The sequence below is a fragment of the Algibacter ulvanivorans genome (genome assembly GCF_048381495.1).
Taxonomy (GTDB): domain Bacteria; phylum Bacteroidota; class Bacteroidia; order Flavobacteriales; family Flavobacteriaceae; genus Algibacter_B; species Algibacter_B ulvanivorans.
Genome location: NZ_JBLWGD010000002.1, coordinates 403,700 through 461,370 on the forward strand (window position 1 = coordinate 403,700; position 57,671 = coordinate 461,370).

Sequence of the window (57,671 nt, forward strand, 5' to 3'; positions counted from 1 at the left end):
GTTCATTTGTGCTTGACTTCCTAAATCGGCTCTAATTTCTTTTAATACACGTTTTTGTGCGTTGGTTAAATTGAAGGGTAAATGATTTTTAAAAAACGAATTAAAATAGGTGCCAACTTGATTAAAAGGAAAGCCTTTTATTTTAGATTTATGAACCAGGTTTTTAATAATTAATTGCAACTGAATATAAAATAATTCTTCAAATTTTAATCGAAATTGCGCCCTAGAAAGTAGCTCTTGATTTTTGGGAAAGTGCACATTAAAAAGTGCCGATTGTTTGCTAATTAATTTTAATTCTGAACGTAAATTATCAGAGAGAGTTTCTGTAAATTTCCCATTGGTTTCAATAAACAGTTGTTGCATTATTTTATTAATCGTACGATTTGTAATGCCTTTATTGTTTAATTTTTCGGTTGATGGGTAAACCGGTTGCATGGCAGAGCGTAGGTTTTTTTCGTGGTCTTCTAGCAATTCCATTTCTGGGTGTGCCATATTAAACTTACTGCTAAACCAATTGGTTTTTCCAAAAGCCACGTAAACTTTATTTAGTTTTAAACTGTCTTTAATCCATTTTTGCCCTCTAAACCAAACTAACTCCATAGTTCCAGTATCATCTTGAAATGTTGCTACCAGGCGTTTGCCGCGTTTTTGTGCTACTTCTTTAAAACTGGTTATTTTACCAATAACTTGCACATCGGCATTACTGCGTTGCAATTGGCTAATTTTATAATATTGCGTTCTGTCAATATACCGGTTAGGAAATAAGTTTATAAGATCTTGGTAAGTGTAAATGCCTAATTCTTTACGTAACAAATCGGCTCGATTTGGGCCAACGCCTTTTAAATAATCAATGGGAGTTTGCAGCTTTATAGACATAAAAGCGAAATTAATAATTTCAAATAAAAAAATATCTTATTAAATTCTTAATATCAAGTTCAATTTTAGAAATTTTTATAAGTATATCTTATTTCTTTTTAAATAATACCTAAAAAAAATAATTTTAGTTTATAATTATTTTGCATTGGTTAAATTTGAACTTCTTTTTAGAGAAAATTAAAGCCATTTATTGATGAGAAAACTTAACGAATTTATTTGGGAAACCCACGGTATTCATGCAGGTACAGAACAAGACCACGTAAAACATGGTATTGATAAGTTAGAAGATATAGTTGATAAAGCTATAGAGGCAGGCAACCCAAGTATAACGTTTATAATACATTCTCCTAGGCTAACTAATTTTAGATATACAGCCGAAAGAGATACAAACGTAAAGTTTATTCGTGGTAACAAATCGTATTTAAATTACCCTAAGCGTATAGCAGGCTTACGCGAAAAATATAAAGGACAAATAAATATAAAATACGGTGTAGAGTTAGAGTGGATGGGACCAGGAATAGGTTTGCAATGGAGCAGATCTAAAATATTTCAGGCAGAAGATGCCGATTATGTTATTGGTTCTGTACATTTTGCTCCAGAAGGATTACCTTACGATGGCTCTAAAGAAGAAGCACAAGAGTTATTAAAAATACGTGGTAGTTTAGAAGCATATTGGGGAGGTTATTTTGATGAAATGACGCAAATGATAGAAAGTTTTGGAGACATGATTCAAATTATTGGCCATATCGATTTACCTAAACTAAATGTAGACATGCCAGAAGCTTTGGTTAATTTTGAAACAAGTGCGCACCCATTAGCAAATAAATTTAGAACCCTTTTAGAGCTTATTGCAGACAGAAACTTATCTTTAGATGTAAATATGGCTGGAAAATTTAAAGGCGTTGGCGTATATCCAGTACAAAGCATACTGCGTCGTGCTAACGAGCTTCAAATACCGGTTTGTGTAGGTACAGACACACACCACGTACGTTACTATGGTTTAAATTATAAAGAAAGCTTAGAATATATACAAGAAGCTGGTTACGAGAGTTACGTAAGCTACTCTAAACTAATTCCAGAAAATCGTACCATCTACAATGATCATGATTTAAAAGTAAAATACACCGTTTTAAACAAAGGTATAGAGCTATTAAACCAACGATTAGATGATAACCAACGACGCATAATTCCAGATTTTTCCTTTGGTGGTTCCTTCTCAGAATTTGTAGATTTATATAGAAGCGCAACCGGAATGGGTAATTATAACGCCATCAGAATTCGTAAATGGGGCAAATCTATAACCGTTACAAACGAAAAACCTAAAAACACCCAAAAAATTGTAAATGGGTTGTTTTCAGAACATCTAGACGAACCTGGAGTAATTTCTTCATTATTCAATACACTAGCCTCAGAAGGCATTAATGTAGAAACAGCCCGATTAAAATCTAATAACGACGGTACAGCTGTTGCCTTCCTGTCAATCGATAATAAAAACGGAAAAGTGCAAAACGCTATAGATTTTACAAAAGGAACCGATAGCGGGGTGTTTAAATCGTTAACCTATCAAGAACATGCAGCCATGCCAAACTATTATAACGAAGGCGTATATTTACTAGAAATGGATGGCGTAAAACTAAACCTAGCCTTAAGCGATAAAGTAATTTTAACAAAGCATAACAACGCACCAGGTGTGTTGTTAATACTATTATCTGCACTAGCATCAAAACACATAAACATTAAAGATTTACGCCTAGGAAAACTAAACGATATAGGATATTCTGCCTTAGCTATCGATGGCGATAGCCATGTTATAAGAAACCTGCTATCAAAACTAGGTAAACAATATTACGAGGCAAATTTAATAGAGTTTCATAGTTTCTAAAACCCAATACCTAAAGTAAAATTTGGGCGTTACCACAAGGGTCGGGCTATACATTACAAGTCCTCGCACCTCCTACGTCGGGCTGTGGGCTTTTCATTGCTATCCCTAACGCGGGCATATTTGCTAGTAAAGTTAGCCTAGTAAAAATTAGCTTAGCTTTTGTAAACGCTTGTTTTTAGTAAAGTTAAAATCAAAATTAATAACAAATCATAACAACCCAATAAAATTTTATAGCTTTGGTTTAATCTTTGATTAATCAAAAAAATAATGAATCGCATAATCCAATTCTTCTTTCTTATTGCAACCAGTTTGTTATTGGCACAACAAACCAAAATTGTAGATTTTAAAAAAGTAAATACTGTATTAAACTTCAACCAAATGAAGGTAGATAGTACCGTTTTTAATTCTTACGAAATAAAATTTAAAATTTTAAAACAAACAGATTCCATTTACTTAGATGCTATAAACATGAAGTTTCTAAATGTAGCATTAAACCAAACTTCGGTAAAGTATAAAAACAACGGAAAAAAGCTTATTGTTTACAACAATTTTAAAGCATCAAAAGTATACACACTTAATTTTTTATTCTTTGCTTCACCTAAAAAAGCCATGTATTTTATAGGTTGGGACAATGGCTCTCAAAATCAAATATGGACCCAAGGACAAGGTAAAAACACAAGCCATTGGTTGCCTTCCATAGACGATATGAACGATAAAATAGAATTCGATATTAGCTGTGTAGCCCCAAAAGAATACAAGGTTATTGCCAACGGAAAAATGATTTCTAAACGCGAAACACCAACATATAATTTATGGGAATTCGATATGCAAAAACCCATGTCTAGCTATTTAGTTGCTTTAGTTATAGGTAAATACAATAAAAAAACAGAGTATTCAAAAAGCGGTATCCCTTTACACATGTATTATTACCCAGAAGATGCTAATAAATTCGAGCCAACTTATCGTTACACAAAGCGCATGTTTAACTTTCTTGAAAAAGAAATAGGAGTGCCCTATCCATGGCAAAATTATAAACAAATACCAGTAAAAGATTTTCTTTACGCAGGTATGGAAAATACAGGAACAACCATTTTTTCCGATAGCTTTGTAATAGATTCTACAGCATTTGCAGATAAAAATTATGTAAATGTAAACGCACACGAATTAGCGCACCAATGGTTTGGTAATTTAGTAACAGAAACCTCGGGTACACACCATTGGTTGCAAGAAGGCTTTGCAACCTATTACGCACTTTTAGCCGAACGAGATATTTTTGGAGATAATTATTACTATTGGCACCTCTACGAATACGCACAAGAGTTGCTAGAACAAGATATGGCCGGAGGTGGTACGGCATTACTTAATCCAAAATCTAGTAGCACCACATTTTATAAAAAAGGCGCATGGGTGTTACACATACTTCGAGAAAAAGTAGGCGACAAAGCCTTTAAAAGCGCAGTAAAAAATTACTTAAAAAAGTATGAATTTAAAAATGTAAAAACAAGCCATTTTATAACAGAAATAGAAAAAGCAAGCGGTAAAAATTTAAATAATTTTGTAAAGTTATGGTTAGAAAATGAAAGCTTTAATTATGATGATGCATTAATAAGCCTGAAAAAATCTGTATTTATTCAAGAATATTTAATGGTAGATTGCGAGGTTTTTAACTCGAAATGTACAAATTATTTAGGTTCTGGAATTTCAGATGAAGCCAAAATAAAAGTAATCTCGCAAATACCTAATCATTTAAAAAAAGAAGATTTTAAAAACAGTTTAAAAGTGCGGCAAGCCATTGCAAGATACGTTTCTAAAATTCCTTCTCAATTAAAACCGTATTACGAAACATTACTTGACGATAAATCTTATATAACTATAGAAACAGCTTTATATAATTTATGGAAAAATTTTCCTGAAGATAGGCAAAAGTATTTCGATAAAACTAAAGATATTCAAGGCTTTAATGATAAAAATGTTAGAATTTTATGGTTAGCCTTAAACTTAGTGTCGCCAGATTTTGAAGATAAAAAAATAAGAAGATATTACGAAGAGTTAACATCATATACAAGTTCAAAATATCAATTTGAGGTGCGCCAAAATGCATTTCGTTATTTAACTCAAATTCAAGCCTGTAACGATTTGTGTAAAAAAAACTTAAAACAAGCAACAAAACACCATAATTGGCGTTTTTCAAAATTTACAAAAGCATTATTAAAAACTGTAGAAACTAAATAGGTTACTTTCTACGCTCTGTATTTGCTGGGTTTTGACAAATTAAACATTTAGCTAGATAGGTAATAGATAGCTCGTAAACCCCATCTGTTCTTCCTATATTTGTTGTGTTTAAATCATACGAAAACCCAAAGCGTAGTTGCTCAAACTCTAAACCAACAAAAGCATTTACCGAAGTTAATAAATGGCTGTTTTGATTGTTTTTAGCTGGGTTTGTAACAGCTGTAGCGCCAAGCATTAGTTTTTCTAAACGCGCCATGGCTCCAATATCTAAACGGTTGTATTCGCCCTGTTGCATGTAATTTACAGACAGTAATAAATCGTTATAATCAAAATAAGGGAACTTATAAGCAGCATGAATAGAGTAAAAAATATCTAAAGGTGCATGGCCATTTTCAACAAACGAAATATTAGGCTTGTTTAAGTGTTTTACTGTAGCGCCTAGCCATAAATCGGTATTGTTTCGTGTGTTTTTTTTATCGAAAACAAAACCTGCCGAAAAATCAAGAAAACTAATATTTCTGTTAGCATTTAGAGCATAAGGATCGGTAGATGTTGCGTTTATAGTTTCTGAGTTAATATTAATTTGATCGGATAAAACCAAGCCGCTAAAGTTAAATGATTTTGTTCCAAAACCAACCTCGACGGCGGGTCTAAAATACCAGTCGTTAGCTAAATTAACATGGTACGAAAAATTGGCATTACCTTGTAAATGGTTGTATTTGGTATTGTTTTCTCGTTGGTTTATAATGCTAAATCCTATACCGCCAACATCTTCAATCCAAGAGTTAAAAAAAGCGTACTCGGTATCTACTCTTAAATCTAAGCTTGGCCATTGCGTTCGGTGTATTAAACCAAAATACGAAGCGTCTTCAAAACCAGAAAACCCAGGGTTTAAGGTTTCGGGTACTAAAAAATATTGTGTAAAAACAGGATCTTGTGCTTGCGCTTTATATGATAAGCAACCCAGTATTATAATTATAAATAACTTTATTTTCATCTTTATTTTTGCTTATTTAATAGAAACAAACGCTCCTTTTCGAGTAATAATTTTTCCATAAAATGTTTTAGCTACAAGGGTAAAATAGTAGTTTCCGTTTTCTGCTTCGGCATCGTTTATTTTTCCGTCCCAGCCTTTAATACTGTCTCCTTTTTCAGAATAAATTAAGCTTCCCCAAGTATCGTAAATATTAAATTCTATATGACTAAGGGCAATCGATTCTGGTGTAAAATAAGCATTCATGCTATCGCCATTAGGGGTAAATGCATTTGGCATAATTAAACTATATCCTTTTTCTATAATTAATGAAAGTTGTTTGGTGTAAACACAGCCAAAAGGGTAAACCGCGGTTTGTGTAACTAGATACGAACCTTCGTTTAGGTAAGTGTGTGTTGGGTTTTCGTTTGATGAAAAATTACCATCACCAAAATCCCATGATACAGAAACGTAATTTCCTGTAGATAAATTAGTAAATTCAATAGGGTCTTCCACAGAATAAAAACCATAAGTACTTATTGCTGTAGAAGTTGCTGTGAAATCTGGATTTCCTAAAACTGGTATTTCAACATTGTAAGATAAACTAGAAGTACAGCCAACACTATCCATAACATCAATAATAACTAAGCCATCTTGGTTGGTGCTCATTATTTCATTATTAGCGCCGCTAATTGTTCCGCTAGACCAGTTTATGTTATATGGCGGAACGCCTCCAGTAACCATAGCAATAAAGGATTGGTTTACGGTTTTTGTTTCGCAATTAAAATTGGTTTCTGTTTGTATGTTTAATTCTAGTGGCTCAAACCTGTTAATGGGCCATTCGCCAGAAATGGTACAATTATTAGCATCGGTAACTTCAACAGCATAATCGCCTGGAGGTATGTTTGTTAAATCTTCGGTTGTAGAGCCATTAGACCAAGCATAGCTAAAAGGCGGAGAGCCACCAGTTACTATTAAATTAATAGCGCCACTATTTGCATCATCACAATTTAAGGCATCGGTTGTATTGGCCGATAGGGATAAGTCGTTAGGTTCTGTTATGGTAAAGGTTTCAGATATAATACAAGGTTTGCCATCGGTTATGGTAACGGTGTAAGTTCCTGGGCCTATATTGTTTCGTTCTACGCCAGCTGTAGGGTCGTCATCCCAAATTAATGACACAGGCGGTATGCCGCCAACAAGATTTAAAACAATTCTACCATCTTGCTCTCCATAGCATGATACGTTGTTTACAACTGGATTTATAGCAAAAATAGGAGGTTCTGATATAGTAATTGTTACCGATTTGTCGCAATTTGTTTGGTCTGTAACGGTAATAGTATAGTCTCCAGGTGATAAATTGGTTTGCGACATACCAGAGCCTAAATTACTCCAAGTAACATTATAAGGAGGGTTGCCCCCAGAAATATTATTAATGGTTATCGATGCATCGTTATCACCATAACATTCAATTTCTGTCGCTGTAAAATCAATTAGAATTTCATCAGATTGATTTATAATTACCTCTAAAGTATCTGTACAATTAGATCTGTCGGTTACTATTACATTATAAGTTCCAGCTATTAAACCTGTTATGTTTTGTTGGTTACTAGTAAAACCATTTGGCCCTGTCCATGAATACGAATAATCAAAAACACCAGGAGATACTTCAAAAGTTCTACCTCCAACTGTAGTGATATTAATTTCACCAGTAGCGTCTCCATAACAAATAACATCTACTTGGTTTGCTAAACTTACAATAAGTTCGTCTGGTTCTACAACCGAGACGTTATGAGTTATAGGTGTACAGTTATTGGCGTCTGTTACTGTAATTTCGTAGTTGCCAGGACTTAAGTTCGAGAGGTCTTCGGTTGTTGCGTATGGCATGCCATTTCTTGTCCAATTGTAAGTGTAAGGTGTTGTTCCGCCAGCTATTTCTATATTAATTTCGCCATCATTAGCGTTAAAGCACGAAATGGTTTCGGGGTTAAAATCTATATTAGAAAAAATAAGTTCGTCAGGTTCTGTTATAGTAAAAGTTTCAGAGAATGGGCACCCGCCATTGTCTAAAATATTAACAGTATAATCTCCAGGTTCTAAATTAGCAATATCTTCATTTGTGTTGGTGTAACCATTTGGACCAGTCCATGTAATTTGATAGGGGTTGCCTGTAGTAAATGGTACGCCTCCAGATATTGTAATATCTAGAGAACCATTATTTGCAGAAAAGCAATTACTGTTGGTTTGATTAAAAGTTATGCTTATTGAAGGGTTAACAGTAATTACGACCTCAAACGTATTGCCAACACAAATTCCAGTAGTAGGAGTAACAGTATAGGTTACGGTAGATGGGTTTGTAGTAATATTGGTTAAGGTTTGGCTAATATTGTTTTGTGGTGTGTTTTCGCTTGAAGTCCCAGTAATTGTTCCTGCTGGGTTAATTATTGGTGCAGGCCAAGTGTAGGTTGTGCCTGTTGGCGCAATATCTCCGCCAGAATTGTCGGGCGAAATTACAAAGCTATTGCCGCTACAAATAATATCAGATTTGTCGCTAATATTTGGTGTTTGGTTTATAGTAATCTCGGCTATATTAGAAGTAATTTCTGTACAACCACCAGAAGAGAAAGTTATTATTACGTAATAATAAACGGTGCCAACATTTCCAGAAGGCGGATTAAAAGTAGAGCTTGTTTCTCCTGTAATTGCAGTTCCAGTAGTTGTATCGTTTGTTGTATTAGAATACCATTGGTAAGTTGGTGTGCCAACGCCATTGGCATAGCTAACAGTTAATTGGTTTAAAGTGTCGCCTAAACAATAAGTATCTGAAATGGGTTGAGATGTGAAATTTGGCGCTGCGTTTACAATAACTTCAGATGTGTTACTGGTTACATTACAATTAATACCTGTTTGAGAGACAATAACATAATAATACATAGTGCCAACTATAGTTGTTAACGGTGTAAAGTTTTGGTTTGTAGCTCCTGCTATAATAGAGCCTCCAATATTTGAATTTACCGTATTGCTATACCATTGGTAAGTATAAGTTGTACCTAAACCACCAGAGGCTGTTACTTCTAAGCTTTGAGGTGTTGTGCCTTGACAAATGGTTTGGGTTAATAACGGCTGATTTGTAATTATGGGGTCGCTCACAACTATAATTTCGGCAACTTCGCTGGTAATATCATTACAACCACTTCCGTTAAGTGTAATAGTTACATAGTAATAATAACTACCAGGTGTATTAAAGGTTGGTGGCGTATAGCTTGAATTTGTAGCACCAGCAATTAAAACACCTCCAGTATTTGTATTTGTTGTATTACTATACCATTGATAGGAAATGGTGCCTGTACCTCCAGAATGTGTAATGCTTAACGCAGAAGAAATATCGCCGCCAACACATAAACTTTGCGTAGGTGTTGGGTTTGTGTCTATTTGAATTCCTTCAACTATTTCTATTGTAGCTACATTAGAGGTTATTTCGTTACAACCAGCACCCGATGTAAATGAAACAACACAGTAATAGTAAATAACTCCAACAGGGTTGTTTGGTGGTATGTAGGTTGATGATGTTTCTCCTGCAATTAATGTGCCTCCTGTATTTGTGTTTGTTGTGTTGCTGTACCATTGATAAGTTGGTGTGCCTGGTCCATTAACAGAAACCGATAGGGGAGTAATAGCGCCATTTAAACATACAGATTCTGAAATTGGCTGACTTGTAAATTCTGGAGCAGGATCTACGGTAATAGTAATATTTACTGGATTTCCGTCGCAACCTTCTGCTGAAGGCGTTACTACAAATGTAACATCTTCTGAAGTTGTATTGGAGTTATAAATAGTTTGAGTTGGGATGGTTGCTGTATTTCCAGAAGCTATATAACCTGTAACTCCAGTAGGTGCTGTGGCGGTCCAATTAAATGTAGTTGAAGTAATATTTGAGGTTAAAATAATTTCACTTGTATTTGTGCCAGAACAAATGGTTTGTGTTAAATCTGTATTTGTTATGGTTGGAATAGGGTTTACTGTAAAGTCTTCAGTATCTGTTGTTGTTCCGCAGCCGTTAGTAATACTAAATGTTACTTGATAATTACCAGGAGTAGAGTAAACTATTGTGCCAGGATTTAAAGTGTTAGCTGTTGCTGGTGTACCTCCAGGAAAATCCCAACTGTAAGTTATGGTTTCTGTACTTGGAGCGCAACTATCTACATTGGCAGTTGGCGTAATAGATGCCGAACCGCATGAGTTATTAATATTACTAATTGTAGCTGTTGGTGGTTGTTTAACTTCAATAGTTTCAGATGTAGTATTCGTGCCGCAAGAATTTTCGGTAGTTAGTGATAATGTATAGGTTCCAGCCGAAATAAAATTAAACGAAGGTGAAGCTGAGTTTTCATCTGTTCCGTTGGTAAAATTCCATTGTACAGGATTAGTTCCGCAAAATTCAGGAACAAAAGTAACTTCCCATAAATAAGTTTCTCCGCCACAGCTTTCGCTTAAATCTGTAGTGTTTGTAGCTTGAATAGCTAATGGTGTACACCCATTATTAGTGTCTACGGTAAAAGCCGCTACAAGTTCGGGTTCTATACAAATGGTTTTGGTTACTGTGTTGGTAACACCACAGGAGTTTTCGCCATATAATGAAACAGTATAGGTGCCAGGTGTAGTGTACGTATGGCTTGGGTTACGCATAGTAGATGTAGAGCCATCACCAAAATCCCAATAATAACCATCATTTATACTACAATTATTGCTATAACCATTTAAAGAAGTGTTTTGGAAAGAAACAGCTGTATTAACACAACTTGTAGGAGGATCTTCAAAATCTACCTCGGGTCTTCTTAAAATAATTATAGGCCCAGCAGTTAAATTGGTTTGCCCACACGATGTAACAATGTTTAAAATTACGGTATAAGAATTAGGGCAACTAGTTTCTGTGTAAGTATGTGGTATTGGGAAATTTTGAGAATTTATAGGATCGGCAGCATTAAAATAAGGAGAAGCTTCTAGTTGGCTTTGCGTGTAAAACTCGGTTGTACCATCACCAAAATCGATATAATAATTAGTGTCGGGCGGGTTTGAAGCCCATGATCCTATAGCAAATTCAATGGCAGGAACAGGAGTACAAAGGTTAACCGTATTACCTGGGTTAACAATGGATCCAGTTGGGTTACTTGAGTTTTTTATTAAATACGTTACCGTATTATCGCAATTTGTACCAATACCTGTTATTCTCATATTAAATGAACCTAATTGTGTATAGGTATGTGTAGCAGGAAAAGTTACATTGGTTTCTACTGCACTACCATCGCCCCAATCAACATTGTAAGATGTTACACAAGGCGATGTATTTGCTATGCCAACATTTATGGTGTATGAAGGGTCTGTTGTATTGTTTCCGCAATTGTTAAAAGGATCGAATCTGTTATCCACATCTTCAAATTCAAGTAACGGTTTTTCTTGCACGGTAATGGTATGTGTAACAGAGTTTATACATCCATTAGCGTCTGTTACGGTAAGTATAACATCGTAATCTTCTGTTCCGCAACCTAGGGCATTAAAAACATGCGAAGGGTTGTTGGCAGTACTGGTGCCACCATCTCCAAAATTCCAGCTATATGTAAATGGCGCGTTACCTGAAACGTTTGATGTAAAGTTTATAGAAGTATCTGCACAAGCACCTGCATTATTAAAAGTAAAATTAACAGTAGGTAATTCTGTTACAACAATTGTAACTGTACCGCTTGCAGCAGAAGTATCGTTGGTATTGTCGCTAACCGATACTAATTGATATGTGTAAGTACTTGCTGTATTTGTGTTTGCCGTAACTGTTGCTGTATCGCCTGTAGATGTTACCGTTTGCGTTGCACCATTTAAGGTGTAAGTAAATGTGTAAGGTGCATTTCCTCCAGATCCTGTAAAAGTAACTTGTGGCGGTGTAGCGTTTCTGCAAACTGTTGTAGAACCCGAAATAGTTGCATTTGGAGGTCGTTTAAAATTAGTAGTGTTCCTTTTTAAAACGGTTGTAAAAGCATGATTTAAACTAAGTTTATTAAAATGAATTTTATTTAAAGCAAAAAACGAAAAACTAATTATAAAAAATGCAAATATGGTAAGAAAGTAATTCTTTCTCATGTGTAAAAGTTTGGTTGTTAATAGCTGATACTAAAATAATTATTCTTTTTAAAGGAGCACTATTTATCAAGAATATATGTTGGTTTTTTCTTTAAAATACCGAATACTGGGGATGTAATTTTAAATTTTAAAAAAATGTTATACTTTTTAAATAGTAGAATAATGATTTATATTTACAATTAGAAAATTAATATATGAAAGCATTAGTAATTTCTGGTGGAGGGAGTAAAGGCGCATATGCAGGAGGAGTTGCCGAGTATTTAATTAAAGAAGAAGGTAGGGTGTACGATTTGTTTTTAGGAACATCAACAGGGAGTTTGTTAATTCCGCACTTGGCAGCAGGCAAAATAGATAAAATTCATAAAGTTTTTACAAATGTAAATCAAAGTAATATCTTTAGTGTAAACCCCTTTGTAATAAGAAAAAAAGGTGACAGAGAGTTTGTTTCTATCGATTTTATAAACTCGTTATGGCAGTTTATTAAAATGAAACGCACCTTTGGCGAAAGTAAAGCATTACGTAAATATCTTAAAAAGCATTTTACATACGAAGAGTACTTAAATATAAAAGAAACAAAGGAAGATGTTGTTGTTACAGTTTCTAATTTATCTAAAAATATTGTAGAATATAAATCTATTAAAGATTTTAGTTATGACGAATTTTGCGATTGGATTTGGGTGTCTTGTAATTATGTGCCATTTATGTCTTTAGTTAAAAAAGATGGATTTGAATATGCCGATGGCGCTTTTGGTTGTGTTGTACCTATACGAGAAGCTATTTTAAGAGGTGCCACAGAGATTGATGCTATTATTTTAGAGTCTGAAAGTTTGGCGTATAATAAAGTGCTTGGTAAAAATCCATTTTCATTAATGTTAAATTTATTTGGACACTTGCTAGATCAAGTTGAAAGAAGTGATATTTTAATTGGAAAATTAGCAGCTAAAAATAAACACGTTAAGCTTAATTTGTATTATACACCATCAAAACTTACCGAAAACTCATTAGTTTTTAATAAAAAATTAATGACATCGTGGTGGCAACAAGGGTATTATTATGCAAAACAAAAAAGTGAGCAAGCGCAATCTAACGAGTTACGCGAAAAAGATTTACCACAACTCTGAAACTTCTTCTTTAATAAAAGATAGAGCAGCATCACTGGGCGAACGGCGTTCCATCATTTCGGTTAAAACAACTTCTCTTAGTTTATTGGCTGTATCTGTTTTTTCAAGCATACTTGCTTTTCTTATAAGTTGAATAGTTGCGTTTTTAGCTGTTGTTACAATATTCCAACACTTATCGCTTATATATATTTGTTGCGATAAGTTATGCTCAAATTCTTGTTCTATACTTTGTATAAGTAAAGCTTCGTAATCATCTTTATTTGAGGATTTTGGAGTTACTCTAATAAGTAGTTTAGAAGGCGAAACACGCTCTAAAAAAAGAGCCATACGCTCGTAAGCTTGTAAACGTAAAGGCATAGCATTTACTTGCATGTCTTTTTTTAGTAAAAAACGACGCCTGCCATCTTCATTATTAGTGTGTATTTTAAAAAAATTATAGGCTATAATTCCAACAATTAAAGACGGAATTGCAAATAAAAACAGATCAATAATGCGACTAACTTCCATAATCAAACGATTTAATTACAAACATAAGTGTTTGTAGTTATTGTACAAAAAATATTTATTTCACGTTTATTTAGAGCCACCTAAGTGCATGCAATCTTTTAAATCTTGAATGCCGTTAAAAGGTACAGGTGTTTTGTCGTACAAATAAGTTTTGTTTAGTCCTGTAGCTAGGTTATGGTCGTCTACATTTATTTCAATATCACTCATTTTAAATTGGCAAGGGTGTTCGTAACCAGCAGCATGAGTAATTTCAATCAATTCTTTTCTAAACGTTTTAAAGTATTGTGCTAATCGTTCAGATTTTAAAGGCACGTTTATTCCGTTTTGTGTCCATTTTTTTTGGGTAGCAATTCCAGCAGGACAGCGGTTTGTATGGCAAATTTGAGCTTGTATACAGCCAATACTCATCATGGCTTCTCGGGCTACATTAATACAATCGGCACCCATAGCAAAAGCCATGGCGGCTTTGGCAGGAAAACCAAGTTTACCGCTACCAATAAATACAATGCGTTCTGAAAGTCCTTTGCTTTTAAAGAGTTTATATAAATCGCTAAAACCGTAAACCCATGGTAAAGAAACATGATCGGCAAAGCTAGGAGGAGCGGCACCAGTACCGCCTTCTCCGCCATCAACAGTAATAAAATCTGGACCTTTACCTGTTGTTTTCATAATATCTGCTAACTCTTCCCATTGCTCTAATTTGCCTATAGCAGCTTTAATACCAACCGGTAATCCAGTAGCTTCGGCTATTTTTTCAATAAAATCTACCATTTCAGTAACATTAGAAAACGCTTTGTGGTTTGGCGGCGATAATACATCTTTACCAACCTCAACACCTCTAATTTCTGCTATTTGTTTGGTTATTTTAGCACCAGGTAAAACGCCTCCTTTGCCTGGTTTTGCTCCTTGAGATAGTTTTATTTCTATTGCTCGAATAAATGGATTTTTTTCAACTAAGTTTATCATTTTTTCCATAGAAAACCCACCGTCTTTGGCACGAACACCAAAATATCCTGTTCCGAAATGAAATACTACATCGCCACCATTACTATGGTATGGAGATAAACCACCTTCGCCAGTATTATGGTATGCACCCGCTATTTTTACGCCTTTATTTAAAGATTCTACAGCTTTTGCAGATAGCGAACCAAAACTCATGGCCGATATATTTATTATTGAAGCTGGCCTGTAAGGGCGTTTACGTTTATTAAACTCGCCCATAACTTTAGCACAAGGTAAAAATGTATTGTCGGTTTTATGCGGATGGTTGTCTGGTAGTTTAAAAGGCATCATGGCATTATTTATAAAAATATGCTGATGCGTATAAATATCTCTATCTGTACCAAAACCTTCATAATTATTTTCTTTTTTTGCAGAGGCGTAAATCCAACCGCGTTCAATACGATTAAAAGGTAATTCTTCTCTATTATTAGCTACAAAATATTGGCGCATTTCTGGTCCAATGCTTTCAAGCCAATAGCGCAAATGACCAATAATAGGGAAGTTATGACTTATAGTATGCGATTTTTGTATAAAAACATCGCGTATAGCTACTATGGCTAAAACGATTAAAACCCATCCCCACCAGGTTATATTTGATAAAAATTCTAAAACTGTATCCATTTTAATTGTTTAAAAAGTAAAAAAGTAATTTAAGTTAGTGCTTTTACCCCAAAAGTAAACTGTTTTTATTAATTAAAAAATTGAGTGTATAATGAAATATTAATTTAGTAGCATTACTCGATTTCTGATAATAAGAAAAGTAACGATTTATAATGGTTTCATCTGTTCTTTTTTTCATAGTTTACAGATATGATAAGTATTAAAAGAAAACGGTTTTATATATAACATATAGTTTTTGAAGCTTATAAATGTTTAAATTTTGGTTAAAGGCCGTTTTGCAAAAAATGTTTATAATTATTAATAATTCTAAGGTAATAAAAGCTTAACATTAGTTATTTTCACACGATAAAATGAAGATGATTTGGAAAAGTATTTAAGCCAGTTAAATGAAGCGCAATTAGAGCCTACAATTCAAGTAGATGGTCCTATGATTGTTATTGCTGGCGCCGGTTCGGGTAAAACGCGTGTGTTAACATTTCGTATAGCTTACATGATGAGTAAAGGAATAGATCCTTTTAATATATTATCGCTTACGTTTACAAATAAAGCAGCCCGCGAAATGAAAGAGCGTATAGCATCGATTGTTGGTTCAAGCGAGGCCAAAAATTTATGGATGGGAACATTCCACTCTGTATTTGCTAAAATTTTACGTATTGAAGCCGATAAATTAGGGTATCCAAGTAATTTTACCATATACGATACTCAAGATTCTGATAGATTAATAGCTTCTATTATTAAAGAAATGAATCTTGATAAAGATGTTTATAAATATAAGCAAGTACGATCAAGAATATCATCGTATAAAAATAGTTTAATAACGGTACGTGCTTATTTTCAAAATTCTGAACTTATAGAAGCCGATACTATGGCAAGACGTCCTAGAATGGGCGATATTTATAAAGAATATGTAGATAGATGCTTTAAAGCTGGAGCTATGGATTTTGATGATTTACTATTAAAAACCAACGAATTACTTACACGCTTCCCTCAAGTATTGGCCAAGTACCAAAACCGTTTTAAATATATTTTGGTTGATGAGTACCAAGATACAAACCATTCGCAATATTTAATAGTTAGAGCGCTATCAGATAAGTTTCAAAATATCTGTGTGGTGGGAGACGATGCGCAAAGTATTTACGCATTCCGTGGCGCTAATATTAATAATATATTAAACTTCCAGAAAGATTATGATGATGTAAAGGTGTTTAGGTTAGAACAAAATTACCGGTCATCAAAAAATATTGTAAATGCCGCAAATTCTATAATAGACAAAAATGAAACCAAGCTAGATAAAGTTGTTTGGACAGCTAATGATGAAGGTCCAAAAATAAAAGTAAACCGCTCATTAACTGATGCAGATGAAGGGCGATATGTAGCCAGTACCATTTGGGAAAACAAAATGCAAAATCAATTAAAAAATAGCGATTTTGCAATTTTGTATAGAACTAATGCGCAGTCGCGCTCTATTGAAGATGCATTACGAAAACGCGATATTCCTTATAGGATTTATGGAGGTTTATCGTTTTATCAACGAAAAGAAATAAAAGATGTATTGTCTTATTTACGTTTAATTATTAATCCTGCCGATGAAGAGGCTCTTAAGCGTATTATTAATTTTCCAGCAAGAGGCATTGGGCAAACTACTATTGATAAGTTAATAGTAGCTGCTAATGGTTATGGACGCACCATTTTTGAGGTGATGAAAAACATTGATAAAACCAATGTTAAGATTAATACAGGAACAAAAACCAAATTACTAAACTTTGTAACTTTAATAGAAAGTTTTCAGGTCATGAACCAAACCGCCGATGTTTTTGAATTGGCAGAACACGTTACCAGAACCACAGGTTTAATAAAAGAATTCAATAAAGATGGAACGCCAGAAGGTGTAGCCAAAATGGAAAACATTGAAGAACTTTTAAATGGTATGAAGGATTTTGTTGAAGGCCAAAAAGAAATAGCCGATACTACAGGAAGTTTGGCAGAATTTTTAGAAGATGTTGCCTTAGCAACCGATTTAGATGCTGATAAAGGCGATACCGACCATGTGGCATTAATGACCATACATTTAGCAAAAGGCTTAGAGTTTCCAACCGTATTTATAGTTGGTCTTGAAGAAGATTTATTTCCTAGCGCTATGAGTATGAATACACGTAGTGAACTAGAGGAGGAGCGACGCCTGTTTTATGTAGCATTAACCAGAGCAGAAAAACAAGCTTATTTAACATACGCTTTATCTAGATATAGGTGGGGAAAATTAGTAGATTCTGAACCTAGTCGTTTTATAGAAGAAATAGACGAACAATATTTAGATATTGTAACACCTATTGAAGAGCAACGTTTTAACCCAATGCTAGATGCTAATATTTTTGGAGATGTAGAACCTAATAAAATTAGATACAAGCCAGCCAAAAAGCCTGTATTTAAAAAAGGTAATATCGCTAAAAAAGAACCCGAAAAGTTTCAAGTAACTGCTCCTAAAAATTTAAAACCTGTTGCTAAAACCAATAACAATACCAATTTATTTGATAGTAAACTGGCTGTTGGTAATATTGTTAAGCACATGCGTTTTGGTACTGGAGAAGTTAAAAAAATTGAAGGAATTGGAGCCGATACAAAAGCCGAAATTAGTTTCCAGCACGGTGGTGTTAAAAAATTATTGTTACGCTTTGCTAAGTTAGAAATTATAGGGTAGTAAGGGTTTATTTTACCATACATACCGAGTTAATATGGCCATTGCCATCGTGTTCTTTTACAGTATTATTGGGGTCTGTAATCCATTCGCCATCAATAATAAATTTATAATGGTGTTTGCCACCAGAAAGCGGAATTACATATTTCCAGCCGTAATCCATTTTACGCATTAAAAATTCGTTTTCGTTCCAATTGTTAAAAGAGCCTGTTAAAATTACCTTTTTAGCATTAGTATAACCTCTTAGCTTAAATGTAGTATACGCTTTTATATTAATTACAGAGTTGTATTCGCTAAATTCGTTTCTTGTTTTGTATGGGTTATCTGGATCTTCCATCCAATGTCCATCAACAATAAAGCGGTATTGATAAATATCGGGTTTCATTTGTAATGTTAATTCCCAGCCATTTTTTGTTTTATTCATTTTAAAAAGCTGTTCGTCCCATTTATTAAAAGAACCTGCAAGAATTACTTTTTTAGCATCTTTAAAACCCTTTAGTTTAAAACTAGCATTGCCCGTTTCGCTAGGAAAGGCAGTATACATTTTTAAATTATAAATACCATGTATTTTTTTACCATTATTAGTGGCTTTTGCAGTATTTGGGTCGTTTTTTGAAGGTTCTGCCCAAAGCGCGTTGTTAATTACAAACTTAAACTCCCAAGCAAACGCATCGTTAAAGTCTGTAATACTTTTTTTAAGTTCATAGGTGTAAGCGCCTATTTGTTTCATTTTCCAATGGTCTCTAGACCACCTGTTAAACTCGCCAGAAACAACAACATGATTGATATCTAAATCTTGAAAGTCTAGAATTTGTCCTGTATGCTCTTGGGTAAATTTTTTATAATCTCTAGCATCAAAAGTAAAAACAACACTATCGCCTTCAATTTTATAACCTTTAAAATCTTTATTTTGCGAAAAGAGATTGAGGCTAAAAAAAATAAGAATAAAAAAAACAATATGATGCTTTAACTTTTTCATTGATGGTTTAACGGGAAATTTATAAAATATAGCTTTTCTTTTTGATAATTTATTATGGTTCTTTTTTGCGCAAAAAACTCGTAGCCTAAAATACCATCTAGGCTAGTGCCAAAGGCTTCGTTCATTTTATTTAAGTTAGTTAATACTGTAAACATAGGGCCAAAATAGGTTTTGTTACTTAGTTTTACACGGTGCAATTTTCCTGCCAAAACCTCAATTTTTTTGTGGTTTATACCAGTTAAATGTAAGCGCTTTTTTGGAATAAAATACTTTAAAACTTTTTTATTTACACTTTTATTAATTTGGTTAAACTCTGCAGCGGTATCAATTCCTAAGGTTACGTTTTGATTGTTAATAGTAGCATTAACAACAATAGTATGTTGTTTTAAAGTAAAATTTAAGCTATCTGTTATCTTTTCCAGATATACGTGCTTATCCAATTTATCGCCTAAAGCATTTACTTTGGTAAGTGTTATTTGGTTAAGATACATATCGATAAATATTTCGTAATCTTTTAAAATATTGTAACCTATAACACCTAACAATTTAATTTTTTTACTTTTTTCAATATGCGATAAATCTATAACATCAGAACTTTTATTTTCTAATTTAAAATTTTCAATTTTAAATTCCTTAATATGTTTTTTATATGAGTTTTCTACAGATTGCATAATTCCAGAAGCCATTTGCTCCTTTTTTTGGTAGTTGTAAATGTTTGCAAAATGCACTTTGTTTAATATTAAAGTTTCAGAACCTGTATCGATAATAAAATGTCCTGTTTTGTTTAAAATTTCTGCTTTTACAACAATTAAATGATCAATTAATTTAAAAGGAATTCTGGTTGTATACTTATTTAAAACTTCGGCTTGAGTAAAACGTATGGGGTTTTTTATATCGTTTGTAGCAAAGGCAAAAGATATATTTACGGTAAGAAAAAATAAAACCAAAAGAAGTCTTAACATATTACTAAGACTAAGTTTTGAGTATAATGTTACATTATATAAAACTAAAAAGATTTTTATTTACGAAAATTTTAAGTTTTAAACAGATATTTGTTGTTATTGCCTATTATATTTAGAAATTAAGCAAATAAGAAATATATTTACTATGTTACATAATTGATAGGTAAGTTTTTTATGGCTGAGTTTTTAAGAATTTATGAAGAAAATCCTAACCCTAAGGAAATTAGTAAGGTAGTTAATATTTTAAAAAAGGGTGGGTTAATTATTTATCCAACAGATACGGTTTATGGTTTAGGATGCGATATTACTAATGTTAAGGCTTTAGAAAAAGTAGCTAGAATTAAAGGTGTAAAACTAGAGAAATCTAATTTTTCTTTTATTTGTCATGACTTAAGTAATTTAAGTGATTATGTAAAGCAAATAGACACATCGGTGTTTAAAATATTAAAACGAGCATTGCCAGGACCGTATACATTTATTTTGCCAGGATCAAAGTCTTTACCAAATCCATTTAAAAAGCGCAAAACGGTAGGTATTCGTGTGCCAAATAATAACATAGCATTAGAGATTGTAAAGCAATTAGGAAACCCTATTATTTCTACATCTATTCGTGATGAAGATGAAGTTTTAGAATACACAACCGACCCTGAATTAATTTTAGAAAAATGGGATAATTTGGTCGATTTGGTTATTGATGGTGGTTATGGGGATAATGAAGCTTCGACAGTTATAGATTTATCTGAAGACGAACCATTGATTGTTAGAGAAGGTAAAGGTAGTTTAGAGATTTTTTAGATTTTATGCAGAGTATAGGCAATCCTATAAAAAAAGCCCAATCAATAGATTGAGCTTTTTCAATTTTTTATTAAAAAGCGCTAATTACTCGCCTCCAGCTTCAAGGTTTTTCATTTCTTTCTCAATCATATCGTAAAACTGATCGATTTTTGGAAGTATAACCACGCGTGTACGTCTGTTTTTAGCTCTGTTTGCAGCAGTATCATTATCTGCTAAAGGTACGTAAGAGCTACGTCCGGCAGCAATTAGTTGCCCAGGGTTAACATCAAGGCTTTGCAATACTCTAATTATAGATGTAGAACGTTTTACACTTAAATCCCAGTTATCAACTAACACACCTTTACTGTAAGATTGGCTGTCTGTATGACCTTCAATCATAGCCTCAAAATCTGGCTTACTGTTTATAACCTTAGCAACTTTAGCTAAAACATCTTTAGCTTGAGATGTTACGTTATAGCTACCACTTTGAAATAATAATTTATCGGCTATAGATATAAATACAACACCTTTTTCAACATTTACTTCAATATCTGGGTCGTTAATACCAACTTCGCGTTTTAAGCTTGTTACTAATGCTAGCGTTACACTATCTTTTCTTGTAATAGCATCTTGTAAACGCGATATTTTTAAATCTCTTTCTTTTAAAGTTTCTAAAGATTTTTCAAGGTTTGTTGCTCCTTTGGTTGTTAATTCTGTTAAGTCTTGAGAACTTTTAATTAACGCATTGTTGTTCTTTTTTAAATCTTCTAACTGATCTTTCATGGCTTCAACACGAGCTGTAGCCGATGCTCTGTCTTCTAAACAAGCATTTAATTTTACAGTTGCAGAGTTAAGTAAATCTTGAGTTTCTTTTTGTTTTGCTTCAAGATCTGTGAACAATTTTTTTGATACACATGAACTTAGTAAAAGCATTGCAGATACACTAAGTAATAAAATTTTTTTCATGATTATTATTAAGGATTAATTTTCTAACTATTAGCACAAAAATATATAAAAATCGGTCGTTTTTAACATTTTAACAAAACTTTTACTAATGATTTATAAATTTTTGTACGTTGTTTTTTTATTTACGTAATAATCAAATACAATAGATGCTCTTGAGTAGTATTTAATTTTGTTTTTTATTTGTTTTCTTTGGGCTATTACTCGTTTTAATTGCGAGTAATAGCTAAAGTGTGCTTTTAAGACTGCTAAAGTGTGTTTAGGTTTAAATTCTATTAAAAATTTTATGCCAGCAATACCATCTAAAATAAGTCGGACTAAAATTTTTCCAAAAACAAAGCCATTGGCGTTTTTTGTTAAAGTAAAAAGGCTGTTTCTAAAATTTAAAAAGGTTTTTTTGGGGTTGGTGTTTTTAAGTGTTGCACCACCAACGTGGTATATTTTAGATTGCCCAACATATTGTACAGAATAGCCTAAGTTTTTTGCTCGCCAGCATAAATCGATTTCTTCCATGTGGGCAAAAAAATGTTCGTCAAAACCGTTTAGCTGTTTAAAAACATTGCTTTTTATAAATAAACAGGCTCCTGTGGCCCAAAAAATTTCGGTAGTGTTGTTGTATTGCTCAGTATCTTTTTCTATAGTATTAAAAATCCTGCCACGGCAATATGGGTAACCATACTTATCTATAAATCCGCCAGCTGCACCGGCATACTCAAAATAACTTTTGTTATTATAGTCTAAAATTTTAGGTTGTATTATTGCTGTGTTTGCGGTGTTGTTAAAGGTTTTTATAATTGGGGTTAGCCAATTTTTGGTAACTTCAACATCGCTATTTAATAGGCAATACACATCGGCATTAATATGTTTTAAAGCATCATTATAACCTTTTGCATAACCTCCATTTTCTTTATTTTTAACAATAGTAATGGTTGGGTAATTTGTTTTTATAAATGTTATAGATTGGTCTGTCGATGCATTATCTGCAACATAAATACGGGCTTCTTTTGAGTGTTGTGTAACCGATGGCAAAAATTGCTCTAAGAGTTTTTTTCCGTTCCAATTAAGTATAACTATAGCTAATTTCATGAATTGTAATTAGGAATTTCTTTTAAAAACTGATAACGTTCATTTTTAAAATCCATTTGGCAAAAATAATGGTTTAGTCCGTTGGTTACCATAAGATATGTTGCGTTTAACTTTAAATTGTAACGCGCTATTTGGTCGAAAGTACTTTGATTTATATTAATTTTTGGGGCTTTACATTCTACAATAATTTGAATACTTCCATTGGGATTATACACAACAATATCGTAACGCTTTTTTAATGTATTGATAGTTAATTCTTTTTCAACGTTAATTAATGATTTAGGATACTTTTTTTCTTGAATTAAATATTGAATACAATGTTGTCGTACCCATTCTTCGGGCTGCAAAACAATAAATTTTTTGCGTATAGGATCAAAAATAGAAACTTTATTTTCGCTATTTTTGAAGCGGAAGTTATATGTGTGGAAATTTAAATTTTGCACCATACAAATTTAAAATTATAATATCACATCAAGTGATTTTCTTAGAAAATTTTATACGATTTTGGACGAAGTCAAGCAATTAGTTACAGATATAAAGAACAAAAACTTAAAGCCTATTTATTTTTTAATGGGTGAAGAGGCTTATTATATTGATAAAATTTCTGATTTTATAGAAAATACGGTGTTGGCTGAAGAGGAACGTGGCTTTAACCAAATGTTGTTATACGGAAGAGATGTAACTATTGATGATATTGTTGGGCATGCTAAACGTTTTCCTATGATGGCAGAGTACCAAGTTATTATTGTTAAGGAAGCTCAAGATTTATCTAGAACCATAGAAAAATTAGCAAAATATGCTGTAAATCCACAGCCTACAACAATTTTGGTTGTTAATTATAAATATAAAAAGATAGATAAGCGTAAGGCCTTATATAAAACTTTAAAAAAAACGGGGGTGGTTTTTGAAAGCAAAAAGCTTTATGAGAACCAAGTTGCCGATTGGATAAGACGTGTTTTATCTCCAAAAAAATACACTATTTCGCCAAAAGCAGCACAGATGTTGGTTGAGTTTTTGGGTACCGATTTAAGTAAAATTAATAATGAACTAGAGAAGCTTCAAATTATTTTGCCTGAAGGAACTCAAATTTCGCCAGACGCTATTGAAGAGAATATTGGTATTAGTAAAGATTATAATAATTTTGAGCTACGAAAGGCTATTGGTGAGCGTAATACCGTTAAGGTTTATAAAATAGTTGGCTACTTTGCCGATAACCCTAAGGATAACCCTATGGTGGTTACGGTATCGTTATTGTTTAGTTATTTTTCTCAATTACTTCAGTTTCATGGTTTAAAAGATAAATCGCCTAGAAATGTGGCTTCGGCTTTACGGGTTAATCCTTATTTTGTTAACGACTATATATTGGCTGCTAGAAATTTTCCTATGCGTAAGGTAAGTGCTGTAATTTCTACTTTAAGAGAGTTTGATGTTAAAGGTAAGGGTGTAGGCGCTAATGCGCTGCCTCAAGGCGATTTGCTAAAGGAGTTAATGGCTAAAATTTTATCTTGATTTTACAAAGTAAGTATTAAGTTTAAACTTTTTGCGTTAGGGATAGTAGTGGATAGCCCACAGCCCGACGTAGGAGGTGCGAGGACTTGTAACGGATAGCCCGACCCTTGTGGTAACGCCCTAATTTATTACATATATACAGATAGTGTTAATACTAGCATGGTAAAAAGGGTTAAAATGATAACTAGTGGCATTATAAATTTTAGCCATTTATTATATCCTACTTTTACTATGGCTAACGATGCTAAAATTAACCCTGTTGGATTTATAAATGCGAATAAGCCCATACCGTATTGGTAGGCGTTTACAATAAACTCTCTACCAATGCCTACGCCATCGGCTAATGGCGACATAATGGGCATGGTTAAAACGGCCATTCCGGATGATGATGGTATGAAAAAGGATAACCCACCATATATGTATAGCATGGCGTTTATAAATAGGCCTTTATTCATACCGGTTGTGGTATTACTAGCGTAATATAGTAGGGTGTCGCTAATTTGGCCGTCGTTCATTAAAATGGTTATGCCTCTTGCTATTCCAATAATTAATGCAACTCCTAATAAATCGCCTGCTCCTTTTACAAAAACATCTACAAAGGTGTGTTCTTTTATTTTGCCTATAAAACCTATGGATATAGCTCCGATAAAGAAAACAACGGTCATTTCAACAAACCACCAGTCTAATTGCGAAACGCCATAAATCATAACTATAAAACACGAAATAAAAATAAAGAGTATAAGCCTTAAGCGAGTGGTTAACTTTATTGTGTTATTTGTAATGCTACTAAAGTGTTTTTCTATTTCTTCTTTCTGATTGTAGATTATAGATTTTGTTGGGTCTTTTTTTACGCGTTGCGCATATCTTATAATATATAGAATGCATATTAATGCGCCTAAAATTAACATGATAAAACGACTTGTAATACCGGTTGTCCAGTTTATTCCAGCAGCATCAGATGCTATTATAGAACTAAAAGGGTTTGTTGTAGAGCACATTGTACCTATTGATGATCCAATGTATATAGAGGCTAGTGGTACCATAGCATCGTATTTAGCCGCTAAAAATATGGGAATTAAAATAGGGTAGAAGGCTATAGTTTCTTCGGCTAGACCAAAGGTAGTACCTCCAATGGCTATTAAGGTTGTAACCAAAATAATAAGTACATATTCGTAACCCTTTAGTTTTTGGGCAAGCCATGAGATACCAGCATCAAAAGCACTTGTATGGTTAATAATACCAATAAGGCCTCCTATTATTAAAACTAAAAAAATAATATCGGCGCCTTCTATTATACCTTTTATGGGTGATTTTATAAACTCGGTTATGCCTTGTGGTTTTGCTTCTACTTGTTTATAAGTGTTTGGTATGCTAATTGGTTTCCATATATCGCCATTAGTAAACTTTTGTAAAGGTATTTTTATTTCTAAAAGGTTTAAGGTTTCTTGAGTTGCTGTTAGTGTGGTAGATTTGTTTAAACTTAATCTAGTAAATGTATTGTCTGCTTTGTTATAGCTTAAGGTGTCGTATTTTCCTGAAGGTACTAACCAAGTTAAAATGGCTACTAATCCGGCAATAATTAATAAAATAGATTGAGCGGTAGGAAATTTTAATGTTTTCAATACTTTAAATTTTTATTTAGACGAAAGATAGTGCTATTTTTAGATTTATTTTTAAGAATACTTGTAAATGGAAATTAATATTCATGAAAGTTGGGCGCCTTATTTACAAAACGAGTTTAATAAACCGTACTATTTAAACTTGTTAAGGTTTATAGAAACAGAATATAAAACTTTATCTTGTTTTCCGCCTGCACACCAAATTTTTAATGCATTTAATTTTTGCACTTTTAAAAATGTAAAAGTGGTTATTATTGGACAAGACCCTTACCACGATATTGGGCAGGCAAATGGTTTAAGTTTTTCTGTAAACGATAATGTTAAGCATCCGCCTTCTTTAAAAAATATTTTTAAAGAAATAGAATCTAGTATTGGAGTGCCTTATCCAGATAGTGGTAATTTAGCACGTTGGGCTAAACAAGGTGTTTTGTTGTTAAACACGACATTAACTGTAAGGGCTCATAAAGCGGGGAGTCATCAAAAAAAAGGCTGGGAAGTTTTTACAGATGCAGTAATAAAAACAATTAGTGAAAATAAAAAGCATGTTGTTTTTTTACTTTGGGGAAGCTATGCCAAAAAAAAGGAAAAACTAATTAATATAAAAAAGCATAAGGTTTTAACATCTGGACACCCTTCTCCTTTAAGTGCAAATAGAGGTTATTGGTTTGGTAATAATAACTTTATTGATACGAATATATATTTGGTTGAAAATAAAATAAAGCCAATTAAATGGTAAGAGGCATTAGGTGTTTTTATTTCTTATATAAACGTGTAAAAGAAAAAATAAAGCTAAAATTATAGAAGCAAATAGAAAAATAGAATATATAATTAATATCATTTTTGTGTCTTTTTATTATAGAGTTAAGACACTAAAAAATATTAAAAGTCACACAACCATTTGTATTATTTAGCTTCCAGTAGGAGCAAGAGTCTGCGAATTTTCAGGTATTACAATACGAGTTCTTAAGATTATAGGTTTTTTATCTATTTTAGAAGTCCTTTTAGTTTTATTGCAACTAAATTTAAGTAGTAGTAAATTTACGATTACAAGTCCAGTAAGAATTAGAGTAATTGTTAATAACATAGGCAATTGGGTTTAAATAATCGGCAAAATACATTTATTTTCGATAAATGACAATTTTTTACTAATAAAATGTTAATATCTAATAATTTAAGGTACAAAATTAACAAATAAACGACTACAAACAATACGCATATGTACGTATTCTGTTATTTTTGTTATTTATCTAATTTCATAACTAAAAACTTGTTGTCTTAATAACACCTTAAGTATTTTATTGCGTACTATGTAATTTTATAACAGAATTGCTAATATTATGGTGGTTATATGGCAATTATTATCTTTTAAAAGTTTTTTGAAATGAAAACGTTCTTTTAATTAAATAAATTTATTTTTGGCTAAAATAAAAGTATATGATGAATCAACCTGAATGGGTAGTTGTTAAAGAGTATGAAGATATCACTTATAAAAAGTGTAATGGTGTAGCTAGAATAGCATTTAATAGACCAAATGTTCGGAATGCTTTTCGCCCAAAAACAACAAGCGAATTATATGATGCATTTTATGATGCAAATGAAGATGTAAATATAGGTGTTGTATTATTATCGGCAGAAGGCCCATCGACAAAAGATGGCGTTTATTCGTTTTGTAGCGGTGGCGACCAAAAGGCAAGAGGTCATCAAGGCTATGTTGGCGATGATGGTTACCATCGTTTAAATATTTTAGAAGTGCAGCGTTTAATTCGGTTTATGCCAAAAGCTGTAATAGCCGTTGTGCCTGGTTGGGCCGTTGGTGGCGGACACAGTTTGCATGTGGTTTGCGATTTAACATTGGCCAGTAAAGAACACGCTATTTTTAAACAAACCGATGCCGATGTTACAAGTTTTGATGGCGGCTATGGGTCGGCTTATTTAGCAAAAATGGTTGGGCAAAAAAAGGCAAGAGAAATCTTTTTCTTAGGAAGAAATTATTCGGCACAAGAAGCATACGACATGGGAATGGTTAACGCGGTAATTCCTCATAACGAATTAGAAAGTACAGCATACACATGGGCTCAAGAAATATTAGCTAAATCTCCTACGTCTATAAAAATGTTAAAATTTGCCATGAATTTAACAGACGATGGTATGGTTGGGCAACAAGTATTTGCAGGTGAAGCAACACGTTTGGCTTATATGACAGATGAAGCCAAAGAGGGTAGAGACGCTTTTCTAGAAAAGCGCAAACCTAATTTTGATAAAAAATGGATTCCTTAATGCAAAATGTTTCTACTTGGATATCTGCAATGCGATTGCGTACTTTACCGCTATCTATTGCAGGCATAATTTTAGCTGCTTGTCTAGCTCATTATAATGGCGCTTTTAAATGGGATATTTTTATTCTAGCAATATGTACTACGCTTAGTTTTCAAATACTTTCTAATTTAGCTAATGATTATGGAGATGGTGTTAAAGGAACAGATAACGAAGATAGAATTGGGCCTAAACGAGCCATACAATCTGGAAGTATAACACCCGAAGAACTCTTTAATGCCATAAAGTTAAATATAGTTATATCTATTATGTTTGCTTTTGCTCTTATATTTTTTGCCTTTGGAGTAAAACATTTTTTTCTTACTATTTTCTTTTTTCTATTGGCTATATGCTCTATAGTTGCAGCAATTCGTTATACTATGGGTAATAACGCTTTTGGGTATAAAGGCTTAGGCGATATTTTTGTTTTTGTTTTTTTTGGCTTAATAAGTGTTATAGGTTGTTATGTATTATTTACAAAAAAACTAGACCATGTTACATTTTTACCAGCTATTACAATTGGTTTATTAAGTACAGCGGTTTTAAATTTAAATAATATGCGCGATAGGCTAACAGATAAAAAAGCCAATAAAATTACTTTAGCTGTTAAATTTGGCGAAAAAAAAGTAAAGCGTTATCATAACATATTAATTATTGGAGCAATTGTAATATCTATATTATTTGGGGTGTTATACTTTACCTCTTATTATAATTTAATATACATGATTACTTATTTGCCTTTACTTATGCATTTAAAAAGGGTTAAAAATAATCAAGATCCCAAATTATTAGACCCAGAGCTAAAAAAATTAGCATTAACAACAGTATTATTAGCTATTTTACTAGGAATAGGGCATTTACTTCCATTTTAAATATTTTTTAAACTTTAAAATTTCATCAAATGAAAATTACATTTTACGGTCATGCAAGTTTAGGAATTCAAATAAAAGATATTAATATTCTTGTAGATCCTTTTATAACACCAAATGAAAAAGCATCGCAAGTAGATATTAATACGCTTAAAGCAGATTATATTTTAGTAACTCATGCACACCAAGATCATATTGTTGATGTAGAAGCTATAGCTAAACGTACAGGTGCCATTGTTGTTTCTAATTTCGAAATTGTAAACCATTTTAGCACTTTAGGAATAGATGGGCACCCTATGAATCATGGAGGTAAATGGGATTTCGAGTTTGGTACAGTTAAATACGTAAACGCAATACACACCTCTTCGTTTCCAGATGGTAGCTACGGAGGGCAACCAGGCGGTTTTGTAATTGAAGGCGAACATAAAAACATTTATATTGCTGGAGATACTGCTTTAACTTTCGATATGAAATTAATACCTCTGCAAACCAAGCTAGATTTAGCAATATTACCTATTGGCGATAATTTTACTATGGGTATTGATGATGCTATTCTGGCAAGCGATTTTATTGAATGTGATAAGGTTTTAGGCTATCATTTCGATACATTTGGTTATATAGAAATAGATCATGAAGAAGCAAAACGAAAATTCTTTGAAAAAAATAAAGATTTAATGTTGCTAGATATAGGGCAGCACATAGAATTATAATTTATCACACATACACATTTTATGAAAAAAATAATTTTAATACTTACCATATTTTCAATTTATAATATTACAAATGCACAGGTAGACGAGTGTAAAACAGGTGCTTGGTATATGTATTTTTTCAAGCATCAATTTAAAGACAGTCAATTTGGAATTCAAGGAGATATACAATATCGAAACTGGAATTTAGGAGGCGATTTAGAGCAGCTTTTAATTCGCTCTGGATTAACATACAAACCTAAAAGCGCAAATGTGTTACTTACATTAGGATATGGTAATATTACAACAGGACAATTTGGTGATAGTAACGAAACCAGTACAGAGAGTAGAATTTATCAAGAAGCTCTTATTCCTCAAAAATTAGGTAAACGCCTATATTTTACCCATAGATTTAGATACGAGCAACGCTTTGTAGAAAATCAAGATTTTAGAACGCGCTATCGTTATAATTTATTCTTGAATATCCCTTTAAATAATTCAGCTTTAACCGAAAAAACTTATTACGTTGCATTATATAACGAGCTTTTTATTAATGGACAAACCAATATTGGCGATAATAGAGAAGTGGAGTTGTTTGATAGAAACAGAACTTACTTAGGTTTAGGCTATGTTTTAAACCCTAAAATGAAAATTCAGTTAGCCTGGATGAATCAAAAAACAGTAAACTTAGGAAAAGGACAAATGCAATTAAGTTTACATCATAGTTTTTAGGTTTATTTTATTAGTATACCTAGCGCTAAACGCTTTAAAAATTAACTTTATTTCTAGTAATTTGTGTAAAGTTAATCTTTGAAGCGTTTTATGTTTTTAAATCATCTTTTTTTTGTTTCAACCACAGGTTTCTTAAATCATTACTAGTTTTGCCAGAGCCATCATGTCGCCAACCAGGTGGTTTTATAAAATATAAAAATCTATTGGTTATAGATTTTTTACCAGAAAACACATCTTTAAACATATAAATCCATTCTGCAAAAGCAATTTTAATAGGGTTGTATGTATTAATATTTTTTACTAGACCATATACGGCTTTCTCGTTTTTAAGTTCTGGCTGAAAGGTTCCAAAAAATTTATCCCAAATAATTAGAATACCCGCATGGTTTCTATCTAAATAAATAGGGTTGCTACCGTGGTGTACTCTGTGGTGAGAAGGCGTATTCATTACCATTTCAAACCATTTGGGCATTTTGTTTATAGTTTCTGTGTGAATCCAAAATTGATATAGTAAACTTATAGACATTTGTAGCATAATCATAGCCGGATGAAAACCTATTAATGGTAACCATAACCAAAAAATAAAAGTATAAAAACTACCAGACCACGTTTGTCTTAATGCCGTACTTAAATTATAATGTTCCGATGAATGATGCACAACATGCGAAGCCCAAAATAACCGACATTCATGCGAAATTCGATGAAACCAATAGTATGAAATATCATCAGCAAAAAAGATAAGCATAAAACTCCACCATGTTATAGGTATAGTAAAAAATCTAAAATTTTGATAAATAAGTAAAAATGAAAACAATACAACAGCTTTACTAAAATAACCAAGAAAAACATTGCCAAGTCCCATTGTTATAGAAGCAATTGCATCTTTTTTTTGGTACAAATTTGCGCCCTGTTTTATTGAAACAAATAATTCAAGCAACATAGCTATAATAAAAAATGGAATGGCAAAAAGAATAATGTTTGGAAACTCTGGTGTAAGCATTACTTTAAAATTAGTTTTAAAAGGAATACAAATTAAACATTTTTATTGATTATTTTTGAAGACTATATGGTTGCACATTATAAACAGTATATTTTAAATTTTAAACAAGCCAGCGGAACATCTCGTGGTATATTAAAAACCAAAGAAACTTGGTTTATTCAAATTCAATTAGCTGATAAAATTGGTATTGGCGAATGTGCTGTTTTTAGAGGTTTATCAATCGATGATAGGCCCGATTATGAAGAAAAACTCAATTGGGTTTGCAACAATATAAATTTAGGTTTAGAAAAACTATTGTTAGAACTTGAAGCATTTCCTAGTATTCAATTTGGTTTAGAAATGGCTTTTAATTCGGTAAAAAAAGAAAATCCTTTTGAGTTGTACCCATCAAAATTTACGCAAAGTAAAGCCTCTATTCCAATTAATGGATTAATTTGGATGGGAAGCGAAAATTTTATGAGACAGCAAATTACCGATAAAATTCAAGCAGGTTTTACATGCATTAAAATGAAAATAGGAGCTATAGATTTTCAAACAGAAATTAATTTATTAAAATCTATAAGAAAAGAGTTTTCTTTAAAAGACATTGAACTGCGTGTGGATGCTAATGGAGCTTTTCATCCAGACAAAGCATTAGAAAAACTTAAAATTTTATCTGATTTAGATTTACATTCCATAGAACAACCTATAAAACAAGGACAATTAGAAGCAATGGCTTCGCTTTGCGAAAAAACACCATTACCAATTGCTTTAGATGAAGAGTTAATAGGTGTTTTTAATGTAACAAATAAACAAGATTTACTACAAACCATAAAGCCGCAATACATAATTTTAAAACCTAGTTTAGTAGGCGGCTTTTCTGGAAGTAACGAGTGGATTACTATGGCAGAAAAGAAAAATATTGGTTGGTGGATAACTAGTGCATTAGAGAGTAATGTTGGGCTAAATGCCATTGCACAATATACTTATACTAAAAAAAGTAATTTACCCCAAGGTCTTGGTACAGGAAGTTTATTTACAAATAATTTTGAATGTCCATTGCAAGTAAAAAATGGTACATTGCAATATAGAAAAAACGTTAATTGGAAATTTAATTTTAAATAATGGATTACATACAACAAGCTTATAAAGGATTACACGACATATGGAGATATATAATTGGTGTTGTAATTGTTTTTTTTGCATGGCAATTAATAGGTATGATACCTTTAGGTATTGTAATAGCGGTTAAAGTATTAGGAAACCCATCGGTAAATATGCCAACAACTATACCGCAAATGATTGAGGTTTTAGGAAGCAATTTATTTTTACTATTAATGTTGTTGTCTTTCGCCTTGGGGTTATTAGGCGTGCTTTTAACATCTAAATTTTTACATAAGTTATCTATAACTAAGTTAACTACAGCTAGGAAGAAAATAGATTGGAAACGTTTTTGGTTTATATTTATTTTATGGGGCTTAGTTTCCAGTAGTTTTGTATTACTAGATTATTACATGAGCCCAGAAGATTATGAATTTAATTTCAAGCTTCAACCATTTTTAATCCTAGCTATTATTGCAATATTATTAATTCCGTTACAAACAAGCTTTGAAGAATACTTTTTTAGAGGATATTTAATGCAAGGTTTTGGCGTTCTTTTTAAAAATAAATGGTTACCGTTATTAATTACATCAATTGGCTTTGGATTAATGCATTTAGCTAACCCAGAGGTTGAAAAATTAGGCCTAGTAATTATGGTATATTACATTGGTACTGGACTGTTTTTAGGAATTATTACGCTTATGGATGATGGTTTAGAGTTAGCTTTAGGCTTTCATGCCGCTAATAATTTATTTACAGCGTTATTGGTAACTGCAGACTGGACAGCATTTCAAACACACTCTGTATTAAGAGATTTATCAGACCCATCAAAAATGGCATTGGCTGAAATATTTATGCCCGTTTTTGTTGTGTTTCCTATTTTATTATTTATACTTTCAAAAAAATATAAATGGACTAATTGGAAAGACAAGCTTTTAGGAAATGTAGTAGAGCCGCCAAAAGATAATTATAAAATTTTAGATTAAAATATATGACACCAAATTATAAGAATGTTCACTTAAAATTTAAACTAGATAATTTAAATTATAAGTACGACGACCTTATGGAAGTTGCATACAGTTATGTTAAAGAAGGTTTACCATACCAACAAGAATTAGGGAATTTTCTATTAGATTGGTTAGACGAAAAAGATTATGTTATAGTAAAAACATCGGGCTCTACAGGAAAACCAAAAAAAATAAAAATAAAAAAGCAAGCTATGGTAAACTCGGCCATAGCAACAGGCAATTTTTTTAATTTAAAACCAGGCGATAAAATTTTACATTGTTTACCATCAAATTTTATAGCGGGTAAAATGACTATTGTAAGAGCCATAGTTTTAGGTTTAGAACTCGATATGGTAGAGCCAGCAGCATTACCTTTAATTGATTACGAAAAAGATTATACCTTTTCTGCTTTTACACCTATGCAACTTAAAAATTTTGCTAAATATTTAAAAAGCATAAAAACCGTAATTGTTGGTGGTGGTAGAGTATCTAAGGCTATAGCCGATTTAATAAAAGATAAAAAACCTAACGTATATGAAACCTATGGGATGACAGAAACCGTATCGCATATAGCCGTTAAAAAACTTAATAACTTTTCTGGAAATGATGATGAAAAAACATTTACAACACTACCAGGAATTAAAGTATCTAAAGACGATAGAGGTTGCTTAGTTATTGAAGCACCTAAACTATCTGACAATAAAATTGTTACTAACGATATTGTTAATGTGTTATCAGATTCTAGTTTCGAGTGGCTAGGGCGTTTTGATAATGTTATAAACTCTGGAGGAATAAAGCTATATCCAGAGCAAATAGAAACTAAACTTCAAGATAAAATAGATGGCGAATTCTTTATCGCTTCTAGAAACGATGATACCTTAGGCGATAAACTTATTCTTATTATAGAAGGAGAAAAAAGAGATATTGATAATACCATTTTTAAAACTTTAGATAAGTATGAAAAACCTAAGGAAATTCATTTTATACCTAAATTTAAAGAAACTAAATCGGGTAAAATTCATCGAAACAAAACCTTAGAGGTTTTAAACTTAACATAATAACATATTAAAATAAATTATGGGTTTTATTAAACGCGTATTATCTACCGTTACAGGTATTTTTGTATTTCTAATCATTTGTTTTTTCGGGCTCTTTATAATTGGTGCTTTATTGGGGCCTAGTACAGACCAAACAGTAAAAGTAAAACCAAACTCGGTTTTAGAGTTAACACTCGATTTTCCAATTAAAGACTATGCAGGCAAAACCGAATTTGCTGAATATCCTTTTTTAAATGAACATAGAAAAAACGGACTTTTTAATATTATTGATGCTATAAATTATGCGGCATCTGATGATAAAATTAAAGGAATTTCAATTGACAACAATTTTATAAATGCCGGAATTTCGCAAATCAAAGCTTTACGAGAGGCGTTATTAAAATTTAAGGAATCTGGAAAATTTATTGTGTCTTATGGCGATATATATTCTCAAAAAGACTACTATTTAAGTTCGGTTTCAGATACTATTTATTTAAACCCAGCAGGAATGATGGAGTTTAAAGGCTTGTATTCCGAACGTTTATATTTTAAAGATTTTCAAGACAAGTCTGGTTTTAAAATGGAAGTTGTAAGACTGGGTAAGTATAAAAGTGCTGTAGAACCTTTTATAGCTAATAAAATGAGCGATAATAACAGAGAACAAATTTCTGTGTATTTAAACTCACTATGGAGCGAAATGAAATCTGATATTTCTAATAGCAGAAATATCTCTGTAGATAGATTACATATAATTGCAGATAGTTTATTGGCAAGAAACCCAAAATTAGCAAAGGCATCAAACCTAATAGATAAAATTGCTTACCATGACCAATATATTGCAGGAATGCGATATAATATTGGAATTAATGATAACGAAGACTTAAATATTATAACTGTTACTGATTATGCAGAACATGCAGCAAAAAAAATAAATAGAAACTATAATAAAAATAGAATAGCTGTTATTTATGCCGAAGGCGATATTGTTTATGGCGAAGGCGATGAGGGTTTTGTAGGTCAGGGTCTTATGAGTAAATCATTACAAGATGCTAGGCTTGATAACCGAGTTAAAGCAATAGTTTTGCGAATTAATTCGCCAGGCGGTAGCGCATTGGCAAGCGAACTTATATGGCGCGAAATAGAGTTAACTAAAAAAGTAAAGCCCGTAATTGTCTCAATGGGAGATATGGCTGCATCTGGAGGGTATTATATAGCAAGTAATGCTAATAAAATAATTGCTCAACCAACAACAATTACAGGGAGTATAGGCGTGTTTGGTATGTTGCCAAATGGCAAAGAATTGGCAGAAAATATGGGAATAAATGCCGAGCAGGTTGTTACCAATAAAAATGCTGTAACGTATAGTTTTTTCGAGCCTTTAAGTAATACACAACGTGAGTTTATTAAAGAAGGTATTTTAGATATTTACGAGTTGTTTACAACTCGAGTAATGCAAGGAAGAAATTTAACAAAAGAACACGTTGAAAATATTGCTCAAGGGCGTGTTTGGATAGGTACAGATGCACTAAACAATGGTTTAGTTGATGCGTTAGGAGGTTTAGACTTAGCATTGAAATACGCTGCTGAAGCTGCTGAGATTGAGAACTATCAAATTAAAGAATTCCCAGTTTATGAAAAAGACTTAGATAAAATGCTTCAAAGTTTTGGATTAGCAAAAACTAAAGAAACTATTTTAAAAGAAGAGTTAGGTGAAGCCCATTATAAAATTTATAAAGAAATAAAATCCATATCGCAAAAAAAAGGCGTCCAGTTATTGTTCCCTTTTGGTGTAGATATTAAGTAAAATAATTATATTGGAATATCAATACTAATTGAGGAACCATGATTAATAAGGCTTTCAATTTTTATTTTGCCTCCATAATTTTTTACTCTTTTTTTTATATTATTAAAACCAATACCGTTTTTTGATGTAGCTTTTTTTATTTCAAATCCAATTCCGTTATCTTCAACTAGAAGATTAATAGAATTTTCAAATGATGTAATATTAATAGTAATGTTTTTTGCTTTTGAATGTTTTATGGCATTTGTTAATAGTTCTTGAAGAATTCTAAACAGATTTAATTCTAAGCTGTTTTCAAGAGTTTTGTTTTCAACATGATGTGCAACAATAACTTCAATTTTATTGCTTTCAGAAATTTTATTGGCTAAATCTTTAACAGCAGGAATTAAACCTTTGGTTAATAAATTAGCATTTTGCCTAGAATGAGACATAAATCTTATTTTCTCATAAATTTCATTAAGTAAAAGATCTGTTTTTTTTATAATTTTTAATTCTTTCGTTTTAACATGATCTTTTAAGGTTTCAAAGTACAATTTAACGGTAGTTAAAGAGCTTCCTAAATTATCATGTAAGTCTTCAGCAATTTTTTTCCGTTCTTTTTCTTGTCCAGAAATCATGGCATCTATACTTTTTAATTCTAAATCTTTTAAAAGCCGGTCATACTGTTCCTTTTCAAGTTCTTTTTCTTTAATAATAAGAAGTTGATTTTTTTTAGAGTTAGAAAACAAAATAAAACCTATGAAACAGCTAAATACAATAAGACCAACAAGCGCATAAATTTGATATTTTGATTTTTGATGTTTACTTTTTAGAAGCAGATTTTCTTTTTCTTTTTCTGCACTTTCATATTTAGTTTTTATATCTCCAATATCTTTAATTAAATTTTGGTATTGAATACTATCTCTAAATTCTTCAAGTTTTTTTGATGCTAAAAAGGCTTCTTTATAATTGTCTTTTTTCTCATAAATATCGCTTAATTGTTCGTAAACGAAAACTTTATAATCTATATTGTTATAGTTGTTTAATAGCTTTTTAGCTTTATTTATATTAATTAAAGCGCTATCTAATTTATTTAAAAAGTAATATTGGTCAGATTTATGGGAGTATACAAGAATTCGATTTCTATAGTTTTTACTTTCATTTTTATCATAATAATATTCAGCGATGTTTAATGTTTTAATGGCTTCTTCATATTGTTTTAGCTTGTTTAAAGTTGGAGCTACATTTAGTAGGTTGGCAATATATCTCGCAGTATCGTTCTGTTTTAGATATATTTCACCTATATTTTTAGCGTGTTTTAAACTTAAATTAAAATTTTTTAAGTTTTCTGCTCGTGTAGAACTATTATACTCGCAATGAATTCGAATATCATCATCATCTAATTTCTCAGCAATATTGCAAGTAGAAATAATTAACTCTTCTATGCTAATAATATTAATTACTTCAGAGGATAAATTCCTGTTATCTAACAAATAAATACATTCTATTAATCTAGATTCCGCTTTAGCTTGATCTTTTAAAAGGTTGTTTTCAACACAATATGTTCTGGATTTAAGAAGGGATTTGTAAGATTCTAAATAATCGCCTTTTTGTAATAACAGGTAGCCTTTATAATAATTGTATTTAGCTTTGCCATTTACATCATGTATTTCATTTTTATAATTTTCGAGTAAACGGTGCGATTTAGACCAATTACCAGAAAATATTGAATTGTAAAAAGAATCGGAAATTTTATGGTTTTGAGAAAAACAAAAAGGACTTATTACAAATAAAAAAAATATAAAATTACACGATGCTATTCTCATATTAAACCTGTAAAACACCTAAGTTAAAAGGTTTTTCAATAGGAGCGTGGTTAGCGGCTTCAATACCCATGCTAATCCAAGTACGAGTGTCTAAGGGGTTAATTATGGCATCGGTCCAAATTCTTGCTGCTGCATAATAAGGCGAAACTTGGTTGTCGTAACGAGCTTTAATTTTGTTGTATAGTTCTTCTTCTTTTTCTTTTGTAAAGGTTTCACCTTGTTTTTCTAGTGATGCTTTTTCAATTTGAAGTAAAACTTTTGCAGCAGAATTTCCACTCATTACCGCCAATTCTGCACTAGGCCAAGCAAAAATAAGCCTTGGGTCGTATGCTTTTCCGCACATGGCATAATTTCCTGCCCCATAACTATTGCCAATTACAACAGTAAATTTTGGTACTACAGAATTGCTAACGGCATTTACCATTTTAGCACCATCTTTTATAATGCCAGAATGTTCACTCTTGCTACCAACCATAAAACCTGTAACATCTTGTAAAAATACTAAAGGAATTTTTTTCTGGTTACAATTGGCTATAAAACGGGTAGCTTTATCAGCCGAGTCGTTATAAATAACACCACCAAATTGCATTTCTGTGGGTTTAGTTTTAGAGCCTTTGGTTTTAACAAGTTTGCGCTGGTTAGCAACAATACCAACCGCCCAACCATCAATACGTGCATAGCAAGTTATAATGGTTTGTCCGTAACCGGCTTTGTACTCATCATACTCAGAGTTATCAACCAAACGTTTAATAATCTCATACATATCGTATTGATCGGCACGACTTTTAGGTAATAAGCCATAAATATCTTGAGGGTTTTCTTTTGGCAATTTTGAAGCAACGCGATTAAAACCTGCTTTATCAAAATCTCCTATTTTATCCATGATGTTTTTTATAGTATCTAAAGCATCAGCATCATCTTTAGCTTTATAGTCGGTAACTCCAGAAACTTCGCAATGTGTGGTTGCGCCGCCTAGAGTTTCGTTATCAATACTTTCACCTATAGCAGCTTTAACAAGGTAGCTTCCTGCTAAAAAAATACTACCAGTTTTATCAACAATTAAAGCTTCATCACTCATAATAGGTAAATAAGCACCTCCGGCAACACAACTCCCCATTACAGCAGCTATTTGAGTAATTCCCATACTACTCATTACGGCATTGTTTCTAAATATACGTCCAAAATGTTCTTTATCTGGAAAAATTTCATCTTGCATTGGCAAATAAACACCTGCAGAGTCTACCAAATATATGATAGGTAATTTGTTTTCAATAGCTATTTCTTGAGCGCGTAAATTCTTTTTACCTGTAATAGGAAACCATGCGCCAGCTTTAACAGTAGCATCATTAGCAACAACAATACATTGTTTGCCTTTAACATAACCCATTTTAACAACAACACCACCAGAAGGGCATCCGCCATGTTCTTTGTACATATCTTCTCCTGCAAAAGCGGCTATTTCTATACTTTTAGAATGAGCATCTAATAGGTAATCTATACGTTCTCTAGCAGTCATTTTTCCTTTGCTTTTGTGCTTTTCTATACGCGATTTACCACCACCTAAACTTACTTTTGCAAGGCGTTTTTTTAAATCTGAAACTAAAAGTTTATTATAGTCTTCGTTTTTATTGAAGTTAATGTCCATAGGTTTTTTTATTTGTTACGAATTTACAAAACCAATTCCTGTATTAAAAGTGAATATTTTGTTAAATTAATTTACATGGAATTATATTCCTTGGAATATAAATTTAATTGTAATATATTTGCATTATAATTTTTATGAAAAAAAATGAAACGAGATAAAATTATATACTACACAGCAACAAGTATTTTAACTCTTGTTATGTTGTTTTCGGCTAGCATGTATTTTTTTAAGCATGAAATGATAAAAGGAGCTTTTGAGGGGTTTGGGTATCCAACTTATTTAATATATCCATACGCAATAGTAAAATTAATTGGGCTAATAGTTGTTTGGGTGCCAGGTTTTAAAGTACTAAAAGAGTGGGTTTATGCAGGATATTTTTATGCATTTATATTAGCATTTTTTGCACATTACATGATAGGCGATGGCCAGCAAGCAACAGCTGTAGTAGCTTTACTAGCATTATTAGTCTCTTATATTTATTATAAAAAATTAAATAAACAATAAAATAAAATTATAAATGAAAAAAATATTAGCATTTGCGGGGAGTAACAGCAAAACATCAATAAATAAACAATTGGCTAAATATGCAGCTAGTTTAGTTGATAATGTTGAAATAACAATTTTAGATTTAAATGATTTTGAATTGCCTGTTTATGGCATCGATTTAGAAGCCGAAAAAGGGATACCAGATAACGCGCATAAGTTTTTAGAAGTTATAAAAAAATCTGATGGTATCATACTATCTTTAGCCGAGCATAATGGTGCATATTCGGTAGCTTTTAAAAATTTATTTGATTGGATGTCTAGAATTGATGGGAAATTATGGAGTGAAAAACCTATGTTGTTAATGGCAACCTCTCCAGGAGCAAGAGGTGGTGCTACCGTATTAGAAATAGCTAAAGGTCGTTTCCCTTTTATGGGAGGAAATATTATTGCCGATTTTAGTTTTCCTTCATTTGATGATAATTTTAAAGACGAAAAAATTATTGATAAAAACTTAAATACTAGCTTGTTAGATCTTGTAGGGAAACTTAAAGAGCAATTGTAATTATGGAAATTCAGCATGAAAATATAGGAGTTAAAGGCCGTTTTTATTACAAATTAAATAAGGTTATAATGGCAGAAATGACATATTCTCAAGCTGGTTCTAATAAAATAATTATAGATCATACAGAAGTTAATAGCTCTTTAAAAGGACAAGGTATAGGATATAAGTTGGTAGAAGCCGCAGTTAATTATGCTAGATTTAAGCATATAAAAATTATACCACAATGCCCGTTTGCAGAAGCAGTATTCAAGAAAAATATTAATTATAACGATGTTTTAGCCTAATTAAAATGGGAGATTTATCTAAAGATATTAATTCAAAATTTATAAACCATAGAGTTAAAGCACTATTAAATATTATTTATACAGCAAATTGGATATCTAGCCATCAAAACGAGTTTTTTAAACCCTATGGTATTTCACCGCAACAGTATAATATATTAAGAATTTTAAAAGGCGCAGGTAAACCATTAAATGTGCAAACTATAAAGGATAGAATGCTAGAGCGTTCGCCAAATATTACACGTTTAATGGATAAGCTATGTGCCAAAAACTATATTGATAGGTGTCCATCAGAAAAAGATAGACGTGTTGTTAAAATAGCTATTAATAAGGCAGGAATAGAATTTTTAGAATCTATTCCAATAAATTCTAATCGAGATTTATTGAAGAATTTAACCGAAGATGAAGCCGAACAATTAAGTAATTTACTTGATAAAATGCGATAAATAAACATAAAATCATGCAAATCATAATACATAAAGCAGAAGAAAGAGGATTTGCAAACCATGGATGGTTACAAGCTAATCATTCCTTTAGTTTTGCAAATTATTTTGATAAAGATAAAATTCAATTTGGAGCGTTAAGAGTACTTAATGACGATGTAATTGCTCCAAATATGGGGTTTGGCACTCATCCTCATGATAATATGGAAATTATAACCATTCCGTTAAATGGTATATTAAAGCATAAGGATAATATGGCAGAACAATGGATTCCTGTTGTTCCAGGCGAAGTACAGGTTATGAGTGCAGGAACTGGTGTACAACATTCAGAAATTAATGGTTCTAGAACAGAGCATTTAAGTTTATTTCAAATTTGGGTAATGCCAAACAGACAAAACGTAAAGCCGCGTTACGACCAAAAAACATTTCATCCAGAAGGAAGAAAAAATAAGCTACAAACCCTTGTAAGTTCTATTGATGAAAATTATGAAAGTAGCTTAAAAATTCATCAAGATGCCCTAATTTCAAGAATCGATTTAGATAAGGGTAAAACATTCGAGTACCAGTTAAAAAGTAAAAACCACGGTGTTTATGTAATGACTATTTTTGGTAATTACTCTATAAACGAAAATACTTTAAAAACAAGAGATGCAATAGGCATATCCAATACAACAAGTTTTAATATAAAAACAAATGAAGACTCTGGGCTTTTGTTTTTAGAAGTGCCAATATAGTAATGGTACTAATTAATATAGAAAAAGCATCCGTTTTAAGATGCTTTTTTTATTTAAAACTACGATATTTGCTTTTCAACTAACCAATTAATAAATAAGAGAGAATATGGCGATGAATAAAAATACAGTTTTAGCTTGGGCAACATGGATAATGATTTTAATGGGACTTTTGCTAATGGCATTAGGAGCTTTTAGATACGACGATGTTGCTGGATGGGGCTTTGGAGCTGTAGGTTTAGGCTTTTTTGCTGTGGCCTGGGTATTTAATGCCTTAAAAGGTCGTGTATAAATAGCTTTGTACTAATTAACAATATAATATTTAACAATGAGTGACGATAAAAAAGTAATTTTTTCAATGTCTGGTTTAACCAAGACATTTCAAGGAGCAAATACACCCGTATTAAAAAACATATATTTAAGTTTTTTTTATGGGGCAAAAATTGGAATTTTAGGCCTTAATGGTTCTGGTAAATCTACATTACTTAAAATTATAGCAGGGGTCGATAAAAATTTTCAAGGCGATGTTACCTTTTTACAAGATTATTCGGTTGGCTATTTAGAGCAAGAACCGCAACTAGATGAAGATAAAACGGTTATGGAAGTGGTACGAGAAGGTGCGGCCGAAACCGTTGCAATTCTTGACGAATACAATAAAATTAACGACCAATTTGGGTTAGAAGAAGTTTACTCTAACCCAGATAAAATGGAAAAGTTAATGGCTAGACAAGCCGAATTGCAAGATCAAATTGATGCCGCAGGAGCTTGGGAACTTGATACGAAGCTGGAAATAGCCATGGATGCATTGCGAACACCAGATGGAAATAAAAAAATTGCAGTACTCTCTGGAGGAGAAAAACGTCGTGTAGCGTTATGCCGTTTACTTTTAAGCGAACCCGATGTGTTGCTTTTAGATGAACCTACAAACCACTTAGATGCAGAGTCTGTACATTGGTTAGAGCACCATTTGGCACAGTATAAAGGAACTGTAATAGCCGTTACTCACGACAGATACTTTTTAGATAATGTTGCAGGATGGATTTTAGAGCTCGATAGAGGAGAAGGTATCCCTTGGAAAGGGAATTATTCGTCTTGGTTAGACCAAAAATCTAAGCGTATGGCTCAAGAGAGTAAAACAGCCTCTAAACGTCAAAAAACATTAGAGCGCGAGTTAGATTGGGTACGTCAAGGAGCTAAGGGTAGACAAACCAAACAAAAAGCGCGTTTAAAAAATTACGATAAGTTAATGAGTCAAGACCAAAAACAGCTTGACGAAAAACTTGAAATTTATATCCCCAACGGACCTCGATTGGGTACCAATGTTATAGAAGCAAAAGGAGTAGCTAAAGGTTACGACGATAAATTATTGTACGATAATTTAAACTTTAACCTTCCTCAAGCAGGAATAGTTGGTATTATTGGTCCAAATGGAGCTGGTAAAACCACTATTTTTAGAATGATAATGGGAGAAGAAACACCAGATAAAGGCGAGTTTGTTGTAGGCGAAACGGCTAAAATAGCGTATGTCGACCAAAGTCATGCTAATATAGACCCAGAAAAAACAATATGGCAAAACTTTAGCGACGAGCAAGAACTGGTTTTAATGGGCGGTAAAGAAGTAAATTCTAGAGCCTATTTAAGTCGTTTTAATTTTTCTGGCGGCGAGCAAAATAAAAAAGTAAAATTACTTTCTGGTGGAGAACGAAACCGTTTACACCTTGCTATGACACTTAAAGAAGAAGGAAACGTACTGCTTTTAGATGAGCCAACTAACGATCTTGATGTTAATACATTAAGAGCTTTAGAAGAAGGCCTAGAAAATTTTGCGGGCTGTGCTGTAGTAATTAGTCACGATCGTTGGTTTTTAGATAGAATTTGTACACATATCTTAGCTTTCGAAGGCGATAGCCAAGTTTATTTCTTTGAAGGTAGTTTTTCAGATTACGAAGAAAATAAAAAGAAACGCCTTGGTGGAGATTTAATGCCAAAACGAATTAAATACAAAAAATTAGTACGATAAACCTAATAAAAATATTTAATAACGCTCACAGTAATGTGGGCGTTATTTATTGTTAATAACTTCTTTTTTAGGATAATAATTAAATAGAAAATATGTTAATTGCCACCATACATATGCCCATCTGTAAAATCTTGATAGGGTTTGTCTTCATCCTTAGCAATATTTTTATTCATCTCGTCTAGGCGCTCATTTTCTTTTTTTAGCTTGTAAGACTTTCTTACACCAAGTAATAGTAAAACCCCAAAAAACACAGCAACAATAATAAGTACTGTTACAATATCAGACTGTTCAATTAACGCAAAAGCATTAAAATTTAAAAGAAAGTAGTTTGCTAGCATACTAACAGAATTTCATGGTGTTTGGTTATAAACAAATATAATGTATTCTACTAAAATGTACGTTTTTTTTTATTAACTGTAACAAAATATTAAATAGCAATACCAATAATTTAAAGAGCGTATAATATTATATTTTTTTAAAAGTAAATATTCTTTTACGCTATAAAATTGAGATTTTTTAACGAAATTGCTTATCCATAAAATTGTTCAACTTTAAAAAATTATACACACATGTCTGATGATTTTGATTTACTAGAAACCTCTTCCAACGAAAAAACAGAAAAAGTAGATGTTAATTGGGGAAAAGCCATTGACACCATGAAATCTAAATTATCTCAAGAAGACGACCCCGAAGTGCGCCAAAAAATATTAAATGCTACATTAGACGATGTAGTGCACATGGCAGAAAAGGACAGAACAACGCTTCTAGATGCTATAAAAGATTTAACCGATTATCAAGATGAAGTAGGCATTATATTCGAAAAATTCTCGGCATTAAATGCCACCGAGCAACAAGTAATAGACGATGCTCAAAAAGCCTTAGAACGTGCAAAAATAGAATTAGAAGATGCACAAGCAAAGCCAGATACCTGGTGGAATAACTTATGGGGGCGTAAAAGTAAAATAGCAAAAGCTGAAGCCGCATTAAAAGAAGCCGAAAAGGTAAGAGCAGGAGCCGATAATAAAGCAAAGGCTATGTTTCAAGAACGTATAGAAAGTGCCGATGTACAAACGCTTTTAAGCGAATTATCGTATAAATCGCAAGCAGCAGTAACCCGTTTAAAAAACCGTGAAGTAGAAATTAAAGAAGTAGAAGAAAAGCTAAAAGACGCCATTGTCGAAGCTTCAAAAAACCATACAAAAGCTTTAGAAAAGAAAAAAGAAGTAGAGGCAAAATTAGAAGAACAGTATGCCTTATTAAAACAAGCACGCCAAGAACTTGAAGATATAGCCGATAAACAATCTGCAGAATATGCTGAAGCCATTGGCAAAGTAACACAAATAGAACAAAAAGTAGAAGAGTTAGAAGGGCTTAAAAACGCTTACACAACACTAGCAGCAAGTAAAGATAGTTTTGTACACAAGCACAATTTAACCATAAAAGTATTAACCTCGCTACGCAGTAATTTACAAACGCACCGAGCAAAATTAAAATCCGATACAGAAGAACGACTTAAATATTACGATGGTTACGTAGTAGCCCTAAAAGCAAGAACCGACCAAGAATTTGCTGCTATTTTAGAGCATTTAGGCGTTAAAACCGACGAGCATATTGGCGAAACTCTAGCATCAATGCACACAGCAAGCGCCAAAGCACGTCAAGATATGATGGATAATATTCCGGTTCACGAAAAAGTAATGCAAGGCGTTTATAGCAGTTATGCCGAGGCCTTACAAGAAATTCGTGCTAAAGATGGCGACATACAAAAGAATTTTGCAGAGCGTTATGGCATCGATATGAAAGAAATTTTCGAAGATTACTATAATGCCAATAAAAACACGGCAGATGCAGATAATAACGAGCCAACAAAACAACCTAAACCAGAAACAAATAACGACGATTTATTGTCTTAAATATAATAATGGCGTTACCCCGAAAAAAATCGGGGTCAGGCTTTCACTACTCGCTCTCTGCGAGGAGCTCAAACACACCGTTCAATCCTTAACGCAGTAATTAACTAGCGGTTAAGTATAGATAAGTATTTAACTTTTAATTGTTCATTTTTAATAAAAATAAATGTCCATTAACCACATAGTTACACCTTTAGATTCGGCAATATTAGACTCTAAAAATCAATATGTTTTTTACCATAAAATGGTAGACTTTGCTTTAAAAGAATTAATTGTAGCAGTACAGCAACAAAACATATGTAATAAAATAGAAGTAGAACTATTTAAGCAATACTCTGATTTGTTACTATATTCTATTGAAGCTATGCGCATAAAATATATGTATGATGACGAGGATAATATGAAAGTAGACTTAACCGATTCTGGATTTCCTAACTATTTAGAATTTCGTTACCTATTTAACGATTTAGAATTGCGCGACGAATATTTGGGCAAACTAACACCAGTAGAAACACTTAAAGCAGATTTTTTAGATACATTAATGCGTAAAAAGCAGCCTGTTAGTAAAAGTAAACTCTTTCAAGCCGCATCAATAGTATATTACACATCGGTAAATAAACAATTTATATTCAATAGGTTTGTACAAGGTAAAATTGTAACGGCACCAAAAGAATCTGGAGTTAATTTTTTAATTAGTTGGAGTTTTTATGATGTAGCCCATAACAGACCTTTTATATGCTTTATGCATTTTAATTATGAAGGCAAAGAGGTAAACGATTATAAACACGAAATATATAACGTTTTAAAAACCGTTGCAGATAGAGATATGTCGCTAGACACAATGGCTTATGCCATAGACAGAAAGCTACCTAAAGTGCAGCCTAAACAAATAAAACGTATAGACTTGGGGCCATTACACAACGTATTTGCTAAAGACGAGCATAAAGTAACACACACCATTTTAGAGAGCATTGGTAAAAAAGAAATTCCGTTAGAGTCGTATGCCATTTCATTACGAGTTAATCAAGTAACATCAAAAAACGAATTTAAAGAAGGTGGTTTTTTTAGTAAACAAACTTTACAAAAATGGGATCATGTTTTTAAGCAAAAGTATGTTTTAGCACCACACAGAATAATACAATTATTGTACAATAAAACACCCGAAGTAATGGATAATTTGGCAAAAGCACCTATAGAAGTGGCAAGATTAAAATTAAAAGAATAAATGTTTACACTTGCAGTTTTAGTTTTCAATATTGCACCGAAAAAATAAATTAAAACAGTTTAATGTTAAGTAAATAGCGTTAAGTAATCGTTGTTAACTATGGCATAGGCTGAATACTAAAAAGAAACATGGAACACAACTCAACTTTCCCAATAAAATTATCAGAACTAGATTTGCTTCGCGACGAAGCTTCTTCGTACTTAAAAAGTATTCAATGGGAGCAAGGTTCTCGTGCAAAAAATAGAGATAAAGAAGCTAAAAACGAATCTATTTTACTGTATTTATCGCGAGCTAATAATGGTACAAGCGCAGCTCAAATTACTTCAGTATCAAAAACAATATTAGCTTTAAAAAAACGCTTGTTACCAGATTCTGTTGCGCTTCCTATTAATTTAAATCAAACGTTATACGCTATTCAAGAAGGTATTACTCTAGGTATTTGGATTAAAGATAGTTATTACGATGCTTCAGGATTATCTAGTTTAAATGAAAATAAATCGGCTTTAGACAGTACAGGAAAACGCGAGTTTGAAAGCAAAATGCATACAGCCACAGCATTTATGTTATTTGCTACGGCATATAAAATATTACACGATTTAAAACCTTATGCATCAGACGATTTAAGTGTTATGAAACAAAAATTTGCAGGAATACCAGAGGTGTCGTTAATGTCGCCCTTAAAAGGTATTTCTTGTGCTTTATTTTATTTCGACAAATATTTAAGTCATCCAGAAATTATAAAAACAGATAACGATGTAGCCAATTTTGCAGTAGTATTTTTCGAAGCTTTAATAGACGAAATTCAATTAAGAAAAAGTAGTTTAGAGTATACAGAAACTATAGAAGATAGAACGTATAAACTAGAAAAATCTGAATTTGCTATTTCAGGTTGGAATAATGCATTTCAAGGCGCCGCAAAAAGTGTAGAATTCAACAAAATTAAATTCGAACAAATTGTAGGTAATCGCGATGCAAAGCACTTTGCTAGACGTTTAACAGAGCGTATGCTTAGTTACGATTTTACGGCAAAGAAAAACCCATTTCAAGAATTAGGTGGTTTTATGCCGGTATTTATGGGGTACGGTATACCTGGCACAGGAAAAAGTATGCTTATAGCAGCTATAGCAACCCGATTAAAAGAACATTGCGATACTTTAGATATTCCGTTTTTGTTTCACCCAATGCCAGACACTTTAATATCTACTTTTCAAGGCGGTTCTGCCGAAAAAATGGTAGAGTGGATGAAACCCATGCAAGACCCAACAAAACTTATTTTCGCACCGATTGATGATGCCGAGAATAATTTACAAGAACGAACAGCGCAAGGTGTTTCGGCAGGAGTAAAAGAAGTTATAGGTGTCTTTTTAAGATATACCGAAGGCGCTTATGCTGTAAATTATGGTAATAGTTCTATAGGATTATTTACAAACCTTCCAGAAATGTTAGATAAAGCTGTGATTTCGCGTGTACAAGGCCGATTTAAAATTGATGGTGCTAGAACAACTCATGATTTTTTAGATCAAGACCATATTTGGTGGCGAAAACTAGACAATACAATGCCTAATTTTGTAAATATGCAAGGCCCCGAAAATTATAGTTATTTACAAGATCAAGGTTTAGCAAAGAATATGGGCGATATTTTAAGCCAAGTAAATAAACCAACAGAAGCGAGAGTGCATGAGGTTTATAATCGTGTAGAGAAACATTTTAAAACCAACCAGCATTTATTTTATGCCAATTTGTATAAAGAAATACAAGCTATATTTCCGTTCTTTTCATCGCGCGATGTACGTAATATTCAATCGGCAATTTCATTACGATTAACCGATTTTGATTTGGAGGAAGATTGGTTCGAAAACCCAGAAAAATATTTTAAACAAGATTACAATACCAAATTTAATATGCTTCAAGAGTTAATGCGAAGTAATATGAAAGGTTTAAATTTTTCTGAAATCCGCCGTCAAGAAGTAGTTCGCTATTTAGATAATGTGGCTACAATAGCAGATACCGATTTTAAACGGAAAGTCGACGCCAGAGTAAACCAATTAAATATAGAAGCAAAGGCAAGAAAAACTTTTGATAATGGATAATAATCAGATAAAAAATATAGAAAAAAAGTTGCTTTCAGACAACTATTACATTTTAAATAGAGTCACTTTTGATTATTTAATGAGTAACGGAACTTGGGTAAACCAAATGCGAGAGGTTTACAATCGGGGCGATGGTGCAGGAATATTATTATATAACAAACAAAAACAAACAGTAATTTTAACAAAACAGTTTAGAATGCCCACATATTTAAACGATAATAAAGATGGGTTTTTAGTTGAAGTAGCTGCAGGTATGTTAGATAAAGATAACCCAGAAGCTTGTATTATTCGCGAAACAGAAGAAGAAGTAGGGTACCGGTTAAAATCTGTAAAAAAGGTATACGAAGCCTATTCGTCTCCTGGTGTTATGACCGAAAAAATGCATTTCTTTATAGGCGAATATACAGATGCCATGAAAGTAAATGAAGGTGGCGGTTTAGATAGCGAACATGAAGATATTGAAGTTTTAGAAATACCTTTTAAAAACGCAATAAATATGCTAAATAGAGGAGAAATTGCAGATACACGAACCATTGTATTATTGCAATACGCTATAATCCATAAGTTGTTAGACTAAATGAACAGATTAAAACAAGCCAACCTATACAGAAGTGAGCTTATTCCAATAAGCGGAAAACTTGTTGAGCGTTACAACAAATGCTTGGTAAAACTTGGGTTTACAGAAACAAAATTAAAAACCTTTCATATTGATGGTATTGGCTGGAGTCCAGAAGTAGCCGAAGAAAAAGAAAATATAAATTATTTAAATAACGGAGAAGCAAATACACATGGCATTATAATTTCGCCACTTCAAAAAGGAAAACCAGTATACTTACCATTTCATACCTTTGATAGAGACATGATGAAACATGTTTTTAATGTATACGAAGATAAAATTAACGATATTACCAGAGATTGTGCCATTTGTTTAGATTTCGATCAGGGCATAGATGCATTTTACGAACCTTTAGATGTTTTAAAATATAACAAAATAACTATAAACTTTCATCTAATAAATAATTTATGGCACATACAAAAAGAGCAACAAAAACTTGTAGAAACTTTTAACGCAGATAATAATTTTATTGATGAAAGTTTACATCAAAAACTTTTAAATTCTGCAAAAACCTATGGCGATTTAAGAACCAGAAATTTAGATTTAGACCAACTACAATTCAATACAGAATCTTTTTATACTAGATCTTTTGGGGGTGTATATGTTTTAAGAGATTTTATTAAACCTTTAGTGGTTTTTAAAAACAAAAAATGGCATAAAGAAGCTATAAAAGACACAAATTACGATGTTTTAATATATCATATAGACCAGCCAGAACTTATGCATAAATTACGAGATCATTTAATAATAGAATGCGATTTAGATAAGGTTGTTAAAACAAAACGTTATGAGCGTATCAAGAAGTTTGAAATGTCTCAATATTTAAAAAATACTCAACACCCCATTAAAAATATTTTAAACGACCCTATTTTATTTAAAAGCTACTTAAATAAATTAGATATAAATGTTAGAAAAAAAGTAATGAGTGTAGAGCGTTATTTAGAAAAATTAGAAACCAGTAATCAATATAAAATAGCCGACATTGTAGATAAGAAATTATATGAAGCCTTACACCAACCACACTCATCGTTAGATGGTAAACAACAAGATTTAATCTGGAAATTGCTTATTAATATATCTGAAAAAGATATCTTGTATTGGTATTGGTATGATAAGGAAGCTTTTTACAAAACTTTTAAAACTTGGGATGATTCTTTAAAAGATTGGGCTGTTGAAACCATTAGTAACAATATATAAACAAATTAGACTAACTTTATAAAGTAAAGCTTTAAAAATAAGTATTATGACACTAGAACTAATAGTCTTTATAGGCGCCATACTATTCGGAGTTTTTTTGTATTGGAGAGAATCTAAAGGTAATGGTTTGTATCGTTTTTTTAATAAAATTTTAAACTCTAAAGAACTTCAAATGAAACCTGAAGACAAAACAGGTTTTGTATATAAGCAAACATTTTTATTGCGTTTGGTTTTTGTAGGCTTTTTGTTTTTAATAGGCATCGTAATTGTTCGCTTTTTAATTCCTATAAATTTAGCAACAATTTCCATATTTGCTTCTATGTTAGTTGGCACATTGGCAGGCACATATTTAGCAAATTTTATATTTAAGTCTAGCGAAGTAATAGACCAAAAAAGCGATTCTATTGAAAACATGGTAAGCGATACTATAGAAAAAGGAAAAGATTTTATCGAGGACTTAAAAACCAAAGATGCAGAGCAGGTTATAAATAAAACATCTAACACAAAAACGTCAAAAGTAGAAGAGAAGAGTGCTAGAGAGCGATTAAAAGATAAAGGATTGTTGTAATTAATAGTTTTAATCCAGAGGTGGTTTAAGGATTTAAAAATAAGATTTTAATAATTAATATAATTCTAAAATATAATTAGAAACATAATAAATACTATGATTAAAAACTATTGGAATAAAGGCGGTAAACAAAAAACAATAACAGTTATTATTGCCATAATATTGCTTATTATGTTATTTGTTTTTCGAGATGATTATCAACCAGCATTATTATTTGTTAGAAAATTTATTTTCATCATTATACTTTGTGCTCTTGTGTTGTTTTTAGGGTTGAGAAAATTTAGAAAATCGGCTAGCACACTAGGCCGATTAAGTATTTTAGCATTGTTAATTATCTTTTTTGGAGTGTTATACATTGTAGGGTGGCATTTTAAAATGTACGATTACATGAAAACTTATAATGTATTTAATAATTTAAATAAAATAGAAATTAACGAATTGCCATTAACACAAAACGAACGTATACAGCCATTGCGCAATGTGTTTTCTATGGCTAACGAAAGTGTTGGAGAAACTAAAGATGTGTCGTTACCGCATTTAGTAAGAATTGGCGAAGAAAATAAATGGACAATGGCTATACAGCCAACCGAAAAGTATATGTGGCAAGGTATAACCGATAATACAGAAGAAGTATTTGCAGTTTCAAGCACAACACCATTTCCAAGATTTTCTAGCGAAAACAGAATTTCTGTAACATTTTCTATAGGCGAATCTTTAAAGTTTAGTAGAAACACTTACAATGCCGTTGTGCAACGGTTTAACCCTTGGATGCTTGTTAATTACGAGCCTAGCGATACTTATTACATGAAAAACGATTCTGGAAAATGGGTACAAGTAGTAAGCCTTATAAAATGGAAAGGCTTCTTTTTTCCTTATCCTACATTTGGTGGTGTTATGGTTATAAATAGTGGCGAGCATAATTTTAACGATTACTTAGAGCGTATTTTAATAGGTAAAGGCACCTATATTAGTCCAGACCAAATAAATAAATACAAGTACTTAACAGGGCAAAACACATTAGCCGAAAAAGTGTCAAGATTACAAGCCGAGTCTTTAAAGTTTTTAGGTGGATTTAGCGACCCTTTGCCTTGGAATATGGAAACTGCAGTTAAAATACCAAATTTGCCAGACGACCAAAATCAACAACCTTTTGTAACCGATTTTAATTTTTCTGATACAAATACTGGTGCTTATAGTGGTTTATATCATTGGTTTGGTTTAGAGCCTGTAGGCAACGAGCGTACTAGCTTAACGTATAGTGTTTTTATTCCTGCAGACGGAAGCAATGCCTTTTATTACTACGATCATGCTTTAAAAAAGCAAGGCTACGCAGGTGTTTCGGCTATGCCTTTAAAAGTAATAGAATCGCGTAAAGAGTTTGATTGGTCTGTTAATAAACCTGTAGAGTTTAGGCCTTATATAAAAAATATAGCAGGCAGAAAACGTTTGTTTTTTTTAGGCACAATTTCTGCCATTCGTGAGGGGTCAAATAATTTTGATGGTTCTGCTACACCAGATTTAGCATTAATTGATAGCGAATATAGAGATGTTGTTTGGATAGATGTTAAACATCCTAGCCAATGGGATAAAACAGTTTATAACCAACTAAACGAAGCTTGGCGTTCTAGCGAGAAAATTGGTTATTATTTTGTAGAAGAAACCAAAACTATCGATATGGTTAAACAATTAGACTCTATTAGTATACCTCCTCAAGTTGATAAAAAAGCTGAAGAAATTGCGAGGTTGCAAAAACAAATAGATTCTTTAAAAGCTATTGGTAACTAAAATGCTAATTCCATTTTAATATCGCAACGTTTATAAGGGCAATTTGCTTCAACAGGAATTTCAATAAAGCCGTACTTTTTATATATGTAAATGGCGTTTTCTAGTTTTCTGCTAGAATATATAATCAATTTCTGTATATTATTTCTCTTAGCAAAATCAATGCAATGCTGCATTAATTTTTGTCCAATTTTATGGCCACGATGCTCTGGAGATACGCCCATTTTTGTTAATTCAAAAAAGCCTTGGTTATTTATTGGCATTAAAGCAACAGTTCCTACAATATTATTATTAAGTTCTGCAAAAAATATATGGCCGTCTTTGTTAATAATATATGTTTCTGGGTTGCTTAGTACTTCTTCATCATAAGGTTCTACATAAAAGAATGTTTTTAGCCATTCAATATTTAAATTATAGAAGTGTTTAGCGTATTGTTTTTCAAAAGAAATAATTTTAACCATGGGTAGTCGCTTTTATAAAATCTGTTATTAAGTAGGTTATTAATTTACCAATTTTTTGGGTTGTTTTTTTTGTTGGGGCAGCCTCGCATATGTGCAGGTAGCTAACATTTTTATGATTTGCAAAGTGGTTAATAAATTGTCGAGTTTTATTAACACTAAAACCACTTGGCGTTTGGGCGCTGCTTGGTACATTTTGTATAGCGTCGCAATCTATTTCGATACCAAAACTATTGTTAGAAATAAAAGCTTTGCTTCTTTTTAATTCTGTTTTAAAATTTAATTCATTTCTAACTTTTAAAGCTTCAAATGTGTTGTATTTAATAGCGTTAGTTTTGTTTAAAATTTCAAAAATTTTATTTGAAGTGTAATTTTCATGCAACCCAAAAATAAAATATTTATCTAAAAAACCTTCCGCGAAAGCGTAACTAAAACCATTTCCGCTATGTCTACCTTCTTCTGCTCTAAAATCTGAATGTGCATCAAAATTTACAACATTTATTGGGTTTCCCAAGGCTAAAGATGTACCTTTAATATTGCCGTAAGCATTATTATGTCCGCCACCAATTATAATTGGTTTTTTACCTGCTAAAATTATTTGATATATTATTTGGGTTACATACTCATCAATTGTTTCAACAATTTTCCTAGCGGCTTTAATATCTTCTTTATTTGAAGAATTTAATTTTGAAATGTTTAATTGTTCTTCGCTAAAATCTAAATGCCCAAGAATTAATACATTATTTGCCTTGGTAAATGTGTTATTTTGTATGTTTAACAAAACTTTAAGGGTGCTTTCCCATGCCTTTGATGCTCCTGTTTTACCATAATTTGCAAATATACCAACATCTTCTGGCAACCCTAAAATAACATGTGTAACATCCAAACTTTTAAGTTGGTCGTATATGTTAGAAATGCGGGTTAACATTTTAATATGTTCGCCAAATTTGGATTCGCCAGAGCGTTTGTTTAATAATTTATTTAAAGTTATTTTGTTAAATAAAACCAGTTTATCCATAAAAAAAATAAATTTTGAATAATAAAAATACATCAATATTTATTTATGGCATTATATTAAACAACTAAAATTATAATATAATTTTTATTAACCTTAACAAACATTAAAACAAGTAATTATGGAAAACAACAAAAGTAACACAGGTCTTAAAGTAGGATTGGGAATTGCGCTAGTTTTATTTTTAGCAACAGGTTTTTATACAATGAATTTGTATAATAGTAGTAAAAAAGTACAAAACGAATTAACTGAAGAAAAGCAGTTAGTAATGAACGATTTAAACGCTATGGCAAAGCAATATGATGCAGCTATTGGCGAGAATGAAATATCTAATGCTAATTTAATTGAAGCAAGAGCAAGAATTCAAGGTTTAATTGATTCGTTAAAAATTTCTGAAACTAACGTAAAAAGTTTATGGAGGTATAAAAGAAAATACGCATCGCTACAAAAAGAAATGGATGCTTTATTAGCGCAAAACGATTCGTTAAGAGTAGAGAATTCTTATTTAGCTACTTCTTTAGATAGTACTCGTGTGCGTTTAGAAGAGCGTACAATTTTTACAGATTCGTTATTAGTACAAAACAATGCATTGGCCGAAGTAGTATCAAACGCTGCTATTTTATCAACAGTTGGTTTAAAAGGGTTTGGAGTTATAGAAAGAACATCTGGTAAACTAATACCAACCGAAAGAGCTAGCAGAGCAGATAAAATTAGAGTATGTTTTACAGTTGCAAAAAATGCATTAGTACAAGCAGGTGATGAGGAGCTTTATGTACAAGTTATAGATCCAAAAAACAATACTTTAGGATTAAACGAGCAAGTTACTTTTGGCGAAAAAACATTAAATTATAGTATGATTAGTAAGTTTAATTACGAAAATGCAAACCTTAATATTTGCGAGTTTGTTGCCTCTAAAGGAGAAAAGAAGTTTGAAAAAGGACGTTACATTGTAAATGTTTTTAATGCTAAAGATTTAGTGTCAAGCTCAGAATTTACTTTAAAATAAAATCCATTATACCATTAATATTCAAAAAGCCCCAAACTTTATAGTTTGGGGCTTTTTATTTTATGCTAAATCATATTTAATCCATGTATTACATGTTATCGGTACACCTAAACAAAAATAAATGTTAATTGTTGGTTAAAGTATTAGTATGCTACAAAAAAATACTAATTTCGTTGTATTATATATTATTAACTAAATTGAAAAAGTTTTAACCAACCAACCTGCTTTTTCAAGCATATACATTTTAGCGCCAAACTAAAATGTGTGTGTTAAACAAGGTAAATAGTATGGACCCTAACTTAAAATTTCTAAACTCGTTTTTAGATGTTTCAGAAGAAACGTTTTTAAAACTCGAGAAAATAGCAACGTACAAAAAACTTAAACCTGGTGTGTTTATAGCTAAGCCAGGAGAGATTCCTAATAAAGTTTATTTGCTTGTGTCTGGCATGATGCGAGCGTATTTAAGTTCTGAAAATGGAAAAGAATTTAATAAAAACTTTTTTATGCCTTATAGTTTTGTTTGTGCTTTAACAGCATTAATTAAAAACGAGCCCTCTAAATTATCTTACCAAACATTAACAGATTGTGAAGTATATGAAGTAAATTACAAAGATGTTGTAGAATTATGTAAGAAAGATATACATGTTAGTAATTTATATAATAAAATATTAGAGTTTGTTTTTATAAGATACGAAGAGCGTCAATTAGAGTTTATTTCTATGGATGCTAAAGCTCGTTATATTTCACTTTTAAATAAAATGCCTAATATTGAAGGTTTAATACCTCAATATCAAATTGCATCATACTTAAGTATAACACCAGTACAATTAAGTAGAATACGAAATAAAATACGATTAAGTGAAAAACGTTAAAATAGTTAAATTGTAGTAAATTATGTATGTATTTTTGCTAATTAATATAGAATTAAACTAAAATCGGGTTATTTTTTACTAAAAACTTAACAAATGTTAATTTAAGTGAACGGTGTTAGTTATATATTTGACTCGATTTCCTTTAGGATTTACAATTTACAAAGGATTGATAGCTAACCAACCAAAAAGACAGGCAAATTATTACCTGTCTTTTTTTGTAGTTAGTAAAAAATATCATTTTTATTTAAGGCTACCAACCATATCTTCTGGTTTTACCCAAGCATCATAATCTTCAGCTGTAACGTATCCTAAATTAATGGCTTCTTCTTTTAATGTTGTACCATTTTTATGAGCTGTATTTGCTATTTCGGCAGCTTTATAATAGCCTATTTTAGTATTTAAAGCAGTAACAAGCATTAAAGAATTATTTAATAGTTTTGTAATAACTTCATGGTTTGGTTCTATACCATTTGCACAATTTTCTTCAAAACTAACACAAGCATC

General features: G+C 32.0%; 49 protein-coding genes (2 of these 49 running past the window's edge). 31 read left to right on the forward strand and 18 right to left on the reverse strand.

The window, feature by feature from the left end:
• On the reverse strand, positions 1–876 hold the start of the coding sequence (gene recG / locus ACNG5D_RS07280) for an ATP-dependent DNA helicase RecG (RefSeq protein ID WP_418182838.1). The gene continues 1,227 nt to the left of window position 1, outside the view; 876 of the gene's 2,103 nt are visible here — the first part of the coding sequence; its start codon is at positions 874–876; its stop codon lies beyond the left edge, outside the window.
• Between the two features lie 193 nt (positions 877–1,069).
• On the opposite strand from recG, the gene ACNG5D_RS07285 reads away from it, so the two are divergent.
• Both ACNG5D_RS07285 and ACNG5D_RS07290 read left to right on the forward strand, forming a co-directional pair.
• On the forward strand, positions 1,070–2,758 hold the full coding sequence (locus ACNG5D_RS07285) for a histidinol-phosphatase HisJ family protein (RefSeq protein WP_418182839.1): 1,689 nt from the start codon (positions 1,070–1,072) through the stop codon (positions 2,756–2,758).
• Positions 2,759–3,025: 267 nt separating this feature from the next.
• Complete coding sequence (locus ACNG5D_RS07290; protein ID WP_418182840.1) at positions 3,026–4,990, forward strand: M1 family metallopeptidase; 1,965 nt, start codon at positions 3,026–3,028, stop codon at positions 4,988–4,990.
• A gap of 1 nt (position 4,991) precedes the next feature.
• On the opposite strand, the gene ACNG5D_RS07295 is transcribed toward ACNG5D_RS07290, so the two are convergent.
• Together ACNG5D_RS07295 and ACNG5D_RS07300 are read right to left on the reverse strand one after the other, a co-directional pair.
• The gene (locus ACNG5D_RS07295; RefSeq protein WP_418182841.1) at positions 4,992–5,987 is read right to left on the reverse strand and encodes a PorP/SprF family type IX secretion system membrane protein; all 996 of its coding nucleotides are present in this window, start codon (positions 5,985–5,987) and stop codon (positions 4,992–4,994) included.
• A 12-nt stretch (positions 5,988–5,999) separates the two neighbouring features.
• Complete coding sequence (locus tag ACNG5D_RS07300) at positions 6,000–12,092, reverse strand: PKD domain-containing protein (RefSeq protein WP_418182842.1); 6,093 nt, start codon at positions 12,090–12,092, stop codon at positions 6,000–6,002.
• Between the two features lie 194 nt (positions 12,093–12,286).
• Here ACNG5D_RS07300 and ACNG5D_RS07305 point away from each other — a divergent pair, with 194 nt between their 5' ends.
• Positions 12,287–13,213: a patatin-like phospholipase family protein gene (locus tag ACNG5D_RS07305; RefSeq protein ID WP_418182843.1), complete on the forward strand. Its 927-nt coding sequence runs from the start codon at positions 12,287–12,289 to the stop codon at positions 13,211–13,213.
• Here the strand turns inward: ACNG5D_RS07305 and ACNG5D_RS07310 are convergent.
• Both ACNG5D_RS07310 and ACNG5D_RS07315 read right to left on the reverse strand, forming a co-directional pair.
• A complete protein-coding gene (locus ACNG5D_RS07310) occupies positions 13,199–13,720 on the reverse strand; it encodes a DUF7935 family protein (protein WP_418182844.1) in 522 nt (173 codons plus the stop codon). The two genes, ACNG5D_RS07305 and ACNG5D_RS07310, sit on opposite strands and share 15 nt — an antisense overlap.
• Positions 13,721–13,786: 66 nt before the next feature.
• A complete protein-coding gene (locus ACNG5D_RS07315) occupies positions 13,787–15,343 on the reverse strand; it encodes an FMN-binding glutamate synthase family protein (RefSeq protein WP_418182845.1) in 1,557 nt (518 codons plus the stop codon).
• Between the two features lie 361 nt (positions 15,344–15,704).
• On the opposite strand from ACNG5D_RS07315, the gene ACNG5D_RS07320 reads away from it, so the two are divergent.
• On the forward strand, positions 15,705–18,038 hold the full coding sequence (locus ACNG5D_RS07320; protein ID WP_418182846.1) for an ATP-dependent helicase: 2,334 nt from the start codon (positions 15,705–15,707) through the stop codon (positions 18,036–18,038).
• A 7-nt stretch (positions 18,039–18,045) separates the two neighbouring features.
• Here ACNG5D_RS07320 and ACNG5D_RS07325 read toward each other — a convergent pair whose 3' ends face one another.
• Positions 18,046–19,014: a glycogen-binding domain-containing protein gene (locus ACNG5D_RS07325; protein WP_418182847.1), complete on the reverse strand. Its 969-nt coding sequence runs from the start codon at positions 19,012–19,014 to the stop codon at positions 18,046–18,048.
• Positions 19,011–19,976, reverse strand: a complete 966-nt coding sequence (locus ACNG5D_RS07330) for an aspartyl protease family protein (protein ID WP_418182848.1) — start codon at positions 19,974–19,976, stop codon at positions 19,011–19,013. Before ACNG5D_RS07330 ends, ACNG5D_RS07325 begins: the two co-directional genes overlap by 4 nt.
• 174 nt (positions 19,977–20,150) lie before the next feature.
• On the opposite strand from ACNG5D_RS07330, the gene ACNG5D_RS07335 reads away from it, so the two are divergent.
• Positions 20,151–20,771: an L-threonylcarbamoyladenylate synthase gene (locus ACNG5D_RS07335; protein ID WP_418182849.1), complete on the forward strand. Its 621-nt coding sequence runs from the start codon at positions 20,151–20,153 to the stop codon at positions 20,769–20,771.
• An 84-nt stretch (positions 20,772–20,855) separates the two neighbouring features.
• On the opposite strand, the gene ACNG5D_RS07340 is transcribed toward ACNG5D_RS07335, so the two are convergent.
• From ACNG5D_RS07340 to ACNG5D_RS07350, 3 genes are all read right to left on the reverse strand, one after another.
• Positions 20,856–21,716, reverse strand: coding sequence for an OmpA/MotB family protein (locus ACNG5D_RS07340; protein ID WP_418182850.1), 861 nt, complete (start codon positions 21,714–21,716; stop codon positions 20,856–20,858).
• 93 nt (positions 21,717–21,809) lie between these two features.
• Positions 21,810–22,799, reverse strand: a complete 990-nt coding sequence (locus ACNG5D_RS07345; protein ID WP_418182851.1) for a glycosyltransferase family 2 protein — start codon at positions 22,797–22,799, stop codon at positions 21,810–21,812.
• Positions 22,796–23,242, reverse strand: a complete 447-nt coding sequence (locus ACNG5D_RS07350) for a type I restriction enzyme HsdR N-terminal domain-containing protein (protein ID WP_418183066.1) — start codon at positions 23,240–23,242, stop codon at positions 22,796–22,798. Before ACNG5D_RS07350 ends, ACNG5D_RS07345 begins: the two co-directional genes overlap by 4 nt.
• A 61-nt stretch (positions 23,243–23,303) precedes the next feature.
• On the opposite strand from ACNG5D_RS07350, the gene holA reads away from it, so the two are divergent.
• Positions 23,304–24,308, forward strand: a complete 1,005-nt coding sequence (holA, locus tag ACNG5D_RS07355; RefSeq protein WP_418182852.1) for a DNA polymerase III subunit delta — start codon at positions 23,304–23,306, stop codon at positions 24,306–24,308.
• A gap of 128 nt (positions 24,309–24,436) precedes the next feature.
• On the opposite strand, the gene ACNG5D_RS07360 is transcribed toward holA, so the two are convergent.
• A complete protein-coding gene (locus ACNG5D_RS07360; RefSeq protein ID WP_418182853.1) occupies positions 24,437–25,930 on the reverse strand; it encodes a YfcC family protein in 1,494 nt (497 codons plus the stop codon).
• A gap of 67 nt (positions 25,931–25,997) precedes the next feature.
• Between ACNG5D_RS07360 and ACNG5D_RS07365 the strand changes: the two genes are divergently transcribed.
• The 5 genes from ACNG5D_RS07365 to ACNG5D_RS07385 all read left to right on the forward strand — a co-directional run bounded on the left by ACNG5D_RS07365 (position 25,998) and on the right by ACNG5D_RS07385 (position 30,530).
• A complete protein-coding gene (locus ACNG5D_RS07365) occupies positions 25,998–26,663 on the forward strand; it encodes a uracil-DNA glycosylase (RefSeq protein WP_418182854.1) in 666 nt (221 codons plus the stop codon).
• Positions 26,664–27,364: 701 nt separating this feature from the next.
• The gene (locus ACNG5D_RS07370; protein WP_418183067.1) at positions 27,365–28,204 is read left to right on the forward strand and encodes a 1,4-dihydroxy-2-naphthoyl-CoA synthase; all 840 of its coding nucleotides are present in this window, start codon (positions 27,365–27,367) and stop codon (positions 28,202–28,204) included.
• Positions 28,192–29,112: a 1,4-dihydroxy-2-naphthoate octaprenyltransferase gene (menA, locus tag ACNG5D_RS07375; RefSeq protein WP_418182855.1), complete on the forward strand. Its 921-nt coding sequence runs from the start codon at positions 28,192–28,194 to the stop codon at positions 29,110–29,112. Before ACNG5D_RS07370 ends, menA begins: the two co-directional genes overlap by 13 nt.
• Before the next feature lie 29 nt (positions 29,113–29,141).
• Positions 29,142–29,819 (forward strand): metal-dependent hydrolase, encoded by a 678-nt coding sequence (locus ACNG5D_RS07380; RefSeq protein ID WP_418182856.1) that lies wholly within the window; start codon positions 29,142–29,144, stop codon positions 29,817–29,819.
• 21 nt (positions 29,820–29,840) lie between these two features.
• A complete protein-coding gene (locus ACNG5D_RS07385; RefSeq protein WP_418182857.1) occupies positions 29,841–30,530 on the forward strand; it encodes a DUF2490 domain-containing protein in 690 nt (229 codons plus the stop codon).
• A gap of 88 nt (positions 30,531–30,618) precedes the next feature.
• Here the strand turns inward: ACNG5D_RS07385 and ACNG5D_RS07390 are convergent, their stop codons facing one another.
• On the reverse strand, positions 30,619–31,530 hold the full coding sequence (locus ACNG5D_RS07390) for a sterol desaturase family protein (protein ID WP_418182858.1): 912 nt from the start codon (positions 31,528–31,530) through the stop codon (positions 30,619–30,621).
• 66 nt (positions 31,531–31,596) lie between these two features.
• Here ACNG5D_RS07390 and ACNG5D_RS07395 point away from each other — a divergent pair, with 66 nt between their 5' ends.
• From ACNG5D_RS07395 to sppA, 4 genes are read left to right on the forward strand one after another with little or no spacing between them, the layout of a single operon-like run.
• Complete coding sequence (locus ACNG5D_RS07395; RefSeq protein ID WP_418183068.1) at positions 31,597–32,634, forward strand: o-succinylbenzoate synthase; 1,038 nt, start codon at positions 31,597–31,599, stop codon at positions 32,632–32,634.
• The gene (locus ACNG5D_RS07400; RefSeq protein WP_418182859.1) at positions 32,634–33,596 is read left to right on the forward strand and encodes a CPBP family intramembrane glutamic endopeptidase; all 963 of its coding nucleotides are present in this window, start codon (positions 32,634–32,636) and stop codon (positions 33,594–33,596) included. Before ACNG5D_RS07395 ends, ACNG5D_RS07400 begins: the two co-directional genes overlap by 1 nt.
• A 5-nt stretch (positions 33,597–33,601) precedes the next feature.
• A complete protein-coding gene (locus ACNG5D_RS07405; RefSeq protein WP_418182860.1) occupies positions 33,602–34,675 on the forward strand; it encodes an AMP-binding protein in 1,074 nt (357 codons plus the stop codon).
• A gap of 19 nt (positions 34,676–34,694) precedes the next feature.
• Positions 34,695–36,458 (forward strand): signal peptide peptidase SppA, encoded by a 1,764-nt coding sequence (gene sppA / locus ACNG5D_RS07410; RefSeq protein ID WP_418182861.1) that lies wholly within the window; start codon positions 34,695–34,697, stop codon positions 36,456–36,458.
• 5 nt (positions 36,459–36,463) lie between these two features.
• Here the strand turns inward: sppA and ACNG5D_RS07415 are convergent, their stop codons facing one another.
• A complete protein-coding gene (locus tag ACNG5D_RS07415; RefSeq protein WP_418182862.1) occupies positions 36,464–38,260 on the reverse strand; it encodes a sensor histidine kinase in 1,797 nt (598 codons plus the stop codon).
• A gap of 1 nt (position 38,261) precedes the next feature.
• Entirely contained in the window at positions 38,262–39,905 is a 1,644-nt protein-coding gene (locus ACNG5D_RS07420; RefSeq protein ID WP_418182863.1) for an acyl-CoA carboxylase subunit beta, read from the reverse strand.
• 144 nt (positions 39,906–40,049) lie between these two features.
• Between ACNG5D_RS07420 and ACNG5D_RS07425 the strand changes: the two genes are divergently transcribed.
• The 7 genes from ACNG5D_RS07425 (at position 40,050) to ettA (ending at position 44,428) form a co-directional block, all read left to right on the forward strand.
• A complete protein-coding gene (locus ACNG5D_RS07425) occupies positions 40,050–40,409 on the forward strand; it encodes a DoxX family protein (protein ID WP_418182864.1) in 360 nt (119 codons plus the stop codon).
• 13 nt (positions 40,410–40,422) lie between these two features.
• Positions 40,423–40,953 (forward strand): NADPH-dependent FMN reductase, encoded by a 531-nt coding sequence (locus ACNG5D_RS07430; protein WP_418182865.1) that lies wholly within the window; start codon positions 40,423–40,425, stop codon positions 40,951–40,953.
• 2 nt (positions 40,954–40,955) lie between these two features.
• Positions 40,956–41,237, forward strand: coding sequence for a GNAT family N-acetyltransferase (locus ACNG5D_RS07435; protein ID WP_418182866.1), 282 nt, complete (start codon positions 40,956–40,958; stop codon positions 41,235–41,237).
• Positions 41,238–41,242: 5 nt separating this feature from the next.
• On the forward strand, positions 41,243–41,680 hold the full coding sequence (locus ACNG5D_RS07440; protein ID WP_418182867.1) for a MarR family winged helix-turn-helix transcriptional regulator: 438 nt from the start codon (positions 41,243–41,245) through the stop codon (positions 41,678–41,680).
• A gap of 14 nt (positions 41,681–41,694) precedes the next feature.
• Positions 41,695–42,411, forward strand: coding sequence for a pirin family protein (locus tag ACNG5D_RS07445; protein WP_418182868.1), 717 nt, complete (start codon positions 41,695–41,697; stop codon positions 42,409–42,411).
• Between the two features lie 106 nt (positions 42,412–42,517).
• Entirely contained in the window at positions 42,518–42,700 is a 183-nt protein-coding gene (locus ACNG5D_RS07450; protein WP_418182869.1) for a CAL67264 family membrane protein, read from the forward strand.
• 36 nt (positions 42,701–42,736) lie between these two features.
• Positions 42,737–44,428 carry an energy-dependent translational throttle protein EttA gene (ettA, locus tag ACNG5D_RS07455; protein ID WP_418182870.1) on the forward strand — a complete coding sequence of 564 codons (1,692 nt, stop codon included), beginning with the start codon at positions 42,737–42,739 and terminating at the stop codon, positions 44,426–44,428.
• A gap of 95 nt (positions 44,429–44,523) precedes the next feature.
• On the opposite strand, the gene ACNG5D_RS07460 is transcribed toward ettA, so the two are convergent.
• Positions 44,524–44,766 (reverse strand): hypothetical protein, encoded by a 243-nt coding sequence (locus tag ACNG5D_RS07460; protein WP_418182871.1) that lies wholly within the window; start codon positions 44,764–44,766, stop codon positions 44,524–44,526.
• 231 nt (positions 44,767–44,997) lie between these two features.
• On the opposite strand from ACNG5D_RS07460, the gene ACNG5D_RS07465 reads away from it, so the two are divergent.
• From ACNG5D_RS07465 to ACNG5D_RS07495, 7 genes are all read left to right on the forward strand, one after another.
• Positions 44,998–46,341, forward strand: coding sequence for a microtubule-binding protein (locus tag ACNG5D_RS07465; protein ID WP_418182872.1), 1,344 nt, complete (start codon positions 44,998–45,000; stop codon positions 46,339–46,341).
• Between the two features lie 163 nt (positions 46,342–46,504).
• Positions 46,505–47,563, forward strand: coding sequence for a hypothetical protein (locus ACNG5D_RS07470; protein WP_418182873.1), 1,059 nt, complete (start codon positions 46,505–46,507; stop codon positions 47,561–47,563).
• Between the two features lie 128 nt (positions 47,564–47,691).
• Positions 47,692–49,653, forward strand: coding sequence for an AAA family ATPase (locus tag ACNG5D_RS07475; protein WP_418182874.1), 1,962 nt, complete (start codon positions 47,692–47,694; stop codon positions 49,651–49,653).
• Positions 49,646–50,230 (forward strand): NUDIX domain-containing protein, encoded by a 585-nt coding sequence (locus ACNG5D_RS07480; protein ID WP_418182875.1) that lies wholly within the window; start codon positions 49,646–49,648, stop codon positions 50,228–50,230. The genes ACNG5D_RS07475 and ACNG5D_RS07480 overlap by 8 nt, the downstream gene beginning before the upstream one ends.
• Positions 50,231–51,466, forward strand: coding sequence for a DUF6638 family protein (locus ACNG5D_RS07485; RefSeq protein ID WP_418182876.1), 1,236 nt, complete (start codon positions 50,231–50,233; stop codon positions 51,464–51,466).
• A gap of 46 nt (positions 51,467–51,512) precedes the next feature.
• Positions 51,513–52,034 (forward strand): hypothetical protein, encoded by a 522-nt coding sequence (locus ACNG5D_RS07490; RefSeq protein ID WP_418182877.1) that lies wholly within the window; start codon positions 51,513–51,515, stop codon positions 52,032–52,034.
• Between the two features lie 96 nt (positions 52,035–52,130).
• Positions 52,131–53,819 carry a hypothetical protein gene (locus ACNG5D_RS07495; RefSeq protein ID WP_418182878.1) on the forward strand — a complete coding sequence of 563 codons (1,689 nt, stop codon included), beginning with the start codon at positions 52,131–52,133 and terminating at the stop codon, positions 53,817–53,819.
• Here the strand turns inward: ACNG5D_RS07495 and ACNG5D_RS07500 are convergent.
• Both ACNG5D_RS07500 and ACNG5D_RS07505 read right to left on the reverse strand, forming a co-directional pair.
• Positions 53,816–54,277, reverse strand: coding sequence for a GNAT family N-acetyltransferase (locus tag ACNG5D_RS07500; RefSeq protein WP_418182879.1), 462 nt, complete (start codon positions 54,275–54,277; stop codon positions 53,816–53,818). The genes ACNG5D_RS07495 and ACNG5D_RS07500 overlap by 4 nt on opposite strands.
• Positions 54,270–55,292 carry a formimidoylglutamase gene (locus ACNG5D_RS07505; protein WP_418182880.1) on the reverse strand — a complete coding sequence of 341 codons (1,023 nt, stop codon included), beginning with the start codon at positions 55,290–55,292 and terminating at the stop codon, positions 54,270–54,272. The genes ACNG5D_RS07500 and ACNG5D_RS07505 overlap by 8 nt, the downstream gene beginning before the upstream one ends.
• 118 nt (positions 55,293–55,410) lie before the next feature.
• Between ACNG5D_RS07505 and ACNG5D_RS07510 the strand changes: the two genes are divergently transcribed.
• Positions 55,411–56,295, forward strand: coding sequence for a chromosome partitioning protein ParA (locus tag ACNG5D_RS07510; RefSeq protein WP_418182881.1), 885 nt, complete (start codon positions 55,411–55,413; stop codon positions 56,293–56,295).
• A 287-nt stretch (positions 56,296–56,582) separates the two neighbouring features.
• Complete coding sequence (locus ACNG5D_RS07515; protein WP_418182882.1) at positions 56,583–57,167, forward strand: Crp/Fnr family transcriptional regulator; 585 nt, start codon at positions 56,583–56,585, stop codon at positions 57,165–57,167.
• Between the two features lie 240 nt (positions 57,168–57,407).
• On the opposite strand, the gene fumC is transcribed toward ACNG5D_RS07515, so the two are convergent.
• A protein-coding gene (gene fumC / locus ACNG5D_RS07520; protein WP_418182883.1) for a class II fumarate hydratase crosses the window boundary here: on the reverse strand, positions 57,408–57,671 show its final stretch. The gene runs 1,134 nt beyond the window's last position; 264 of the gene's 1,398 nt are visible here — the last part of the coding sequence; its start codon lies off the right edge, out of view — the gene reads right to left on this strand; its stop codon occupies positions 57,408–57,410.

Bases quoted from the DNA above. Each gene is read 5' to 3' on its own strand.
- ACNG5D_RS07515 (WP_418182882.1), top strand. From the start codon at position 56,583: ATGGACCCTAACTTAAAATTTCTAAACTCGTTTTTAGATGTTTCAGAA.
- ACNG5D_RS07425 (WP_418182864.1), top strand. From the start codon at position 40,050: ATGAAACGAGATAAAATTATATACTACACAGCAACAAGTATTTTAACT.
- ACNG5D_RS07300 (WP_418182842.1), bottom strand. From the start codon at position 12,092: ATGAGAAAGAATTACTTTCTTACCATATTTGCATTTTTTATAATTAGT.
- ACNG5D_RS07330 (WP_418182848.1), bottom strand. From the start codon at position 19,976: ATGTTAAGACTTCTTTTGGTTTTATTTTTTCTTACCGTAAATATATCT.
- ACNG5D_RS07470 (WP_418182873.1), top strand. From the start codon at position 46,505: ATGTCCATTAACCACATAGTTACACCTTTAGATTCGGCAATATTAGAC.
- ACNG5D_RS07395 (WP_418183068.1), top strand. From the start codon at position 31,597: ATGGTTGCACATTATAAACAGTATATTTTAAATTTTAAACAAGCCAGC.
- ACNG5D_RS07345 (WP_418182851.1), bottom strand. From the start codon at position 22,799: ATGAAATTAGCTATAGTTATACTTAATTGGAACGGAAAAAAACTCTTA.
- ACNG5D_RS07400 (WP_418182859.1), top strand. From the start codon at position 32,634: ATGGATTACATACAACAAGCTTATAAAGGATTACACGACATATGGAGA.
- ACNG5D_RS07385 (WP_418182857.1), top strand. From the start codon at position 29,841: ATGAAAAAAATAATTTTAATACTTACCATATTTTCAATTTATAATATT.
- ACNG5D_RS07365 (WP_418182854.1), top strand. From the start codon at position 25,998: ATGGAAATTAATATTCATGAAAGTTGGGCGCCTTATTTACAAAACGAG.
- ACNG5D_RS07335 (WP_418182849.1), top strand. From the start codon at position 20,151: ATGGCTGAGTTTTTAAGAATTTATGAAGAAAATCCTAACCCTAAGGAA.
- ACNG5D_RS07510 (WP_418182881.1), top strand. From the start codon at position 55,411: ATGGAAAACAACAAAAGTAACACAGGTCTTAAAGTAGGATTGGGAATT.
- ACNG5D_RS07285 (WP_418182839.1), top strand. From the start codon at position 1,070: ATGAGAAAACTTAACGAATTTATTTGGGAAACCCACGGTATTCATGCA.
- ACNG5D_RS07290 (WP_418182840.1), top strand. From the start codon at position 3,026: ATGAATCGCATAATCCAATTCTTCTTTCTTATTGCAACCAGTTTGTTA.
- ACNG5D_RS07390 (WP_418182858.1), bottom strand. From the start codon at position 31,530: ATGCTTACACCAGAGTTTCCAAACATTATTCTTTTTGCCATTCCATTT.
- ACNG5D_RS07420 (WP_418182863.1), bottom strand. From the start codon at position 39,905: ATGGACATTAACTTCAATAAAAACGAAGACTATAATAAACTTTTAGTT.
- ACNG5D_RS07340 (WP_418182850.1), bottom strand. From the start codon at position 21,716: ATGAAAAAAATTTTATTACTTAGTGTATCTGCAATGCTTTTACTAAGT.
- ACNG5D_RS07445 (WP_418182868.1), top strand. From the start codon at position 41,695: ATGCAAATCATAATACATAAAGCAGAAGAAAGAGGATTTGCAAACCAT.
- ACNG5D_RS07370 (WP_418183067.1), top strand. From the start codon at position 27,365: ATGAATCAACCTGAATGGGTAGTTGTTAAAGAGTATGAAGATATCACT.
- ACNG5D_RS07450 (WP_418182869.1), top strand. From the start codon at position 42,518: ATGGCGATGAATAAAAATACAGTTTTAGCTTGGGCAACATGGATAATG.
- ACNG5D_RS07495 (WP_418182878.1), top strand. From the start codon at position 52,131: ATGATTAAAAACTATTGGAATAAAGGCGGTAAACAAAAAACAATAACA.
- ACNG5D_RS07475 (WP_418182874.1), top strand. From the start codon at position 47,692: ATGGAACACAACTCAACTTTCCCAATAAAATTATCAGAACTAGATTTG.
- ACNG5D_RS07430 (WP_418182865.1), top strand. From the start codon at position 40,423: ATGAAAAAAATATTAGCATTTGCGGGGAGTAACAGCAAAACATCAATA.
- ACNG5D_RS07405 (WP_418182860.1), top strand. From the start codon at position 33,602: ATGACACCAAATTATAAGAATGTTCACTTAAAATTTAAACTAGATAAT.
- ACNG5D_RS07305 (WP_418182843.1), top strand. From the start codon at position 12,287: ATGAAAGCATTAGTAATTTCTGGTGGAGGGAGTAAAGGCGCATATGCA.
- ACNG5D_RS07485 (WP_418182876.1), top strand. From the start codon at position 50,231: ATGAACAGATTAAAACAAGCCAACCTATACAGAAGTGAGCTTATTCCA.
- ACNG5D_RS07415 (WP_418182862.1), bottom strand. From the start codon at position 38,260: ATGAGAATAGCATCGTGTAATTTTATATTTTTTTTATTTGTAATAAGT.
- ACNG5D_RS07440 (WP_418182867.1), top strand. From the start codon at position 41,243: ATGGGAGATTTATCTAAAGATATTAATTCAAAATTTATAAACCATAGA.
- ACNG5D_RS07465 (WP_418182872.1), top strand. From the start codon at position 44,998: ATGTCTGATGATTTTGATTTACTAGAAACCTCTTCCAACGAAAAAACA.
- sppA (WP_418182861.1), top strand. From the start codon at position 34,695: ATGGGTTTTATTAAACGCGTATTATCTACCGTTACAGGTATTTTTGTA.
- ACNG5D_RS07490 (WP_418182877.1), top strand. From the start codon at position 51,513: ATGACACTAGAACTAATAGTCTTTATAGGCGCCATACTATTCGGAGTT.
- ACNG5D_RS07315 (WP_418182845.1), bottom strand. From the start codon at position 15,343: ATGGATACAGTTTTAGAATTTTTATCAAATATAACCTGGTGGGGATGG.
- ACNG5D_RS07500 (WP_418182879.1), bottom strand. From the start codon at position 54,277: ATGGTTAAAATTATTTCTTTTGAAAAACAATACGCTAAACACTTCTAT.
- ettA (WP_418182870.1), top strand. From the start codon at position 42,737: ATGAGTGACGATAAAAAAGTAATTTTTTCAATGTCTGGTTTAACCAAG.
- ACNG5D_RS07435 (WP_418182866.1), top strand. From the start codon at position 40,956: ATGGAAATTCAGCATGAAAATATAGGAGTTAAAGGCCGTTTTTATTAC.
- ACNG5D_RS07505 (WP_418182880.1), bottom strand. From the start codon at position 55,292: ATGGATAAACTGGTTTTATTTAACAAAATAACTTTAAATAAATTATTA.
- menA (WP_418182855.1), top strand. From the start codon at position 28,192: ATGGATTCCTTAATGCAAAATGTTTCTACTTGGATATCTGCAATGCGA.
- ACNG5D_RS07325 (WP_418182847.1), bottom strand. From the start codon at position 19,014: ATGAAAAAGTTAAAGCATCATATTGTTTTTTTTATTCTTATTTTTTTT.
- ACNG5D_RS07480 (WP_418182875.1), top strand. From the start codon at position 49,646: ATGGATAATAATCAGATAAAAAATATAGAAAAAAAGTTGCTTTCAGAC.
- ACNG5D_RS07380 (WP_418182856.1), top strand. From the start codon at position 29,142: ATGAAAATTACATTTTACGGTCATGCAAGTTTAGGAATTCAAATAAAA.
- ACNG5D_RS07310 (WP_418182844.1), bottom strand. From the start codon at position 13,720: ATGGAAGTTAGTCGCATTATTGATCTGTTTTTATTTGCAATTCCGTCT.
- ACNG5D_RS07295 (WP_418182841.1), bottom strand. From the start codon at position 5,987: ATGAAAATAAAGTTATTTATAATTATAATACTGGGTTGCTTATCATAT.
- ACNG5D_RS07460 (WP_418182871.1), bottom strand. From the start codon at position 44,766: ATGCTAGCAAACTACTTTCTTTTAAATTTTAATGCTTTTGCGTTAATT.